The sequence below is a fragment of the Pseudarthrobacter sp. NPDC092202 genome (genome assembly GCF_044755505.1).
Classification (GTDB): Bacteria; Actinomycetota; Actinomycetes; order Actinomycetales; family Micrococcaceae; genus Arthrobacter.
In genome coordinates this window covers 346,030-401,378 of the sequence record NZ_JBIVRG010000003.1, presented here as the reverse complement: position 1 = coordinate 401,378, position 55,349 = coordinate 346,030, and the positions used below count along the sequence as shown (strand labels likewise).

Annotated in this window: 53 protein-coding genes and 2 pseudogenes (2 of these 55 only partly in view); 29 read left to right on the top strand and 26 right to left on the bottom strand. The window is 66.7% G+C overall.

All coding sequences use genetic code 11. The features are described 5' to 3' along the window. The 4 genes from ACIQF4_RS08020 to ACIQF4_RS08005 all read left to right on the top strand — a co-directional run. A protein-coding gene (locus tag ACIQF4_RS08020; RefSeq protein ID WP_400579910.1) for a helix-turn-helix transcriptional regulator crosses the window boundary here: on the top strand, positions 1–768 show its 3' portion. 282 nt of this gene lie to the left of the window's left edge; the window shows 768 of its 1,050 coding nt (coding positions 283–1,050); its start codon lies beyond the left edge, outside the window; its stop codon occupies positions 766–768. 177 nt (positions 769–945) lie between these two features. Beyond that, on the top strand, positions 946–1,920 hold the full coding sequence (locus tag ACIQF4_RS08015; protein ID WP_400579908.1) for an ATP-binding cassette domain-containing protein: 975 nt from the start codon (positions 946–948) through the stop codon (positions 1,918–1,920). Then, positions 1,920–3,539, top strand: a complete 1,620-nt coding sequence (locus ACIQF4_RS08010) for an ABC transporter permease (protein ID WP_400579906.1) — start codon at positions 1,920–1,922, stop codon at positions 3,537–3,539. Before ACIQF4_RS08015 ends, ACIQF4_RS08010 begins: the two co-directional genes overlap by 1 nt. Positions 3,540–3,581: 42 nt before the next feature. Then, the gene (locus ACIQF4_RS08005) at positions 3,582–4,772 is read left to right on the top strand and encodes a glycosyltransferase (protein WP_400579904.1); all 1,191 of its coding nucleotides are present in this window, start codon (positions 3,582–3,584) and stop codon (positions 4,770–4,772) included. Between the two features lie 17 nt (positions 4,773–4,789). On the opposite strand, the gene ACIQF4_RS08000 is transcribed toward ACIQF4_RS08005, so the two are convergent. Beyond that, positions 4,790–5,527, bottom strand: a complete 738-nt coding sequence (locus tag ACIQF4_RS08000) for a hypothetical protein (protein ID WP_400579902.1) — start codon at positions 5,525–5,527, stop codon at positions 4,790–4,792. A gap of 30 nt (positions 5,528–5,557) precedes the next feature. After that, complete coding sequence (locus ACIQF4_RS07995) at positions 5,558–6,859, bottom strand: hemolysin family protein (RefSeq protein ID WP_400579900.1); 1,302 nt, start codon at positions 6,857–6,859, stop codon at positions 5,558–5,560. A 70-nt stretch (positions 6,860–6,929) separates the two neighbouring features. Here ACIQF4_RS07995 and ACIQF4_RS07990 point away from each other — a divergent pair, with 70 nt between their 5' ends. After that, positions 6,930–7,505, top strand: a complete 576-nt coding sequence (locus ACIQF4_RS07990) for an SOUL family heme-binding protein (protein ID WP_400579898.1) — start codon at positions 6,930–6,932, stop codon at positions 7,503–7,505. A gap of 40 nt (positions 7,506–7,545) precedes the next feature. Here the strand turns inward: ACIQF4_RS07990 and ACIQF4_RS07985 are convergent, their stop codons facing one another. The 3 genes from ACIQF4_RS07985 to ACIQF4_RS07975 are packed head-to-tail and all read right to left on the bottom strand — an operon-like array spanning position 7,546 to position 10,300. Beyond that, positions 7,546–7,977: a DUF2177 family protein gene (locus ACIQF4_RS07985; RefSeq protein WP_400579896.1), complete on the bottom strand. Its 432-nt coding sequence runs from the start codon at positions 7,975–7,977 to the stop codon at positions 7,546–7,548. Continuing rightward, the gene (locus tag ACIQF4_RS07980; protein WP_400579894.1) at positions 7,974–9,842 is read right to left on the bottom strand and encodes an AMP-dependent synthetase/ligase; all 1,869 of its coding nucleotides are present in this window, start codon (positions 9,840–9,842) and stop codon (positions 7,974–7,976) included. Before ACIQF4_RS07980 ends, ACIQF4_RS07985 begins: the two co-directional genes overlap by 4 nt. After that, positions 9,839–10,300, bottom strand: coding sequence for a MarR family winged helix-turn-helix transcriptional regulator (locus tag ACIQF4_RS07975; RefSeq protein ID WP_400579892.1), 462 nt, complete (start codon positions 10,298–10,300; stop codon positions 9,839–9,841). The genes ACIQF4_RS07980 and ACIQF4_RS07975 overlap by 4 nt, the downstream gene beginning before the upstream one ends. Before the next feature lie 125 nt (positions 10,301–10,425). Between ACIQF4_RS07975 and ACIQF4_RS07970 the strand changes: the two genes are divergently transcribed. Together ACIQF4_RS07970 and ACIQF4_RS07965 are read left to right on the top strand one after the other, a co-directional pair. Further along, entirely contained in the window at positions 10,426–11,292 is an 867-nt protein-coding gene (locus ACIQF4_RS07970; protein ID WP_400579890.1) for a DUF1295 domain-containing protein, read from the top strand. Between the two features lie 78 nt (positions 11,293–11,370). Beyond that, entirely contained in the window at positions 11,371–11,706 is a 336-nt protein-coding gene (locus ACIQF4_RS07965) for a cupin domain-containing protein (protein ID WP_350003866.1), read from the top strand. Between the two features lie 91 nt (positions 11,707–11,797). Here ACIQF4_RS07965 and ACIQF4_RS07960 read toward each other — a convergent pair whose 3' ends face one another. Continuing rightward, positions 11,798–12,502, bottom strand: a complete 705-nt coding sequence (locus tag ACIQF4_RS07960) for a TetR/AcrR family transcriptional regulator (protein WP_400579888.1) — start codon at positions 12,500–12,502, stop codon at positions 11,798–11,800. 50 nt (positions 12,503–12,552) lie between these two features. Between ACIQF4_RS07960 and ACIQF4_RS07955 the strand changes: the two genes are divergently transcribed. Genes ACIQF4_RS07955 through ACIQF4_RS07940 form a run of 4 tightly spaced genes read left to right on the top strand, consistent with a single transcriptional unit; the run spans position 12,553 to position 15,306 of the window. After that, positions 12,553–12,990, top strand: a complete 438-nt coding sequence (locus ACIQF4_RS07955) for a nuclear transport factor 2 family protein (protein ID WP_400579886.1) — start codon at positions 12,553–12,555, stop codon at positions 12,988–12,990. 8 nt (positions 12,991–12,998) lie between these two features. Then, complete coding sequence (locus ACIQF4_RS07950) at positions 12,999–13,892, top strand: NAD(P)H-binding protein (RefSeq protein ID WP_400579884.1); 894 nt, start codon at positions 12,999–13,001, stop codon at positions 13,890–13,892. Positions 13,893–13,915: 23 nt separating this feature from the next. Further along, a complete protein-coding gene (locus ACIQF4_RS07945) occupies positions 13,916–14,446 on the top strand; it encodes a GNAT family N-acetyltransferase (protein ID WP_400579882.1) in 531 nt (176 codons plus the stop codon). Next, positions 14,443–15,306, top strand: a complete 864-nt coding sequence (locus tag ACIQF4_RS07940; RefSeq protein ID WP_400579880.1) for a class I SAM-dependent methyltransferase — start codon at positions 14,443–14,445, stop codon at positions 15,304–15,306. The genes ACIQF4_RS07945 and ACIQF4_RS07940 overlap by 4 nt, the downstream gene beginning before the upstream one ends. On the opposite strand, the gene ACIQF4_RS07935 is transcribed toward ACIQF4_RS07940, so the two are convergent. Next, positions 15,296–16,300 (bottom strand): bile acid:sodium symporter family protein, encoded by a 1,005-nt coding sequence (locus tag ACIQF4_RS07935; RefSeq protein ID WP_400579878.1) that lies wholly within the window; start codon positions 16,298–16,300, stop codon positions 15,296–15,298. The two genes, ACIQF4_RS07940 and ACIQF4_RS07935, sit on opposite strands and share 11 nt — an antisense overlap. A 147-nt stretch (positions 16,301–16,447) precedes the next feature. After that, a complete protein-coding gene (locus ACIQF4_RS07930; RefSeq protein ID WP_400579876.1) occupies positions 16,448–17,989 on the bottom strand; it encodes an alanine/glycine:cation symporter family protein in 1,542 nt (513 codons plus the stop codon). Positions 17,990–18,224: 235 nt separating this feature from the next. On the opposite strand from ACIQF4_RS07930, the gene ACIQF4_RS07925 reads away from it, so the two are divergent. The 3 genes from ACIQF4_RS07925 to ACIQF4_RS07915 all read left to right on the top strand — a co-directional run bounded on the left by ACIQF4_RS07925 (position 18,225) and on the right by ACIQF4_RS07915 (position 20,305). After that, entirely contained in the window at positions 18,225–18,494 is a 270-nt protein-coding gene (locus tag ACIQF4_RS07925) for a hypothetical protein (protein ID WP_231455610.1), read from the top strand. A 702-nt stretch (positions 18,495–19,196) separates the two neighbouring features. Then, positions 19,197–19,658, top strand: a complete 462-nt coding sequence (locus ACIQF4_RS07920; RefSeq protein WP_400579873.1) for a hypothetical protein — start codon at positions 19,197–19,199, stop codon at positions 19,656–19,658. A 401-nt stretch (positions 19,659–20,059) separates the two neighbouring features. Then, entirely contained in the window at positions 20,060–20,305 is a 246-nt protein-coding gene (locus tag ACIQF4_RS07915) for a hypothetical protein (protein ID WP_231455615.1), read from the top strand. A 15-nt stretch (positions 20,306–20,320) separates the two neighbouring features. Here the strand turns inward: ACIQF4_RS07915 and ACIQF4_RS07910 are convergent, their stop codons facing one another. Then, positions 20,321–21,706, bottom strand: a complete 1,386-nt coding sequence (locus ACIQF4_RS07910) for an MBL fold metallo-hydrolase RNA specificity domain-containing protein (protein WP_400516794.1) — start codon at positions 21,704–21,706, stop codon at positions 20,321–20,323. Between the two features lie 13 nt (positions 21,707–21,719). After that, positions 21,720–24,359, bottom strand: coding sequence for a PEP/pyruvate-binding domain-containing protein (locus tag ACIQF4_RS07905; protein WP_400516793.1), 2,640 nt, complete (start codon positions 24,357–24,359; stop codon positions 21,720–21,722). Between the two features lie 343 nt (positions 24,360–24,702). Here ACIQF4_RS07905 and ACIQF4_RS07900 point away from each other — a divergent pair, with 343 nt between their 5' ends. Together ACIQF4_RS07900 and ACIQF4_RS07895 are read left to right on the top strand one after the other, a co-directional pair. Then, the gene (locus tag ACIQF4_RS07900; protein ID WP_400516791.1) at positions 24,703–26,097 is read left to right on the top strand and encodes an OFA family MFS transporter; all 1,395 of its coding nucleotides are present in this window, start codon (positions 24,703–24,705) and stop codon (positions 26,095–26,097) included. Between the two features lies 1 nt (position 26,098). Then, positions 26,099–26,242, top strand: coding sequence for a hypothetical protein (locus ACIQF4_RS07895; RefSeq protein WP_172801405.1), 144 nt, complete (start codon positions 26,099–26,101; stop codon positions 26,240–26,242). 2 nt (positions 26,243–26,244) lie between these two features. On the opposite strand, the gene ACIQF4_RS07890 is transcribed toward ACIQF4_RS07895, so the two are convergent. The 8 genes and pseudogenes from ACIQF4_RS07890 to ACIQF4_RS07855 all read right to left on the bottom strand — a co-directional run bounded on the left by ACIQF4_RS07890 (position 26,245) and on the right by ACIQF4_RS07855 (position 35,159). Further along, positions 26,245–28,968, bottom strand: coding sequence for a PEP/pyruvate-binding domain-containing protein (locus tag ACIQF4_RS07890; RefSeq protein WP_400516789.1), 2,724 nt, complete (start codon positions 28,966–28,968; stop codon positions 26,245–26,247). A gap of 9 nt (positions 28,969–28,977) precedes the next feature. Beyond that, complete coding sequence (locus ACIQF4_RS07885; protein WP_400516787.1) at positions 28,978–29,295, bottom strand: hypothetical protein; 318 nt, start codon at positions 29,293–29,295, stop codon at positions 28,978–28,980. Positions 29,296–29,388: 93 nt separating this feature from the next. Next, entirely contained in the window at positions 29,389–29,943 is a 555-nt protein-coding gene (locus tag ACIQF4_RS07880; RefSeq protein WP_400516785.1) for a DM13 domain-containing protein, read from the bottom strand. Positions 29,944–29,985: 42 nt separating this feature from the next. Continuing rightward, on the bottom strand, positions 29,986–30,690 hold the full coding sequence (locus tag ACIQF4_RS07875) for a DUF998 domain-containing protein (RefSeq protein WP_400516784.1): 705 nt from the start codon (positions 30,688–30,690) through the stop codon (positions 29,986–29,988). 137 nt (positions 30,691–30,827) lie between these two features. Then, on the bottom strand, positions 30,828–31,256 hold the full coding sequence (gene arr, locus ACIQF4_RS07870; RefSeq protein WP_400516798.1) for an NAD(+)--rifampin ADP-ribosyltransferase: 429 nt from the start codon (positions 31,254–31,256) through the stop codon (positions 30,828–30,830). 30 nt (positions 31,257–31,286) lie between these two features. Continuing rightward, positions 31,287–32,033: pseudogene (locus ACIQF4_RS07865) on the bottom strand (alpha/beta fold hydrolase); the annotation flags it as partial. 86 nt (positions 32,034–32,119) lie between these two features. Further along, positions 32,120–33,304 (bottom strand): metallophosphoesterase family protein, encoded by a 1,185-nt coding sequence (locus tag ACIQF4_RS07860; protein WP_400516783.1) that lies wholly within the window; start codon positions 33,302–33,304, stop codon positions 32,120–32,122. 160 nt (positions 33,305–33,464) lie between these two features. Beyond that, complete coding sequence (locus ACIQF4_RS07855; protein WP_400516781.1) at positions 33,465–35,159, bottom strand: SulP family inorganic anion transporter; 1,695 nt, start codon at positions 35,157–35,159, stop codon at positions 33,465–33,467. 298 nt (positions 35,160–35,457) lie between these two features. On the opposite strand from ACIQF4_RS07855, the gene ACIQF4_RS07850 reads away from it, so the two are divergent. From ACIQF4_RS07850 to ACIQF4_RS07840, 3 genes are all read left to right on the top strand, one after another. Then, positions 35,458–35,778 carry a GYD domain-containing protein gene (locus tag ACIQF4_RS07850; RefSeq protein WP_400516778.1) on the top strand — a complete coding sequence of 107 codons (321 nt, stop codon included), beginning with the start codon at positions 35,458–35,460 and terminating at the stop codon, positions 35,776–35,778. A 117-nt stretch (positions 35,779–35,895) separates the two neighbouring features. Continuing rightward, complete coding sequence (locus ACIQF4_RS07845) at positions 35,896–36,132, top strand: BBE domain-containing protein (protein ID WP_350003845.1); 237 nt, start codon at positions 35,896–35,898, stop codon at positions 36,130–36,132. Positions 36,133–36,328: 196 nt separating this feature from the next. After that, positions 36,329–38,149, top strand: coding sequence for a calcineurin-like phosphoesterase family protein (locus ACIQF4_RS07840; RefSeq protein ID WP_350003844.1), 1,821 nt, complete (start codon positions 36,329–36,331; stop codon positions 38,147–38,149). 70 nt (positions 38,150–38,219) lie between these two features. On the opposite strand, the gene ACIQF4_RS07835 is transcribed toward ACIQF4_RS07840, so the two are convergent. The 5 genes from ACIQF4_RS07835 to ACIQF4_RS07815 all read right to left on the bottom strand — a co-directional run bounded on the left by ACIQF4_RS07835 (position 38,220) and on the right by ACIQF4_RS07815 (position 43,414). Next, complete coding sequence (locus ACIQF4_RS07835) at positions 38,220–39,116, bottom strand: 2-dehydropantoate 2-reductase (protein ID WP_400516777.1); 897 nt, start codon at positions 39,114–39,116, stop codon at positions 38,220–38,222. Between the two features lie 153 nt (positions 39,117–39,269). Next, the gene (locus ACIQF4_RS07830) at positions 39,270–40,013 is read right to left on the bottom strand and encodes an NADPH-dependent F420 reductase (protein ID WP_400579871.1); all 744 of its coding nucleotides are present in this window, start codon (positions 40,011–40,013) and stop codon (positions 39,270–39,272) included. A 10-nt stretch (positions 40,014–40,023) separates the two neighbouring features. Then, a complete protein-coding gene (locus ACIQF4_RS07825; protein WP_400516775.1) occupies positions 40,024–40,545 on the bottom strand; it encodes a flavin reductase family protein in 522 nt (173 codons plus the stop codon). Further along, positions 40,545–42,047: an MFS transporter gene (locus ACIQF4_RS07820; RefSeq protein ID WP_400516774.1), complete on the bottom strand. Its 1,503-nt coding sequence runs from the start codon at positions 42,045–42,047 to the stop codon at positions 40,545–40,547. Before ACIQF4_RS07820 ends, ACIQF4_RS07825 begins: the two co-directional genes overlap by 1 nt. Before the next feature lie 32 nt (positions 42,048–42,079). Then, the gene (locus ACIQF4_RS07815) at positions 42,080–43,414 is read right to left on the bottom strand and encodes an NtaA/DmoA family FMN-dependent monooxygenase (RefSeq protein ID WP_400516773.1); all 1,335 of its coding nucleotides are present in this window, start codon (positions 43,412–43,414) and stop codon (positions 42,080–42,082) included. Positions 43,415–43,563: 149 nt separating this feature from the next. Here ACIQF4_RS07815 and ACIQF4_RS07810 point away from each other — a divergent pair, with 149 nt between their 5' ends. The 4 genes from ACIQF4_RS07810 (at position 43,564) to ACIQF4_RS07795 (ending at position 46,074) form a co-directional block, all read left to right on the top strand. Beyond that, positions 43,564–44,175: a TetR family transcriptional regulator gene (locus tag ACIQF4_RS07810; protein ID WP_350003838.1), complete on the top strand. Its 612-nt coding sequence runs from the start codon at positions 43,564–43,566 to the stop codon at positions 44,173–44,175. A 52-nt stretch (positions 44,176–44,227) separates the two neighbouring features. Beyond that, the gene (locus ACIQF4_RS07805; RefSeq protein WP_350003837.1) at positions 44,228–45,013 is read left to right on the top strand and encodes a hypothetical protein; all 786 of its coding nucleotides are present in this window, start codon (positions 44,228–44,230) and stop codon (positions 45,011–45,013) included. Positions 45,014–45,076: 63 nt separating this feature from the next. Beyond that, positions 45,077–45,847, top strand: coding sequence for a type 1 glutamine amidotransferase domain-containing protein (locus ACIQF4_RS07800; protein WP_400516771.1), 771 nt, complete (start codon positions 45,077–45,079; stop codon positions 45,845–45,847). A gap of 101 nt (positions 45,848–45,948) precedes the next feature. Next, positions 45,949–46,074 (top strand): hypothetical protein, encoded by a 126-nt coding sequence (locus tag ACIQF4_RS07795; protein WP_400516769.1) that lies wholly within the window; start codon positions 45,949–45,951, stop codon positions 46,072–46,074. Between the two features lie 40 nt (positions 46,075–46,114). On the opposite strand, the gene ACIQF4_RS07790 is transcribed toward ACIQF4_RS07795, so the two are convergent. Next, positions 46,115–46,333, bottom strand: coding sequence for a hypothetical protein (locus tag ACIQF4_RS07790; protein WP_400516768.1), 219 nt, complete (start codon positions 46,331–46,333; stop codon positions 46,115–46,117). Positions 46,334–46,442: 109 nt separating this feature from the next. On the opposite strand from ACIQF4_RS07790, the pseudogene ACIQF4_RS07785 reads away from it, so the two are divergent. Continuing rightward, a pseudogene (locus ACIQF4_RS07785) lies at positions 46,443–47,102 on the top strand (dihydrofolate reductase family protein). A 31-nt stretch (positions 47,103–47,133) separates the two neighbouring features. Here the strand turns inward: ACIQF4_RS07785 and ACIQF4_RS07780 are convergent. After that, the gene (locus ACIQF4_RS07780; RefSeq protein WP_400516767.1) at positions 47,134–48,792 is read right to left on the bottom strand and encodes a thiamine pyrophosphate-binding protein; all 1,659 of its coding nucleotides are present in this window, start codon (positions 48,790–48,792) and stop codon (positions 47,134–47,136) included. A gap of 116 nt (positions 48,793–48,908) precedes the next feature. Beyond that, on the bottom strand, positions 48,909–49,412 hold the full coding sequence (locus tag ACIQF4_RS07775; RefSeq protein ID WP_174175741.1) for an Lrp/AsnC family transcriptional regulator: 504 nt from the start codon (positions 49,410–49,412) through the stop codon (positions 48,909–48,911). A 93-nt stretch (positions 49,413–49,505) separates the two neighbouring features. Between ACIQF4_RS07775 and hisC the strand changes: the two genes are divergently transcribed. The 5 genes from hisC to ACIQF4_RS07750 form a co-directional block, all read left to right on the top strand. Then, positions 49,506–50,603 carry a histidinol-phosphate transaminase gene (gene hisC / locus ACIQF4_RS07770; protein ID WP_400516766.1) on the top strand — a complete coding sequence of 366 codons (1,098 nt, stop codon included), beginning with the start codon at positions 49,506–49,508 and terminating at the stop codon, positions 50,601–50,603. A gap of 43 nt (positions 50,604–50,646) precedes the next feature. After that, a complete protein-coding gene (locus tag ACIQF4_RS07765; RefSeq protein WP_400516765.1) occupies positions 50,647–52,059 on the top strand; it encodes an amino acid permease in 1,413 nt (470 codons plus the stop codon). Between the two features lie 431 nt (positions 52,060–52,490). Next, positions 52,491–53,060 carry a hypothetical protein gene (locus tag ACIQF4_RS07760; protein ID WP_400516764.1) on the top strand — a complete coding sequence of 190 codons (570 nt, stop codon included), beginning with the start codon at positions 52,491–52,493 and terminating at the stop codon, positions 53,058–53,060. 649 nt (positions 53,061–53,709) lie between these two features. Next, positions 53,710–54,822, top strand: coding sequence for a DUF262 domain-containing protein (locus ACIQF4_RS07755; RefSeq protein ID WP_400516763.1), 1,113 nt, complete (start codon positions 53,710–53,712; stop codon positions 54,820–54,822). Positions 54,823–54,914: 92 nt separating this feature from the next. Beyond that, a protein-coding gene (locus tag ACIQF4_RS07750; protein WP_400516761.1) for a hypothetical protein crosses the window boundary here: on the top strand, positions 54,915–55,349 show its 5' portion. The gene runs 123 nt beyond the window's last position; the window shows 435 of its 558 coding nt (coding positions 1–435); it begins with the start codon at positions 54,915–54,917; its stop codon lies off the right edge, out of view.

The window sequence follows — 55,349 nt, the reverse complement described above, 5'->3', positions numbered from 1 at the left end:
CTGCAGCGCCCCCGGCCCATCGCACGCATGTCCGACGCCCCGCACCGGGAGGTGGTCCGCAGCGTCCGGATCAACGACCTGTTGAAGCCGCAGGGCCTGGAACACGAGCTGCGGGCTGCCTTCCGGGTGGACGATGCCTGCTGGGGTGTCGGCAGCATCTTCCGCGCTGCCGGCCGGGATTTCACGGACCGCGAGGTGGAGTTCCTCGCTGCGGTGACGGCCACCCTCGCGGCAGCCACCAGGATCGCCGTGAGGGTGGGGCACCCAACCCGGGCAGCCGCCGTCGGACCCGTGATTGTCATCGCCGGCCCGCACGGGGAACTGAAAGCGGCAACCCCCGCCGCCGTTTCCTGGCTGGCAGGAGTGGAGGATGCCTTGCCGGGCCGTTTCAGCATGGTGCTTTACTCGCTGGTGGCGCAGGCGTCCTCCGCAGTGTCCGGCACGGCCCGGGCCAGGATGCGCGACGCCGGGAACAACTGGGTGGTGCTGCAGGCCAGCCGCCTGATCACCGGCGACGATCCGGAACAGATGGTGGTCACCGTGGAACCCGCCACCACCCATGACCTGGCCACCCTGCTGCTCGCAGCGTATGGAGTCACGGCCCGCGAGCAGGAGGTCTGCCTGGAGGTGCTGTCCGGGAACCCCACCGCGGACATCGCCCGGCACCTGTTCATCTCACCGCACACTGTGCATGACCACCTGAAATCGCTCTTCGAGAAAGTGGGTGTGGGCAGCCGCGGCGAACTGATGGCCAGGCTGGTGGCCTGACAGCAGGGATGGGGTGCCGCCCTGTACCAGTGCTGTACGGCCCTTCCTCGCCGGTGCGGGCACTTGTATGCTGTGGATCGGAGAGCCGGGAAGCCTGGTCGGCCCGCAGCCAGCGGCTGCGGAACGCCTTGGCGCCGCCACAGGCGTTCGCGTGACGAGCCAAGGAGCGGACTGTCCATGGATGCAGCAGCACAACCCGTGATCGAAGCCCGCGGCCTGGTTAAGGACTTCGGCAAAACCCGGGCCCTGGACGGGCTCAACCTGACCGTGGCACCGGGGGAGGTGCACGGGTTCCTGGGCCCCAACGGTGCCGGCAAATCCACCACCCTGCGGATCCTCCTGGGCCTGATCCGGCCCACCTCGGGCACCTCCCGGGTCTTCGGGCTGGACCCGTGGGCGGAGCAGGTCGCCGTGCACCGGGACGTCGCCTACGTTCCCGGTGACGTGAGCCTGTGGCCGAACCTTTCCGGCGGCGAAGTCATCGACCTGCTCACCGGCCTCCGCGGCGGCGCTGACGAAAAGCTCCGCCGTGGCCTCATCGACGAGTTCGAGTTCGATCCCCGCAAGAAGGCCAGGACCTATTCGAAGGGCAACCGGCAGAAGGTTGCCCTGATTGCCGCGTTTGCCCGCCCCGCGCGGCTGTACCTGCTGGATGAGCCAAGCGCCGGCCTGGACCCCGTGATGGACGCTGTGTTCCGGCGCCAGGTGGAACGGGTCAGCAAGGACGGGGCTACGATCCTGCTGTCCAGCCACATCCTCAGCGAAGTGGAACAGCTCTGCCACCGGGTGACCATTATCCGCGCCGGGACTGCCGTGGAAACGGGCACCCTGGGCGAACTGCGGCACCTGCAGCGCACGCATTTCCGGGTTACCGGGCTGGCCGATCCTGCACGGGTGGCCGCTTTGCCGGGCACCCACGGGGTGAGCGTTGCCGGCGGCGCGGCAGAGTTCGACGCCGATCCAGGTGACCTCGGGTCTGTCCTGGCCGGCATCGCGGAACCGGGAATCAGCGGGCTGTCCGTGGCGCCGCCATCCCTGGAGTCCCTGTTCCTGCGCCACTACAGCGACGGCAACGGCAAGCGGACCGGCAAAGGCAAGCGGACCGGCCACGCCACAGAGGGCAGTGAGCGCACGGACAGCGGGGTGCTGTGATGTCCGGGGTGCTGCGGCTGCTCCTGTTCCAGGCCCGCCGGGACAGGGTGGCGCTGCCCGTTTGGATCCTGGGCATCACCCTTCTCAGCTTCGCCACGTCCGCCGCGGTGGCCACCCAGTTCGGGGACGAGGCCGGGCAGGCCGCCATCCTCCGCCTTGCCGCGGCCAACCCGGCGTTCCTGTTCCTGCGGGGTCTGCCTGACGGGACCGGCACCGGCGCGGTGGTGTTCTTCCAGGGGTTTGCGTTCACGGCTGTCCTGGGAGGGCTGATGAGCACGTTCCTGGTGGTGCGGCACACCCGCACGGATGAGGAGCTTGGCCGGGCCGAGCTCCTCGGTGCGGTGCCCATTCCGCGGGCCGCGTCCCTGGCGGCGACGCTGCTGCTGGGCACCGCCGCCAACCTGGTGCTGGCTGTTTCTGTGGCCGCCGCTTTCATGGCCGCGGGACTGCCCGCGGCCGGCTCGGTTGCGGCGGGGGCCGCCGTCGGCAGTATTGGCATTTTCTTTGTGGCCCTTGCCGCCGTCGCCGCCCAGGCGCTGCCTTCGGGCAGGAGCGCCAACGGCGCCGCCGCGGGACTGGTGGGCGCGGCCTACCTGGTGCGCGGCATCGGGGACGCGCTGGGGACGCCCACGCCGGACCTGCTGCACGTGACGAGTGCCTGGCCCTCGCTCCTCTCACCGATCGGCTGGGGCCAGCGCATACGGCCGTTCAGCAGTCCGGACCCGGCGTGGCTGCTGGTGCCGCTCGCTGCCGCGGCCATCCTGGGCATGGCGGCAGTGATGGTCCGACGACGGCGGGACGTGGGTGCCAGCCTGCTGCCCGAGCTTGTGGGCAAAGAGCGCGCAGGGATGGGCGGGACCTCCTTTGTGGGCCTGGCCTGGCGGCTGCAGCGTTCCACCCTGGCCGGATGGTGCGTGGGTGCCGCGGCCCTGGGCGCCGTGGCGGGTGCCCTGGGCCCGGCGGTCACCGAGACGGTGTCCAGCCTGGGGCCGGTGAAGGAGATGATCGAGCGGCTGGTGCCCGGCGGGGAGGCGGGACTAATCGACGTGTTCGTCACGGCGCTGCTGGGCATGGCCGGGGTGTTCGCCGCGGCCGCCGGGATCCAGGCAGTTCTCCGGATGCGCGCCGAGGAAGCGGAGGGCAGGGCCGAGCTGCTGCTGTCCGCGCCGAAGTCCCGCGTCCGGTGGCTCGGCGCCAACCTGGCCGTGGCTGCCTTTTCCGCCGCCGCTGTTTCCTCGACGGCGGGAGCCGCTGCCGCCGTCGGCCTGGCTGCCTCGGGGACCTCCGACGGGCCCGCCTGGCAACTGGTGCCGGCCGCGCTGGCCCATGTCCCCGCAGCCCTGGTTTTCCTTACGGCGGCAGCTGTTGCCTTCGCCATGGCACCGCGCCTCAGCGTCCTGGCCGGCTGGGGGATCCTTGCCGCGGGAATCATCCTGGGTGAGTTCGGGGAGCTGTTTGGCCTGCCGGCGTGGCTGCAGGACGCGAGCCCGTTCCGGCATTCTTCGGCCATGCCGGTGGAATCCTTCGACCAGGCCGGGGCGTCGGGCCTGCTGCTCGCGGCGGCGGCCGGGGCTGCGCTGGCCGCCTACGCCCTGCGCAGGCGGGACCTGGCCGCATGATGCCGGCCCTCCACACGATGAAACGGACCTGAAGCGATGAAAATGATGCTGCTGACCGCTGGAACGCGCGGCGACGTGGAACCCTTTCTTGCCCTGGCGCGGGCCGCCGTGGCCCGCGGACATGAGGTCCGGATCGCCATCCCGGAGAACTCCGGTGCGGACACCGCCGGCCTGGACACCGTCAGCCTGCGGATGGATTTCGCCCAGCTGGTCAGCGACCAGGGTGTTTCTCCCCGGGCCGCCGCCCGGACCTTCAAGACGGTGATCCGGCCGGCGGTGGGCAGGCTTCTTTCCGCGGCTGTGGAGCACATCGTTGCCTTTTCCCCGGATGTGGTGGCCTACCACCCGAAGGTCCTCAGTGCTCCGGCCGCGGCGCAGAGGCTGGGAATCCCATCAGTGCTGGTGGAAACAGTGCCCGCGCTGACCCCCACCAGGGAGTTCCCGTCGCCCATCATCCCCGCGGCCAGCCTGGGCCCGCTGAACCGGTTCAGCTACGCACCGGCGAGGGCGGCCACACTGATGTTCAGGCGGGAACTGCAAGCTGCGCTGGACCTGATGCCGCCAGGACGTACGCCGGCAGCGGGGACCCGCGCCACACTGATCCCCGTCAGTCCCCACCTGCTTCCCCGCCCGGCTGACTGGCCGGCCTCGGTGCACCTCACGGGCCACTGGGCCGCTAAACCCGTGGCTACGGAGATCGATGACGAGCTGGAGGCCTTCCTGGGCGGCGGTGATTTTGTGTACGCGGGATTCGGCTCCATGAAGGCCGGTGACGCCCGGGGCCGGGGCGCGGCGGTCATTGAGGCAGCCCGGAGGAACGGGCTGCGGACGCTGGTGGCAAAGGGGTGGGGCGGCATCGAGGTCCCGCCGGCTGTGGTGGGCGGCGACGTGCTGGTCAGGGAATCGGTGGCCCACCACATGGTCCTTCCGCGCGCCGCGGCAGCCATCCACCACGGCGGCGCGGGCACGGTCCATGCCGTGGCGCGGGCCGGGATCCCGTCCGTGGTGGTGCCGTTCATCGCTGACCAGCCGTTCTGGGGTGCTGTCCTGCACCGTCGGGGCCTGGGCCCACAACCGGTACCGTACCGGAAAGTCACCGCGGACAGCCTGGCCCGGGCCCTCGGCGAGGCCCGAAGCTGCCGGATCCAGGCAGCCCGGACAGGTGAGCTGGTGCGCGCCGAGGACGGGACCGCCGTCGCGGTTGGTGTCCTGGAAGGGTTGGCGGGTCCTTAAATTTCCGCGGCCAGCTGTCAGGCAGGACCGTGAATACTTGCGGGACGGTGCCGGGCGGGGTCGAAGTTGTCAAAAGACGAGGCTCCAATCAGGAAGATGCCCCGCTGTGGGATCCAGAAGCCGCCCAGCCGGGTCTGCACCCGCAGGGGCTGCAGGCTACCGAGGTCCTGGCCATTGAGCGAGGCGGAGCTTCGGGAAACGAACCACATGCGGCGGGGTTTCGCCCGGAAGCCCTGCCCGTTGGGAACGGCGCCCGTCAGTCCCAGCCGGCCCGCGCGGAGCACCGGACCGGAGGCGGCGCCCATGGCCTTCAGCACGGTCTTGTTCTCCAGGGCTGAAGCAGGGAGGGCTGTCAGTGCTGCCGTCATGACGCGGGTGACGGGGGTTGACGCCAGCTCCAGGTCCCACGCCAGGTCAACGTCCCCGCCAATGCGGACGCTGAGCGCCGCGTCCTCCGTCCAGGTGACCGTGATGGGGCATTGGACCGTAGCCTCCAGGGCGGCGCCGAAGTAGCGGGCGCAGGACACCGCGGGCGGCGCGTCGGCGTAGATGGTCCAGGAGCCGGAGGGCCGGCGCAGCCAGACGGACCTGTATCCGGGGCCGATACTGGTGACGGGAAAGCGCCGCATGGCAAGGACATAGCCGGTATTGAAGGACAGGCCCATCACCCCGTACCCGGAAAACCGTTCGTCGTCCCCGGGCCCCAGGGCAGCACTCTGTTCAACTTCGAGGACCTGCGCCCGGATGCTCTTCATGGCTTCCTGCCTCCACCGTCAGCGGTGGCGTCAGTCTACGCCCGGCTGCCCGCCCGCGGGAGTCACCCGGATCCGGGAAATGCGCAGCCGGTCCATCGCCGTCACCGTCAGCACATGGCCGGCCACCTCCACGCTGTCGCCCACCTTGGGGAGCCGGCCCAGCCGGTCGATGATGTACCCGGCCACGGTCTCATAGTGGCCCTCCGGCAGTTCGATGCCGGACGCCGTTTCGAACTCCTGCAGGATCAGGGCGCCGTCCACACTTAGCGTCCCGTCGGCCTTGGTGACGCGGTCCTCCGGGTCAGTGCCGGTGTCGTACTCGTCGTAGATCTCGCCCACCAGTTCCTCCACGAGGTCCTCCAGGGTGACGATGCCGTCCGTGCCGCCATACTCGTCCACCACCAAGGCAATGTGCTGGCCCAGCCGGCGCATCCGGGACAGCGAAGGCAGGACTTTGTTGGTGCCCGGCAACGGAAGGATCTCCCGCACGATGTCCCGCACCGGGCCGTCGTCGTACTCTCCGTCGCGGGGCATAAGGTCCCGGATGTGGACGAAGCCCAGGACGTCGTCGGGCGTTTTGGCCATGACGGGATAGCGCGAGAACGGGCCGTCCCGCACCATGCTGCGCGCCTCGCCGATGCTCATGCTGCCGTTGATGAACGTCACCTCGGTGCGGGGACGCATCACCTCCTGCAGCGAGCGCTCGCCGGCGCCGAACACATCGCTGAGGATGCTGCGGCTGTGCTCCTCCAGCATCTCGCTCTCAGCCACCATGTCCCACAGTTCCTCGGAGCTGATGCTCTCCTGCTTGGCGTTGGGGTCGCCGCCGAACAGCCGCACCACCGCGTCCGTGGAGACGGACAGCAGCCAGACGACGGGCCGCATGATTTCGGAGAGGACGCCCAGCGGAGGGGCAAGGACCTTGGTGAAGCCGACGGCGCTCTGCATGGCAAGGCGCTTGGGCACCAGTTCGCCGAGCACCAGGGAAAGGTAGGCCACCAGCAGCGTCATGCCGATGAAGGCGACGGGCTCCGCGGCGGGGCCGAAGCCGATGCCTTCCAGGAGGGGTTCGACGTCGGGGGCGATGGTGGAGGCGCCGTATGCGGCGGAGAAGAAACCGGAGAGCGTAACGCCGATCTGGACCGTGGACAGGAACCGGTTGGGATTGCCGGCCAGTGCCGCGATCCGTGCCCCGCGCTTCCCGGTTCTCTCCATCTGGCGCACTTGGCTCTCGCGGAGGGACACCAGCGCCATTTCCGTGCCCGCGAACACCCCGCCCAGCAGCACAAAGAAGAGGACCAACAGGAAATTGAGCAGGGTGTCGCTGTCCATGATCAGACAGTACCGAATGCCGCTGCCCGGGTTACGCTCCGGGCCTTTGCGGCGTAGGGTCTGAGGGACCATGACCGAACAGCAACCGTATGAGCTCGTGAGGCGCTACCCGCACTTCGAGCTGCGCCGTTATCCCGCCTATGTTGTGGCGGAAGTCCAGGTCAATGCGACCTTTGACCGTGCCGGAAACGCTGCTTTCCGGCACCTCTTCAACTACATCAGCGGCAGCAACACCGCACGGCAGAAACTGGCCATGACGGCGCCCGTCATCCAGGAGCCGGGGCCCCCGCAGAAGCTGGCGATGACCGCCCCCGTGCTGCAGAGCGGTCCGCTGCGGGGCGGTGAACCCACTAATTTTGCGGTGGGGTTTGTGCTCCCTGCGGGCGTGACGGCGGAGACTGCGCCGGAGCCGCAGAACCCTGACGTGAAAATCCGTCCGGTCCCCGGCTCCCTGACCGCAGTTGTGCGGTTCTCGGGCAGCGGTTCGGAAGCTGCGTTTGCCCGGCACTACGAGGGGCTGCAGGCAGCGCTGAACCTGGTGGGGCTTGCGCCGGTGGGGCCGCCCCGGTTTGCCCGCTTTGATCCGCCGTTCAAGCCATGGTTCCTCCGCCACAACGAGGTGCTGCAGGACGTCGCGGACGCCTGACCGCCGCTGAGCGGCGCCGGCCAGCGCTGGCCGGCGCCGCTCAGGATGCAGGTTCCTTCGCCAGGAACCTGCGCAGTACGGTGGCTGTCAGCCAGGTGACCATGCTGCAGGCAGCGGCGCCCCAGAGGATGTCCGTTACCGCCACGACGGCGGTGAAGTCCTTGAGCACGGCGAACGCCGTCAGCGCCCAGGTGGCGTAGGTGAAGAAGCCGAACAACGCCGCCCCCGTGACCCGCTGCCGGAGGGTGGCATGGGCGTCGTTGGGCCGGACACCGTAGTGCACCATCCCGGCCACGAAGATGAGGTAGAAGGCAACAGCGCCGGCAGCGTTGGGCCTGGGCGCGATCAGGTGGCCGATCTGGCTTTGATAGAGGTTGCTTGCCACGAAGCTGATCCAGGCGAGGTCCAGCACGGCGAAGATCACGGCGGTGACCGCGTAGGAAATCAGCCATCTCTTGGTGCGGGTGTTCATGCTTGGCTCCTTGACTCGGCGTAGAGGTTCTCCACGATGTGGCGGGCGCGCTCGGTGAACGCGGTGCGTTTGAGCTTCATGGTGGGGGTGACCATGCCGTTGGCCTCGCTGAGGTCGGCCAGGAGCAGCACGAATTTGCGCACCTGCTCGGAGCGGGCCAGCTTCGCGTTGGCGGCACTGACCGCTGCGCCGATGGTGCTGAGGAGGCGGGCGTCCTCGATCTGGACGGCGCCGCCGTCGTCAGGGATCCGCAGGCCGGCAAGATCGGCGATGCCCTGCCGCTCGGCCCAGGCCGCCACGGATTCGGGGTCCAGCAGCACCAGCCCGCCGAGGTACGGTTTGCCCTCGCCCACCATGACGGCGTGCGCCACCAGCGGATCGCCCTCCACGTAGCCTTCCCAGATGGCCGGGGCGACGGTCTTGCCGCCGGCGGTGACAATCACGTCCTTGATCCGGCCCTTGAGGGTGAGCCGGCCCAGCTCATCGAGCTCGCCGAGGTCCCCGGTGCGGAAGTACCCGTCCGTGAACGCGTCCTGGTTGTCGGCCGGCCTGCGGTAGCCGGCGAACACGCCCACGCCGCGGGCCAGCACCTCGCCCCGGTCCGAGATGCGCACGGTGGTTCCGGGCATCGGGACGCCCACCGTGCCGGCGCTGATGGCACCGGGCATGTTCCCGGTCAGCGGCGCGGTGGTCTCCGTCAGGCCGTAGCCCTCGATGACGGGCAGGCCCAAGCCGCGGAAGAACAGGGACAGCTCGGCATCCAGCGCTGCTGCGCCGGAGAGCAGGTAGTCCAGGCGGCCGCCCACCAGCGCGCGGAGGCGGGCGTAGAAGAGGCGGTCGAACAGCGCGTGCCGCGCACGCAGGCCGAGCGGGGCGCGGACGGACGGGTCGGCGTCGTGCGCTTCCGCGAACCTGCCGTACTCGACGGCGGTGCGCTGCGCCGCAGCCCACACCCGGCCAAGGTGTTTCTGTGCCGCGGCGGCGGCAGCGGACGCCTGGATCTTCTGCAGCACGCGGGGGACCACCACCAGGAACGTGGGCTTCAGGACGCCGAGGGCGGGCACCACGTCTTTGGGGTCAGACAGGTGGGCGATGCGCATGCCGTTGGCCAGGCAGATCAGCTGCAGGCCGCGGGCCAGTACGTGGGCCATGGGCAGGAAGATCACGGTGTTGCCGCCTTCGCGGACCACGCCCGTGTAGGCGGCGCCCACGTTCAGCACCTGCCCCACGAAATTGCCGTGCGTAATCAGTGCGCCCTTGGGGGCGGCGGTGGTGCCGGAGGTGTAGACGATGGTGGCCACGGCGTCGAGGTCCGGCAGCAGGCGCCGCTCCTCAACGGCGCTGTCCGGGACAGCGGCGCCGCGCTCAGTCAGTTCGGCCAGGTCCGCGCCGGGACGAGCATCCATGGTCCAGACGCCCAGGTGCTCCGTCCCGGCCTGTTCAAAGCCCTGCTTCAGCAGGAGGGCATGCCCGGCGGTGCCGGCGATGGCCAGGCGGACGGCGGCGTCGTCCAGGACCGCGGCCACCTGGGGCAGGGCGGAGGTTTCGTAGACGGGGACCACGACGGCGGCGGCGAACCAGGCCGCCATGTCCGCCACTGCCCATTCGTACCGCGTGGGGGACATGATGGCGAGGGACTCGCCGGGCTGCAGGCCGGCGGCGATGAGGCCTTTGGCGAGGGCGCGCACCTCCTCGACGAACTGCCGCGTGGTCACCTGGCGCCAGGGATAAGTGATGGCGCCTCCCGGGGTCCGCACCTCGAAGGCGACGTGGTCCGGGGACGTCCGGAACCGCTGCATCAGCAGTTCCGTGGCGTTCCGGTGGCCGGCCGGCTCAACCAGCAGCGGGGTGGAGAACTCTTTCAAATGGTGTCCTTTGTGGAAAGCGTGTGCAGGTGGTCCTTCATCAGGCCTTGGGCGGCCCGGAGGAAATCGGCCACCGCGTCCTGCTGGGCGGCGGGCAACAATTCGATGTGCTGGTTCGTGGCGTCCATGAGGGGGCGCATCAGGCGCATGATGTCGCGGGAAGCGGCAGCGGTGGCGCTGACGTGCACATGGCGGCGGTCCCCTTCGCCGCGGAGGCGTTCCGCGTAGCCGCGGGTTTCCAGCCGGCTGACGATCGCGGTGGTGGTGGCGGCGGTGGCGCCAAGCTCCAAGGCGAGGTTCCCCACCGTCATGGGTCCGGACTGGGACAGTGCGGAGACGGCGCGGTAATCAGTGAGGTTCAACCCAAGCCTGCCCGCCACTTCACGCTCAGTTTGGTTGGCCAGGGCCAGCACTGCCTGAAGGGCGACGGCGGCCGGATGGTACGACGGTCGGCTCATGGCTCCTCCTCTCTTTCGCTAGTCTATATAGTAATTAGATAAGCTTGTAATCAAATCAGTTTGAATAGGCGGTTGCGCCGGTGCCCTACGCGGCTCCCGGCCCGGCGCGGGAAAGGAACGTCCTGATGAAGGATTCGGACCGTAAGGCGCTCATCATTTTTGTGGTCTCCGTGCTGGTGGGGGCGCTTGTCGCCGTTGCCGGCAGCCAGGGGGGTGCCGCTGTGGGCGGTTTCCCGCTGTTTGCGCTGGGGGTGGCTGCGGCGTTCGTCATCCAGTGGCTGGCCTTCATCCCGGCGTTCAAGGCGCAGACCGAAAAGTACTACGACCTCACCGGCGCCCTGACCTACATTGGCATCACCGGCCTCCTTGTCCTGCTGACTCCGGGCGTTGATGCGCGGGGCCTGCTCCTGGCGGCCCTGGTGGTGGTCTGGGCGGGGCGGTTGGGAAGCTTCCTGTTCCGGCGCGTCAGCAAACACGGCAAGGACGACCGCTTCGACGAGATCAAGCCGTCCTTCTTCCGCTTCCTGAACACCTGGACCGTGCAGGGCCTCTGGGTTGTCCTCACCGCGGCCGCTGCCTGGATCGCGATTACTTCCGCCACCAGGGTGGGCCTGGACTGGTGGGCGCTGGCGGGCTTCCTGGTGTGGGCTGTTGGCTTCGGCATTGAAGCTGTGGCGGACAGCCAGAAGGGCCGCTTCAAGGCGGACCCGGCCAATGAAGGCAGGTTCATCTCCACGGGCCTGTGGTCCAAGTCCCGCCACCCCAACTACTTCGGCGAGATTGTGCTCTGGATCGGTGTGCTCCTGATCGCCGTGCCGGTGCTGGAAGGCTGGCAGTGGGTGGCCCTGCTGTCCCCGGTGTTCGTGGCCTTGCTGCTGATCAAGGGCAGCGGCATCCCGCTGCTGGAGAAGAAGGCGGACAAGAAGTGGGGCGGCGAGCCCGGGTATGAGGCCTACAAGAAGAACACGCCGGTGCTGATCCCCAAGCTGTAAGGAGCTTCTCGGGGGCCCGGCTGCTGATAGGGACGCAGGGCCCTAGCCCTGGCTGTCCCCGGTGGGTACGGTGTCCGCATGCAGAAGATATCGATTGATGCCCTGGCCCGCCAGCAGCTCGAGGCAGCGGTGGCGGCTTCCAGCGGGCGGGCGGCGGACACGGCCTTCGGCGGCCATGAGAAGAAGCTGCGCCAGACTGTCATGGCGTTCCGTGCCGGCACCGAGCTGAGCGAGCACCAGAATCCCGGCGAGGCCACGGTCTACGTCATCAGGGGATCGGTCTGGCTGAAGTCCGGCGGTGAGGCGTGGCAGGGCAAGGCCGGGGACCTCCTGATCGTCCCGGACGGGCTGCACAGCCTGGAGGCCGAGGAAGACTCGGCGGTGCTGTTCACGGTGGTCAAGACGGACCGCTAGTCTCCGTGCGGCGCAGCCGCGCGAGCAGCCACACCGTTCGCGGGACGGACCAGGCGAGGGCCAGTTCGGGCGCTTTGACCGGGCTTTCGCTCTACGTGGTTCCTTCGGGTGCGGCAGGCCTTCCGCCGGGCCCGTCCTGCACCGTCACCGGGAGCAGGGACGCTGCCATGTAGCTGGTGATGTGCCGGGCGAAGCGTGGCAGGGACCAGCCCCGCTTCAGCACGAGGAGCTCGTAAAGCTCGGCCGAGCTGCAGACCCAGAGAACGTCGGCCGCCTCAGCCGCTGAGACGCCGTCGCGCAGGTAGCCGCGGTCCTTGAGGTACCGGGCGTGGTGCCGCATCCGTTTGAGGCGGTTATCCTCGATGTCCTCGAGAAGGGCAGCCATTTCCTGGTCGTTGACGGCGGCCGCGCGCATCAGCAGCCGGACCGGGGTGACCATCGAACCTACCTCGGCGGTGAGGAGGCCCCACTCGCGCAGTATCGCTGCCGGCTCGGATTCACGTTCCCTCATGGCATCGGAGCGCTCATATGCGGAAACGGTGCCGGCGCCGGCCAGATTCCGCTCATAGAGGGCCCGGACCAGGCCCGCCTTCCCGCCGAAGGCCTTGTACACCGTTTCCACCGAAACGCCGGCCTCGCCGGCGACGGCTGCAACCGTGGTGCCGGCATAACCGCACTCGTTGAGCTGCCGCTCCGCTGCCTGCAGGACCGCATCCCTGTTGCGCCGGGCCTGCTCTTGCCGCCCGCTGGAGTTGTACCGGCGCTTACCCTTGACCTCTGCCACTATTCGTTCCATGCTTGAGTATCAGATACAGGCGACTGTATCAAGTCATTCGAGGAGTGGGAATGATGGGAACGGCAGCTCCCGCGGAAGAGGTATTGCAGCGGTTGCTCACTGCTGTGAACTCCCACCGTCTGGACGATCTTGCGGCCTGCTTCTCCCGCGACTATCTCAATGAGACCCCCGTCCACCCGCAGCGGGGCTTCCGCGGGCGGGACCAGGTCCGCAAGAACTGGCTGGAGATCTTTTCCCAGGTTCCGGATCTTCGCGCACGCGTCCAGAGGAGCGCCGCGAAGGATGACACGCTGTGGACCGAATGGGAGATGGCCGGGACACGGCGCGACGGCGCTTCCTTCCTGATGCGCGGCGTGGTCATTTTCAAAGTTACCGACGGGCTCTTTTCTGCCGCCCGGTTCTTCCTCGAACCGGTGGAGGATGCCAGCGGCGACGTCAACGCAGCAGTCAGCCGGGTGCTTGGCAGCACCCCGGATTTCAGGGAGTAGGCAGCATCATGATTCTTGTTGCAGGGGCCACCGGCCAGCTGGGCGGCCTTCTTGCCCAAACATTGCTCACCAAAGGCTTCCCGGTGCGGGTCCTGGTCCGGAAAGGCTCAGCGCATGATGCCCTGGTGATGGCCAGCGCCGAGGCCGTCACCGGTGACTTGAAGGACCCTGGCTCACTCGCGGCGGCCTGTGACGGGGTGGACACCGTGGTGACCACAGCCAATTCCTCCGCCCGCGGCGGCGCGGACACCGTGGACTCCGTGGACCGCCTGGGCAACCGGAACCTTATTGAGGCAGCCAGCAGTGCCGGCGTCGGCCGTTTTATCTTTGTGTCCAACCTCGGCGCAAGCCCCGCCAGTCCGAACCCCTTCATGTCCGCCAAAGGTGAGACCGAGCAGCTGCTGCGCGGCAGCACGATGTCCTGGACCATCATCCAGCCCAACCTTTTCATGGATAAGCTGCCGGTCCTCGTGGTGGGGATCCCGGCTCTTTCCGGCCAGCCGGTCACCCTCGTGGGGGAGGGCAGGCGTGAGCATTCCCTGGTGGCCATGCGGGATGTGGCACAGTACGTGCTGGCCGCGGTGGAACACCCGGAATGGGACGGCCGGGTACTGGTCCTCGGCGGGCAGGAGGCGGTGTCCTGGCGTGATGTGGTGGAGGCTTTTGAGCAGGAGCTCGGGCGCAGTATTCCGGTGCGGACGGTTCCCCCGGGTCAGCCCGTACCCGGCATGCCGGACCTGCTGGCCGGGTTCCTCGCGCTGCTGGAATCCTACGATTCACGGCTGGAAATGGCGGATCTGGCCGCGCAGTACGGAGTGGTGCCCACAAGTCTCAGGTCCTGGGTGCACCGGTTCGTGCTGGAATCGTCCGGCGCTCCGGCCGGGGGCGTTCCTAAGGTGTGACCGTCACTGGCTAGGCTGGCGCCATGGACTTTCAGCTTCGCCAGGCCACACCCGAGGACGCCGAGGCGGTGGTGCTCATGCAGACACTGGCGCATGAGGAGTGCTACCCCCACCTGCTCTCACCCGGGTTCTTCCGCGGCCGCAGGGCCACCATCCCGGAACGGGTGGAGCGGCGCCGGCCTCACCTGGCTGTTCCGGATCCGCGGATTGTCGCCGTGGACGCCAACAACGAACTGGTGGGGTTTGCGGACGCCGGGCCGGGCCGCGACGACGACAGCCCCGTTGCCCTGGAGCTGTACTCGATCTACACCCTCCGCCGGACGTACGGAACGGGGCTTGGTGCCGCGCTTTTGCGTGCCGCCATCGGCGACGGCCCGGCCTACCTCTGGGTAGTGGAGGACAATCCGCGGGCGCTGGCCTTCTATGTGAAGCAGGGCTTCCGTCCCGACGGGAAGCGCAACACGCTGCCACCGGAGTGGGAGTCGCTGCCTGAATTCCGCTTGGTCCGGGGCGGCGCCCATCCCGCGGGCCGCGGCATGGGCTCGCCGGCATGAGTGACGGCCACACTGACATCGACTGGGACTCGGCACGCGCGAGCAACCTGGCCAACTGGGAGGACCGGGTCCCCCTGCACGAGGAGGCGTACGGCCTCGGTGCTTTGGACGATCCCGGGCACCTGACCAGCGTGGTCCGCACGGACCTGGCCGCCCTGGCACCCTTCCTCCCGGACGGCACGGTCTCAGGCCTGGATGTGTGCCACCTTCAGTGCCACATTGGAACGGACACGCTGTCCCTGGCCAGGGCAGGGGCCCGCGTCACCGGCGTTGACTTCTCTCCCGCCGCCCTGGCGTCTGCGGCCGCCCTGGCCGCGCGTCTTGGCCTGGACGCCACGTGGGTGGAGACGGACGTCCTCGAAGCCCGCGCCGCCGTCGCCGGCTCCTTCGACCTGGTGTACACAAGCATCGGCACCATCACCTGGCTGCCGGACCTGGACCGCTGGGCCGCCCAGGTTGCCGGGCTCCTCGGGCCGGGAGGAACGTTTTACATCCGGGACGGCCATCCCATTCTGTACGCCCTTGATGAGAATGCCGAGGGGCTGCAGCTCCGCTACCCGTACTTCGGCACCGGCCAGGCGCAGGTGTGGGACGACCCCACCACCTACGCGGGGGACGGCACGGTGGCGCATTCCCGGACCTATGAATGGGCGCACCCGCTGTCCGAAATCATGAACTCGCTCATAGGGGCCGGACTGCAGATTCTCCGCCTGGACGAGGGCAGGACCCTCCCGTGGAAGTTCTCTCCGCGCATGGTGGAAGTGCCGGACGGTTTTGCGTGGCCCGAGGCCGAGCGTGACCGTGTGCCCTGCACGTACACGGTCATCGCCCGGAAGCCGGGGGAGTTGCCTACTCCGTAACTGCCACGGGAGCCGGCTCACCGGTGCGGGAGGCGGGAGTGCTGCGGCGGCGCCAGTAGGCGGCCAGGACCGCGCCGGACACGTTGTGCCACACGGAGAAGATGGCGCCGGGCAGGGCCGACTCGGGGGTCAGGTACTGCCGGGCCAGGCCCGCCGCAAGGCCGGAGTTCTGCATGCCCACTTCAACGGCGGTGGTGCGCCGGGACGGAACAGGCAGCTTGAACAGGCGGGCGGCGCCGTAGCCCAGGGCATAGCCCAGGCCGTTGTGCAGGATCACGGCCACAAGGACCAGCAGCCCGGCAGCGAAGATGGCCTTCGCACTGGCGGAAACCACTGCAACCACCACGGCCGTGATGGCCAGGACCGAAATCCAGGGAAGGGCCGGCAGGGCCTTGGTGACCAGGCGCGGCAGGAAGAGCCGGATGACAAGCCCCAGCAGCACGGGGAACAGCACGATCTGGACAATCGACAACGCCATGGACCCGGCGTCCACCGCCATGTACTGGCCGGCCAGCCACAGGGCCAGGACGGGCGTCAGCAGGGGAGCGAGCAGCGTGGACACGGTGGTCATTGCCACGGAGAGCGCGACGTCGCCCCGGGCCAGGTACGAGACCACGTTGGAGGCTGTCCCGCCGGGGCAGCAGCCCACCAGGATGACGCCGGCGGCCAGCGCGGGCGGCAGGCCCAGTGCCGCCGCGATCACCCAGCCCAGCAGCGGCATGATGGCGTACTGCGCCACCACGCCGATCACCACGGGGATGGGCCGTTTGGCGATGACGGCGAAATCAGGGGGAGTGAGGGTCAGCCCCATGCCGAACATGATGACCCCCAGCAGGGGGTTGATCCAGGGTGCGAGCCCGGTGAAGGCGGTGGGGGTGGCAAGCGCCACGGCACCTCCGGCCAGGATCAGCAGGGGGAAGAGGGTGACCGCGATGCGGGCGCTGCGTTCTTCGGCGGCAGGGGCCGTCGTCGAAGATTCGGGTAAGGAAGACATACCTACCGGATTATCACAGCGGAGGCCGGGTTTTGGAATCAGGGGGACTTGATGACACTGCCCACCCGCCGGGGCGGGTGGGCAGTCTGGCCGTACGCCGCGCAAATGCCCGGCGCACGGCCGGGTGTGTACTTAGCGCGGTGGGAGCTAGATGCGCGCGGATTCCTTCTCGCGCTCAGCCGGCTTGTAGGACTCCCAGAACGTGGCCCCGGTGATGCCGAGGGGACGGGGGTCGAAGACCGGGTCGAGGCCGAGCTTCTGCTGCCGCTCAAAGTCCTTGAGCGCCTTGAAAGCGGGCTTCTGCAGGACCAGGATGCCCACGATGTTCAGCCAGGCCATGAGGCCCACGCCGATGTCCCCCATCACCCAGGCGTCGGCGGCCGTGTTCACGCAGCCGTAGGCGGCAGCGACGAGGATCGCCACCTGCAGGGCGATGGTGGTCGCGCGGCCCAGGCTGGTGCGCAGGCCCGGAATCATCCTGCTGGACGAGTTGCCCAGGAGGAAGCGCAGGTTGGTCTCGGCCATGTAGTAGTACGCGATGACGGTGGTCAGGCAGAAGAAGACCAGCGTGATGGCGATGAACGCGGCGCCCACGCCGGGGAAGACCGAGTCGAATCCGGCCTGCACATACTGTGGCCCCACGACGGCGCTCGCCGACAGCAGGCCGCCCTCGGCAAGGACCTCACCGTCTTCGCTGCCGCCCGAGAAGACCCGGTAGGCGCCGGTGGAGAGGATCAGGAAGCCGGTGGCAGAGCAGACGAACAGCGTGTCGATGTACACCGCGAACGCCTGGACCAGGCCCTGCTTGGCCGGGTGGGACACCTCGGCGGCGGCAGCGGCGTGCGGGCCGGTGCCCTGGCCTGCCTCATTGGAGTAGACGCCGCGCTTGACGCCCCACATTACGGCCAGGCCGATGATGGCGCCGAGGGCCGAATCCATGCCAAAGGCGCTGCGGAACACCAGCGAGAGGATCTCCGGGAGCTGGGCCGCGTTGATGACCACGACAATCAGGGCGAGGATGATGTAGCCGGCGGCCATAAACGGCACCACGAACGCAGCAACGCTGGCTATGCGCTTCACGCCGCCCATGACCACGAGGGCCAGGAGGATGACGGAGCCGACGGCCACGGCCCAGGACGGTATGGTCCAGGCTCCGCTGATTGCGGTGGCCATGGAGTTGGTCTGGACGCCCGGCATCAGGACACCGCAGGCAAGGACGGTCACGGCGGCGAAGACGTAGCCGTAGACCTTGAAGAAGCCGGCGCCCTTGGTGTGGGCAAACGCACGGGAGAAGTAGTAGGCCGGACCGCCGCGGTACTCGCCGGTCAGCGGATCGCGGGTCTTGTACATCTGGCCGAGGGTGGATTCGACGAAGGACGTGGATGCGCCCAGGAAGGCCACCGCCCACATCCAGAACAGGGCGCCGGGGCCGCCGAAGGCGATCGCGGTGGCGACACCGGCGACGTTGCCGGTGCCGACACGGCCGGACAGGGACATGGCCAGAGCCTGGAACGAGGAGACGCCGGAGGCGGACTTTTCGCCGTGAAGGAGCTGCTGGATCATTCCCTTGACGTGCCGAACCTGCAGGAAGCGCGTCCGGACCGAGAAGTAGACGCCGGTGGCGAGGCAGAGATAAACGAGCCAGTCGCTCCAGATCACGCTATTGATTGCTGACAAAACACCGCTCATAAGTGTGGGTTCCCTCCATGGAAGAGCGTGGGTGATGCGGTTCGGGGGTGCGCGCTGTTGGGTGAACGAAAGTGGCGCACACCACACCAAAACCTGTGAAGTGTCGCACAAAGGCGCGTCGTCCGTCCATTTGACTAATTCCCGGGCTGTCGATCACGTCACATTGGCGAATTTGTGGTGGATGCTGCAATGTGCGCGAGACTTGAAGCCCGGCCCCAACGAAAGCAGTTGTTCCTTGATCACTCTCCAGCAGGACGCAGAAGGCTTCATCCGGATGAACCGGCACTACCCCGCCAGCGTCCGCATCAGGATCAATTTCCAGGACGGCAGCACCGGCGAGTTCTCAGGCCAGGCACTCAACAACGCCTACGATGCGGCCCTTGCCGAGTTCCGGGCGAAGAACAACCTCGACGCGCGGGGATACTCCAGGACGCCTGCGGGACGCTCGAACTCCGGCAACAGGATCGACTTTGTTCCGGTCCACCCCGGGATGAGCGGGGAGTAGGCGCTCCCGCGCCCAGGCACGGCCCGCCCGCAGTGATGTTCCTTAGACAAGGCCGTGAGAGGCTATTTTGGTCATGACTCGTTTGGAGGAATCTTGATTTCAATAGTTGCGTCCATGGTTGCCATTGTCTTACCCGCGCTTCTCGTTGCAGTCGTCCTGTACTGGATCATTCGTTTGGGTGTAAAGCACGGCATGAGGTCCTATTACGCTGAGAAATTTCGCGAGTCTGAGACGATTTAGGAGCTTTGCGGGGGTTGAGAAATGTTCTCCTGCACACGACCCTGAATCTTCAGTTCGTTGTTCCAGCGGACCGGGTTGGAACAACCTGGCTTTCGCTCGCGTAGGCTGAGGCAACCGACTTCTGCGGCACATATTCGGGGGTAATCAGAATGCTATTCGAGGACCAGTTGGGGAACTTCCTGTTCATCGTATTTTGGTCAGTGATCCTGCTGGTGGCCGTCTATTGGGTCGTGAGGCGTGCAATCAGAGATGAATCTAGTCAACGCACCAAGAACGACTAGCTTCCCCTCAAAGCCGCTCGACCCCTCCGTCGTTGGGTCGGCAGAGCCGACGGCGGCCGTAGGAGATGCTCCTGGGACCCAGCGCTGGTACCAATTCCGTTGCAGCCGGAGATGAATTATCACTCCGTTTCTTCCTTGGCTTTAGGCTGGGGAACACGTTGCTTTCTGATTGGGGACAGAAATGAAACACTCACTTTCCTTCGGCGTTCTGGCGGTCCTTGATCTTTCGTTGACATCGTGCGCCGCAATGGCGCAGGGCGAGTCGGGCGCTAGTGTCTCACCCACCGTGAAGCAGGAGTTACCGACCGAGGTAGTTTTCAGCGGTGACGGTAAAAAGGCCGTGGTTCATTCCGGCACGTCGTCTGCCCCGAGGGAAGAAGCCCAGCTCACGGGTAGCTTGGAAAAGGACGGGGCCGGGTGCCTTATCATCCGAGCGCAAGACGGCGATGACTACACACTGATCTTTCCCGAAGGAACAAAATTCGATGGTGAGTCATTGGTCCTGCCTGAGGGCTCACATCTTTCTGAAGGCGAGACGGTTTCCTTGGACGGTGCCCGTGTTCCTGCAAACGAAGGCGTGAGTATATGTCTGAACTACGCCCGGCTCTTGTCGGTGGAAAAGGCCAGCGTCGTCCCGTCCTAGCCCTCGAGCAATCATTAACCCCATGGCGTACCGGAGGCGGCAGATCGCGAAGTATCCGTCTGGTCAACGGGAAATTCTCGGTCGCCTAGCATTCGCCCGTCCTGGTCGCCTGCCGCAGCATGGTGGACCAACTGTGAGTGTGCGTCCACTCCGATGGTTGCGGCCCGGGCGGTTCTTGGTAGGTTCGAGAACAGTCATTTTTGGGGGACATAATGAAAAATCGGGGCTCTAAAACGCTGGCCATCGCTGCCGCACTACTGTTATTGCCTGCCTGCTCGGGCTACCAGGGAATTGCGGCTGTCCACAGGGAAATAGACGCGCGGGACAGTCTGCCTGCCGACGTTCGGAACGCAAACCCCGACCAACCCTCTGATTTCAGGCTTCTGGTCGAGGACGCGGGAGTGAAGTACTTCGCAGCCGAGAGCGAGGACTTCACCAAGGCATGCATAGCCGTCTATCCCGTCGATGAGCCCGACCAGTGGAGCATCGGATGCAGCGACGGGATTACGAATGACCGGGAGATTGTGACGGTAGGCCATGTCGGCCAGCCGACAGCGAAACTGGTGACGACGGGCTTCGATACCCGCGCTCTTGAGGACAGTGGTTGGAAGAAGATCCACGACAATGTCCTCATCGGCGGAATGTAAAGGCTGCTCAGTACGTCAGCGCGGGTTCTCCAGTGAGACGGTCTCGAGGTGCTCCGGGACGCGGACTTTCCAGCCGAGCTGGTGCTTGATGCGTGCGCGGAGTGCGTCCGAGGCGTCCGGTTCCCCGTGGGTGATGTACGTCATGGACGGCGCCCGGGGCGCGGCCTTCATCCATTCGATGATGCCGTTGGAGTCGGCGTGCGCGGAGAGTCCTTCCATCTGGATGACCTCGGCCTCGATCCTGACCTCCTGCCCGTAAATGCGCAGGTACTTACCGCCCGCTGCGAGGGAGGCGCCCCTGGTTCCGCCCGCCTGGTAGCCGCTGAGGATGATGGCGTTCCGCCGGTCGGGCCCGTAGCTTGCCAGGTGGTGGAGGATCCTGCCGCCGGTGAGCATGCCGCTGGCCGAGATGATGATCATGGGCCCGCCGCGGAGGTTGAGCAGCTTGGACTCGTCCGGGCTGCGGACGGGAATGGCCACTTTGTACATGGCCTCGAATTCGTGGTCTTTGAGCCGGTGTTCCTCGCGGTGCCGCTGGTACATGCCGGACGCGTCGATGGCCATGGGGCTGTTCAGGTAAACGGGGATGGGCGGGATGGCGCCCTTGGCCAGGAGGCGGGAGAGGTGCAGCAGCACCGTTTCGGCCCGGCCCACCGCGAATGCGGCGATCATGACGACCCCCTGCCGCTTGGCCACCCGTGTGATGATTTCGCCCAGTTCGGTCTCCGGGTTTCCTGCCGGGTGCTCGCGGTTGCCGTAGGTGGCTTCGGTGACCAGCACGTTGACCGGTTCGAGGTCCCGGGGCGGGTACATCAGGGGATCATTGGCGCGGCCAAGATCGCCGGTGAAGTGGACGGTCCGGCCGCCCAGTTTGAGGTGAACCTGTGCGGCGCCGAGGATATGGCCGGCAGGAAGAAAGGTGGCCTCGATGCCCCCGGGCAGCGGGAACGGCGCGTCAAAGCCGCGGCTGATGAAACGGTCCAGCGACCGGACGGCGTCCGCCGCCGTGTAGAGGGGCACGGGTGGGTGGTGCGAGGTGGAACCCGTGTGGTCTGCGTAGCGGGCCTCCTCTTCCTGGAGGTAGCCGCTGTCAGGCAGCAGCAGCTTGCTCAGCTCGGTGGTGCCGGCCGTCGCATAGACGGGGCCGCGGAAACCGTCCCGGACAAGCGCGGGGATGTAGCCGGTGTGGTCCAGGTGTGCGTGGGTCAGGACAACGGCGTCGATATTGGCGGGATTGACCGGGAAGGGCACACGGTTGCGGTCGCGGAGGCGTTTGTATCCCTGGAAGAGCCCGCAGTCCACCAGGACCTGCCGCCCCTGCGAGCGGACTAGGTAGCGGGAGCCCGTCACAGTGTCCGTCGCCCCCAGGAAACGCAGCGTCGGCGGATGCTGTTCCCTCATGCCCGCTCCTCACTCACTGGTGCCCGATGGTGACCGTGCCGGCGTCGCCATCCACGGTGACCTGCTGCCCGGTGGCCAGCCGCTGCGTGGCAACGCCGGTGCCCAGGACTGCTGGGATGCCGTACTCGCGGGCCACGATGGAGCTGTGGCTGAGCGGGCCGCCCACGTCTGTCACTATCGCGGAGGCCATGGCGAAAAGCGGGGTCCACGCGGGAGTGGTGATGCGGGCAACCAGGACGTCTCCGGGCTCCATCCGGCCGAAGTCCTGTGGCCCGGCCAGGACGCGGGCCGGAGCGGTGACCCGCCCCGAACTGGCGCCCGCGCCCTTGATGACGTCGCCGCGCTGGCGCTGCGACGCTGCCGGCATCATGGACCCGAAGGCCTTCTCCATCCACCGGCGCTCCGGGAGCATCTGCGGGGCGGAGGCCCTCGCCTGGCCCCGCCACAGCATCCGGCGGTCCTCGACGGCGGCGTCCCGGACCGGGCGGTCCGCTCCGGTAATCGCGGCTTGGGCTCCGGAGGCTGCGAGGCCGAACTCGACGGCGGTCCGCAGCTCCCGGAAGCGCAGCCAGAACACGTCGGCGGGTTGGGCGATGACGCCGGAGGCCACCAGCCGGCGCCCGAGTTCCAGCAGCATCTGACGCAGCAGCGGCCAGGCCAGTCCGACGTCGGCCAGCGCGTCTTCGCGGATGGGCGCGGTGTCCTGGGCCCACCGGAGCAGCCGGAGGAAGGCGGCACGGCGGCGCGGCCCCAGCCGGGCCGCCATCCGGGCAGTCAGTTCTTCCCGGCGCTCAGTCAACAGCCGTTGCCGCTCATGGGGGTCGGTGCCCTGCCCCCGCAGGTAGAACTTCACCGTTGCCAGGAGGGTGGAGGGATCATCCGCGGCCACCGGGGTGGCGAAATCAAGGTTGTAGACCGCGTGGCCGTAGCGGTCCAGGTGCTCCCGGAAGGTGAAACGCCACTCCTGCCACAGGGCATCGTCCACCCCTGCGGGCGGCGAGCCGGTGCGCTGGCACTCGGCGAGCACCGCCGTCGGCTGTTCCAACAGCACAGCTGTCAGCCCGGGGTCACTGCGGGCCCAGGCGGCCAGGTCCCACAGCGACTTCTCCGCCTGGATGGGTTGGCTGTCGTACCCCAGGAGGAACGTCTGGGCCGGGGGATCCCCGGCGCGCCGGACCAGCTTGTCGTAAAAGGTGCGGAACGCGAGCTCGCTGCTGGTGGCGAGCGGGATGATTGACTGAACGGCCGTGTAGTAGACGGTGCCGGCGTCCAGCAGCGCCTGCGCGCCCGCCAGCAACTCGTCGCCGGTGAGCTCCGCCGGGGGCCTGGCCTGCCGGTCCTTGATCACCCGTTCGTAGCGGGGGTGCGAGAACTCCCGCCACCCGGCGATCCCCATGTGCGCCTTGCCGCGGGCCAGCGCGCCCAGCGCCGTCGGCAGCTTGACCATCATCCGCCACATGCCTGAGCTGCGGTAATAGTAGTAGGCGTAGCCGTTGACGGTGGGCAGTCCAACGTCGCCGTCGCGGATGACGTTCTTGCCCAGGGCCTCCACCATCAGGGCCTGCAGCGACTTTGCCACCGAGCTGTCCACCAGGTCGGCGAACAGCGGCGTGAGGGGATCGGGCAGCTGTTCCACGATGCTGGCGCGGAAGTAGAGCCCGTTCGGGTACGGTACGGGCCAGGCCTCCGGGGTGTCGGCCGTTGGCTCGGGCAGCGCCGTGATGGGGCGGGACTGGAGGATGAAGAACCTGCCGCCGGCCCGCGCCCACTCAATGTCCTGCGGGGCGCCGAAGTGCGCGGCGGCCCGCTGCCCGTGGCCGGCAAGTTCCGCGGCCGCCCGGTCATCAAGCACGGGTTCACGACGACGGGCTGCCGCCACCGGCTGCTCCCGGGTGCCGTTCTCCGCGTAGACGGTCATGACGTCCTTGCTGGCTGTCCGCCGCGACACCACGGCGCCGGTCACGGCACCCACCACCAGGTCATCGGTGGTGACCTTCCCGCTGACCACCGCTTCGCCCAGGCCCCACGCCGCGCTGATCACCGTCTGGTCACGCCGGCCGTTCGCGGGATTGGTGGTGAACATGACCCCGGCGGCCTCGGCCTCCACCATCTGCTGGATGACGACGGCGAGGCGCACCTGGCCGGGGTCCACTCCTTCCCGGGCGCGGTAGGACATGGCGCGCGCCGTCCAGAGCGACGCCCAGCTATCAATCACCGCAGTGGAGAGTTCCACCAGGCCGCGGATGTTCAGGAAGGTTTCCTGCTGCCCGGCGAAACTGGCGGTGGCGAGGTCCTCGGCCGTGGCGGAGGAGCGGACGGCCACCGGCGTTCCGCTGCCGAGGCGCCCGTACGCGGCGCCGAGTTCGGCGGCGATCCTGGCGGGCATGGTGCCGGTCCTGAACAGCTCGCTGATCCGCCGGGAGGCATCCGCGTAGGCCTGCGGCTCCGCCTGCGGTGGCAGCGCCGCGAGCTCCTGGATGCCCGCTCCTAGGCTGTTTTCCTCAACGAACTGCGAGTACGCGGCGGTGGTCAGCACGAACCCGGGAGGCACCGGCAGTCCGGCCCGGATGAGGCCGCCCAGTCCCACGGCCTTGCCGCCCACCGCGGCAACATCGCCGGGTCCCACATCGCTGAGGTCCTTGATATAGCTCATGGCCGCGCGTCCTTGCTGCCCGGCTGGGGGCGCCTGGGTGAACCTGATGCTCACATACTGGCACCGCCGGGGGCGGCTTGCCATGGGTCCAAAGTCAGGTGCCGCCGTCGTAATTTAGGACGGCGCCGCGTGGACGAGCGGGCAGGCCCCGGACCGTTCACCGCGCATTCTCTACCGTCCACCGCGCATTCTCTACCGTCCACCGCATAAAAGGTTCGTTTGCTTAGTATCTGCACCATGATTGCCGGAGGCCGCGGCGGCATAAGGGGGACTTTCGCCTCTGGAGGGGTGTGCGCTGTGGCAGCTGGAGGACACTGACGTCTTTGACGAGCAAGGGAGCACCATGGGCTGGCTGGACCGAGAACGAACCGTTGCCCCGCCGGGATTCAACCGCTGGCTGGTGCCGCCCGCGGCGCTCGCCGTCCATCTCTGCATCGGCCAGGCCTACGCCACGAGTGTGTACAAGACGGCCCTGGTCAAGCATTTCGGCGCCAGCCTGACCGAGATCGGCGTGATCTTCTCCATCGCCATCGTGATGCTGGGACTGTCCGCCGCCATCATGGGCACCTGGGTGGACCGGAACGGCCCGCGCAAGGCCATGTTCACCTCCGCCATGTTCTGGGCGGGCGGCTTCCTGATCGGATCGCTCGGCATCTTCACGAGCCAGCTGTGGCTCGTGTACCTCGGCTACGGTGTGGTGGGCGGGATCGGGCTGGGCATCGGCTACATCTCGCCGGTGTCCACCCTGATCAAGTGGTTCCCGGACCGGCCGGGCCTGGCCACCGGCATGGCCATCATGGGCTTCGGGGGCGGTGCGCTGATCGCCAGCCCCGTCTCCACGGCGCTGCTCAAAATGTACGATCCCAACTCCGGCGCCAAGGATTGGGTGGCCAGCGGCGATGCCGTGGGCAGGCTCTTCCTGACCCTCGCCGTCGTCTACCTCGCGTACATGCTGTTCGGCGCCTTCACCATTAAAGTCCCCGCGGACGGCTGGAAGCCGGCCGGGTTCGACCCCAGTAAGGTCAAGGCCGCCAAGCTGGTCACCACAGAGAACGTGTCGGCCAGGAACGCCGTGAAGACCCGGCAGTTCTGGCTGGTGTGGATCGCACTGTTCTGCAACGTGACCGCGGGCATTGGCATCCTGGAGCAGGCCGCGCCGATGATCCAGGACTTCTTCCGCCAGTCCGACGGCGTCTCCCTGGTGAGTGCCGCCGTCGCCGCGGGCTTCGTGGGGCTTCTCTCCATCGGCAACATGGCCGGACGCTTCGCCTGGTCCGCCACCTCGGATGTCACCGGCCGCAAGCGCATCTACATGGTGTACCTGGGCGTCGGCGCCGTGCTCTATACGGTGCTGGCGCTGGCCGGCTCCACCACCACCGTCCTCTACGTGGCACTGGCGTTCGTCATCATCTCCTTCTATGGCGGCGGTTTCGCCACCGTCCCGGCCTACCTGCGGGACCTCTTCGGAACGTACCAGGTGGGTGCCATCCACGGCCGGCTGCTCACCGCGTGGTCCGCCGCCGGCGTGGCCGGGCCGCTGATCGTCAACGCGTTCCTGGACGCCCAGGGCAAGCCCGGGCAGCTGAACGCCGTGTCCTACCAGCCGGCGCTGCTGACCATGGTGGTGCTGCTGGTGATCGGCTTCCTGGCCAACCTGATGGTCAAACCGGTGGATGCACGATTCCACGAACCCCGCCCGGACCGCGGACGGGCACACGAACCTGCCATGGAGGCCTGAGATGAGCACCGCACACAACACCGGCGCGCAGGCGCCCGCCAAAGTATCCACCGGCAAGCTCGCCGTCGCCTGGGCGCTGGTGGGAGTCCCGCTGGCGTACGGGATCTACCAGACCCTGACCCGGGTGGCGGCGCTGTTCGGGTAGCCTCACCAGGTCACGGTTCCGGCGGCACCGTCCACCGTAATGCTCTGGCCGTCACGCAGCCGCGTGGTGGCATCGGCAACGCCCACTACCGCCGGGATGCCGTATTCGCGGGCCACTACGGCCCCGTGCGAGACGACGCCGCCCATCTCCATCACCAACGCCCCCGCGGTCATGAAGAGCGGCGTCCAGCCGGGGTCAGTGGAGGGTGCCACCAGGATTTCCCCGGGTTCCAGGCGGGCACCCACGGGGTCCATGATCACCCTGGCTTTTCCTGTGGCGGTGCCTGCCGACGCGGGTGTCCCCGTCAGCCGGTCGTCCGCAGCCTGTTGGGGCAGGCCGGCGGCCGCCGCCATCATGGCAGCCTCCACGTCTGTGCCGTCGGAAAGCAGGAGGCGCGGAATGCGCCGGCGCCGCAGTTCGACGTCGTACAGCTTCCGGCGGCGGGCGACAATTCCCTTCAGGTCCGCCCCGCGAAGGCCCACCCGCAGTTCGTCGAAGTCCAGGAAGAACACGTCACCGGCGTCGCCGATGGTTCCGTTCCCTGCCAGTTCGGCGCCCACCTCCGTCAGCTGCCGGTGCATCTCCGCCATCACCAGCACGATGCAGAATTTCGGCAGCTCCCGCAGGCCGGAAAGCTGCCGCGTCCGGCGCAGGCACAGCGCCACGAGGCGTCCCCGCAACCGGCTCTTTGCCCCGGCGCGCTGCACCAGTTCGCTGATCCGGGTCTCGGCGTGCTCGGCCGCCCGGGCGAACTGGCGGTCGGGAGCTTGTTCGGGATCCTCCACTCGGAGATAGTTGGAAATCATCCCCAGGATGTGCTCGGGCTTTTCGGACCATCTGGGCATTCCCAGGTCAATCTCCGCCACGGCCCGGTGGCCGTACTGTGAGAGGAACTGCTGCAGCCCGGACTGTGCCGGGGCGGGCAGCGTGCCTGCCCTGTAGCGGCCGGCCAGCTTGTCCGGCGTCAGCTCACTGAACGCCCGGCGTGACTCCGGATCGCCGCCCAGGGACACCGCCAGGTGCCACAGCTCCAGGTCCATGTTGGTAGTCACGTTGTGGGGAAGCCCGCGCAGCACGGCCTCAAGCTCACGCGGCTCGGCAATTCCGCGCAGCAGCCCCCGTGCCAGGGCCAGCATCAGGTAGCCCAGGGACGGGCCCGGCAGCGTGGCCTGGATCAGACTGTTGATGGAGGTGGCCAGGATGTCCTCGGTGTGCTGGAGTCGCCTGGTGGCGGTGGCCGGCAGGGGGAGGGCGAACCGTGCTGCCAGGCGGTCCTGGTACCGCCGTGCCCGCCGCAGTTCGCGGTCCGGCCACAGCAGGGCGCGGACCATGCCGGGAATGATCCCCAAGAAAACACCCAGGCCCTGGGTGCCCTGCGCGCCTTTGGCCTGTGCCCGGGCGGGGGCGGTGTTGGCTTTCGATGTCCGGCGCGGAGGCCGGGCAGCACTGAACCTCGGATCGTCCAGGAGCGCAGGGAGGATGACGGCGGACCGTCCGTCTGCGAGCGGCAGCATCCTGGCCATCAGGTCGCGGCCGGATTTGTTGCGGAGGATAGGCGTCAGGTCCACGTACATCCGCAGGCCCGGGTTCACGGTTTTCCACGGCCCGTTGTTGTTGCCGCGCATGAGGGCCAGCACATGGAGGCCCATCGGCGTGATGGGGCGGGTGAGTCCTTGCATCAGGGTTCCGCACAGGTACACCCGGGTATCGGTGCCGTCCGCGCCGGAGGCTGCGCTGCCCGCGCCGCCCACGCTGTCCGTGCCGGATTGCCCAGTGAACGGGTCGTCCTCCGGCAGCGGGTACAGCGTGGTGATGGGGCGGGACTGGGTCAGCCAGGCCTTGCCGCCGCCGTCGATGACCCATTCCACGTCCTGGGGCGCGCCGAACAGCCGCTGGGCATCGTCACCCAGGGAGGTGAGTTCGTGAAGTTGCGTGTCCGTCAGGCTGGGTGCATTCGTTGGCTGCTGCAGGATCCGGCCCGAGGCCGTCTCCACCACGAAGTGGTCCGGATTCACGGCGCCGGAGACCACCTGCTGTCCCGGCCCGGCGCTGGCGTCGATGACCGTCTGCGTCCGGGTGCCGGTCACGGGGTTGGCGGTGAACAGCACGCCTGCCGTGGCGGCGTCCACCATGCGTTGAATCACGACGGCGAGGCCCACCTGGCGGTGGCTGATCCCGTTCGTGGTCCGGTAGGCCACGGCGCGGTCCGTCCAGAGGGAGGCCCAGCAGCGCCGGACCGCCTGGACGACGGCGTCGGCCCCGTCCACGTCCATCAAGGAGTCCTGCTGCCCGGCGAAGCTGGCGAAGGGCAGGTCCTCGGCGGTCGCGGACGAGCGTACCGCCACCGGCCCGCCGCCCATGGCGGCGTACGCGTCGCGGATGGCGGCTTCGACGTCGGGCGGCACGGGTGCTGCCAGCACCGCCTCGCGGGCCTGCCGCGCGAGGCCGTCCCGGTGGTCGTCCGGAAGTCCGCTGCCGCCGTCGGACGTTTCCGCCCCTGCACTTCCGGCGCCGTCAAGGCGGGCGGCGATGGCCTCCAGGCCGGTGGGCTCGGCCTTCCGGTAGGCCGCCGTCGTCAGGCAGAAACCCGGCGGAACCGGGAAGCCTGCGGGAACAAGCCGGCCCAGGTTGAGGGCCTTGCCGCCCACCGTGGCCAGCGACGCTGATGCCAGTTGGCTGAGGTCAACCACCAGGTCCGCGCCGGCGCCGGCACTTCCTGAAGCCATGGCCTGCTCCTAGCCGTTGCCCGGACCGTCTCCGGTGTCCTCCCACATGACATCGAGGTTGTGGAAGATCACGGGACCGTCGCACAGCTTCGCCATGGTGGCCGCGAACTCGGACGTTTCCGGCCGGCCGGAATTCTCCATGGCCGAGTCAAAGGAATCAAACTCGACGATGGTGAAATAGGTCCCCGGGCGGTCCCTGTCCGCTGTGGCAATGATGCTGCGGAACGTGGCCGGACTGCTTCCCCCGGCCCGTGAGGGGCGGCCTAGCTCCTCGATTTCCTTGATGCGGGAGGTCCTGAATTCGATGATCTGCACAAACCCGGGCATGACGGCTCCTCGACGGCGGTGGACGCTGATGCGGATCAGGCTAGTCCCGGGAGCGGCCCGTGCACAGGGGAGAAGTGCCCTACTTTGGGGGGACTACGCGTTCAGCTCTGCGGCTGCGAAGGACACGGCGAAGCGGGTGCACCAGATGCTGACCGAGGTGTAGTCACCCAGGACGGCTGCCGCCGGAATCTCGTAGTTCTGGTCGCCCTTGTTGGCCTTGAGGGCGCCCAGGTCCAGGTAGGCGCCGTCGTCGAAGACGTGCCAGCCTGCCACTCCCTCAATGACGGGGGCGTCGCTCAGCCACACCTTCAGGTCCGGCCCGTCAGAGGTGTCAAGGCCTTCGAGCCGGAGGATCCGGCTGCCGTCCGCGAGCTCAAGGATCCGTACCGTTCCCGAGCTGGCATGTTCGTGGCTGATGAGCTGGCCCGTTGCGAGTTCCCGGGGAGCCGCGGGCGCGGCTGGCTCACTGGGTGTGGTTGGCTCGCTGGGTGTGGCGGACGCCGGGGGCGCGCTGGGTTCCGCCGTTGATTCCTGGGACGGGATTGCGAGTGGGGCAGCGGCCGGGATGTCCTCCGTCACGGTGGAGCTGGTGAAGATCCGCCAGGGCTGGAAAAGGTACAGCCCCACGCCCAAAGCAATTGCAGCCACGAACAATCCTGCCGAGATGGCAGCGCGCTTTCCCATATCCCCTCAACGAGCGGATGGATCTTTGCGTTCCTCGGCCGGCCCACGCCTCCACAGCCCACTCCTCCACAGCGCCACGGCGAGGACTGCCACCCACAGCAGGAACGCCCCGATGCTGATGCGCTCGCCGATGCCCAACACCAGGTTTGGCCCGGGAGCCGCTGCGAACGCCACCATGCCCATGAGCGCCGAGGCGGCGAGCGAGAGGATCGAATACCATCGCATCCGGCCGCGGAACCCCGCCGCCACGAAGGACATCGCGGCCACCATCAGTGCCAGCTGGATGTTCGTGGCGAAGATATGCATGGGAATGGACGCATCGTCTCCCAGCGTCAGCGGGTACAGCGCGCCCATGATGTTCCAGAGCCCGTAGGCGATGAGCAGGCCGCCGGCGATGCGCAGGGCGCGGCTCCCGTGCACGGAGTTCCATACGCCCACACCGAAAGCGGTGAAGAGGGCAGTGTAGAGCCACGGGAACGGTCCCAGGACGTCCCGGCCGGGGGAGCCGACGGCGAACAGTTCACTCACCATCTGCTCGGTGCGGCGGTACCCCTCCCACTGGGATGCCGCCAGCCCGTCCGTGGCAACCACGTAGAGCAGCGAAGACAGCGGCCCGGCGGCCAGGAGGATCTTACGGACGGCGTCCCGCCGCGGGCTGCCGGTTTCTGCGGCCCGGGTGCGCTGGGGGTGGCGCCCTTTGGCGATCGGCATTGTGAAACGTTCCTCAAAGCCCGCGGCCAAAAAGGGGTTGGCGCAGGACCCGCGGGCATGGGGCCCTGATGCCTGCTCCTTCCAGCGTGTGCCCGCTTGCCATATACAGGTAGGGCCGAACGGCCTTGCCCGCCCAGTTAGTCGATGGCCTCGATGCCCTGCCGCTTCACTTCCTCCAGGTGGCTGCGCATGTGCTGCAGCGCCTCGGGGGAGTGCGGCTGCCAGTCCGGAACCTCGCCGAGCACGCGGAGGGGTTCGCGGGTGCGGTAGGACCGGGTGGGATTGCCCGGGAACTTCCTGCCGGTCAGGTTGGGGTCGTCCTGGAACGGGCCGGTGGGCTCCACCCGGTAGATCCTGCCGGGCCCCTCGCCCGCGCTGAGTTCGGCGCCCCAGGTGGCGGCGTCCAGGGTGGCGGTGAAATAGATGTGGTTCGCGGCGTTCCGTCCCCCGTAGTTGGAGGCGTACCCGGGAACCAGCAGCTCCCCGGGCTGCATGTGGGCCTTGGTGCCGTGATAGAAGGGCCCGGAGTCGTTGGGGCTGGCCGGAGTGTTCCTCAGCGGGTGCAGGAACGCCGCGGCATCCGAGGCCACCCGGTCCGGGCACTCCCACAGGACCAGGTGCCCGGCGTCGGGATAGACCTTCAGTACGGCACCCGGGATCCGCGAGGCCAGGACCTCCTGGTCCTGCAGCGGCAGCAGGTCGTCCTGGGCGCCGTAGAGGATCAGCGTGGGCGTCCGGATGGTGCCGGCTGCGGTGGGCGGGGCGGCTGCAGTCAGCCCGTCGAGAATCTTCTGCCAGGCGTGGGCAGGCATCCGGACGCCGTCGCGCACGCGGTCCTCCAGGTACCAGTCCGGAACAGGCTGGTGCAGGGTGAACCAGGAGAGCGACGCCCGGACCCAGGCCTCATCGATGGGATCGGCCAGCCGCTCCACCTCGTCGGCGAAGGCCAGCCGCCCCTTAAGGCTCAGCGGCGACCCCACCAGGACCAGCGCCGCCACCTGCCCGGGATGCGCCACAGCGAGCTGCTGGGCTACATAGCCGCCGCTGGAGGAACCGAGGACAGACGCCGTCGCCACGCCGACGGCGTCTAGGACGGCCGCCGCGTCCTCCGCCTGTTCCACCAGGGAGTAGCCGTCCTCCGGTTTGTCCGCCCCGCCCTGGCTGCGGAGGTCAGGGGCGTAGACCCGGAAGCCGGTGAGCCCGGGCAGCAGGCGGTCGAAGCAGCGGCGCGATTCGCCCCACGCGTGCAGCAGGAGCAACGGTTTAGCGTCGGCGTCGCCCTGGACCAGGCACGGCACCGTGACGCCGGTGCGCAGGACCAGGGTCCGGACCTCGGGTTCCATGGCTTCAGGGTACGCCGGGTGCTTGAGGGGGAGTACGACGGCGGCACACCGCCTGGGCACGCAGGTCCCCGGGTCCCGGAACCAGGCTAAAGCTGCGCCGGGCCCAGGGGATCGGGAGTAACCGGCTGGTCGTTGGCCGCCAGATCGATGCCGAAGTCCTTGGCGAAGACCAGCCGGGTGGACTTGTAGATCCCGGCGTGGTTTTCGTCGAGCTCAAAGACGCGTGCGCCACGGAGCCTGTTCCGGTCGGCACCGGGCAGCCCGTACGCACCGAATCCGGTACCGGGGCCGTAGCCGAGCTCCACGCCGTAGTAGTTGCCCACGTAGGTGTTCACGTGGTCGTGGCCCACAAAGTAGCCGCGCACGTCCCCGCGTTCCAGGAAAGCGTTGAACAAGCCTGAGTTGAAGGGGCCCGGGCACTCGTCCTCGTTCCGCTCACCCACGATGCCGTGCTTCTTCACGGCACGCTGGTGGTCCGCGTCCGTCCGCGAGTCAATGCTGGCGAACCACATGGCGCGGTGCTCGTGGAGTGCGATGTGGCCCCACATCAGGGACGGGATCTTCCGGCCGTACTTCTGCTCGGTGGCGATGGAGAGGTTGCGGTACCAGGCCACCTGGTCCATCCGTACCCAGTCCCAGTCCGGGTAGCCCTCGAAGTCCTGGCCGTTGATGGCATCCGGCGCGTAGCGGCCGGTGTCGATGAGCCACAGCCCGAAGGCAGGGTCCTTGGACTTGGAGGACTGCACCAGCAGCAGCGAGTTGGAGGTGCCGGTGACTCCGTCGGTGGTATCGCCGTTGACGTTGTATTCATAGCTCTGCAGGAACTGCAGCATCCTGGCTTCGGTCATGCCGGTCTTCGCCGCGGAGTCTTCGTCGTGGTTGCCGAACGTGACGGCCCAGGGGATTTTCCGGCTTTCCATCGGCTTCACCACCTGGTTGAGCGCCTGCTTGACGTCCAGCTCCGTGTCGCAGCCGCCGTTGATGACATCCCCGTTGATCACCACGAAGTCCGGCTTTTCCGCGTCAAGTGTGCGCTCCATAAGCTCGATGGTGCGGCGGTCGGTCCGCTCGTCGTCCTGAGTGTCGTTGAACTGGACCACTTTGAAGCGGCCGTCGGGCCGGAACGCCAGGGTGGGCTTAGGTGCCTTGGCGCCCGGGGCTGCGGTGGCTCCGGTTGCCGCAGCCACCGCAGCCCCGAGGGCACCGAGGGCGCCGGCGGTTGCCAGGGCTGTCCTCCGGCTGAAGGTGTGCTGGTCGATCTTGGTGGTCATCGCTGCCTCTCCAAATTCTGCGCGGCGGGTTTCCCGCCGCCGTCCCAGCGACTCTAGGAAGCCGCGGGAACCGGTTCCCAAACGCAGGGTGAACAGCTGCGGACGCAAGCCAAGTGCCGCCGTCGTAATGGGCGACGGCGGCGGGCGGCTGCTGCGGCGGCTACGCCTCCCGTTCCTCCCGCTGGAATGCGCGCACGGCCTCGCTCACGGTGGGATAGAAGTGTTCGGGGGAGAAGCGCGCGGCCATGCCGTACCGCAGCAGCCTGTCCTTGACCGGACCTTTCATCTCCGCGAACACCAGGTCCACGCCGTGCCGTTCCAGCCATTCGTCGAGCTGGATCAGCTCATCCAGGGCGGTGGTGTCGATTCCCGTTACGGGCTCGGCCGCCAGCACCACGCGTTCGGTGCCGGGCGGGGCCTCGTCCAGTGCGTTGCGCACAAAGGACCCCAGCAGCGCGCCGTTGCCGAAGAACAGCGGCGCGTCGAAGCGCAGGATCAGCAGGCCCGGGACGCGCTCACCGTCGGGGTGGCGGCTCACGTCGTGGTAGCCGGGCACGCCGGGCACGTCCACCAGTTCGGCACGGTAGGGGTCCCAAGCCCGCCGCAGGAAGTCCAGGATGGCAAGGCCGACGGCCACGACGATCCCGGGGAGGACGCCCAGGATGGTGACCCCGAGGAACGCCGCGAGCATCACCAGCGACTCGCTGCGGCTCATGCCTAGGAGCCGGCGCACCCCAGCAGGGTCGGCGATCCCTGCGGCTGCGGCGATCACGATGGCGGCCAGGGTGGTGGACGGCAGGAACTCGGTGACCCCGGGCGCCGCAAGCATGAAGCCGAGCACCAGGACTGCGCCAACCACGCCCGTCAGCTGGGATTTCGAGCCCGACTCCACCGCCACCGGCGTACGGGAGGTGCTGGCCGAAATGGGGAAGCCGCCCAGCAGGCCGCTGGCTGCGTTCGCCGTACCAAGGGCCGCCATCTCGTGGTTGCCGGAGACCTTGCCGTTGCGGGCGGCGGCAAGGGACTGGGACAGGGTTCCGGTGTCCACAAAGACAATCAGGGCGATGCCCGCGGCGGCGGGAAGCAGCGCCAGGACGTCGGCCCAGCCGATCCCGCCGAGGGCCGGCGCAGGGAGCCCCTGCGGGAGGGCGCCGGTAACGTCCACCCGGTCGCGGAGCCCCAGCAGTGCCACTGCGGTGCAGGACACGACGACGGCGATCAGCACGCCGGGGACCTTCCACTTCAGCCACCGCGGCACGAAAATGAGAGCCAGTGATGCCAGCCCCAGCAGCAGCGCCGCCATATTGGTTTCACCGGCGAGCATCTTGGGCACCGCGGCGAAGAGCTTGTCCCAGGGCGTTTCACCGTCCACGGAGATCCCCAGGAGGACGGGAACCTGGGAGGCCACCACCAGCAGGGCAATGCCGTTGAGGTAGCCCAGCCGGATGGGCTTGGACAGCAGTCCCGTCACGATGCCCAGCCGCAACGCCGAACCCACCAGCATGATCGCGCCGATCAGGATGGCCAGGAGGCCCGCCAGGGCCACGGACCTCTGCTCGTCGGCCGCGGCCAGGGGCAGCAGGGCGGCCACGATCATGGGGGCGAGTGCCGAATCCGGGCCCAGCACCAGCACCCGCGAGGGCCCTACCGCCGCGTAGGCAACCAAGGGCACCACTGTCGCGTAGAGGCCGGTGACCGGCGGGAGGCCGGCGGCCTGGGCGTAGGCCATGCCCGCGGGCACCAGGACTGCGAAGAGCGCGGCCCCTGCCACCAGGTCGTGCCGCAGCCACTCGGTCCTGTAGCCGCGAAGCGATGGCGGGATCCACCAGGATCGGGGCTTTCCGGAGCGGCGCATGCTCCGATCATGGCCCATCCTGCCGTTGCCCGCCATTGTGCAGCGCCGTGAGGGCGGTGGCTTTGGGTGTAGGTGTATTGACTGCCTGTGGCCGGAGGAATAGCGTCTGCGGTTAACGGGGCCGGTAGCCCCGTTTCCACGGGTTTAGGGGCCGGATCTGGGCCGCTCCTGCATGGCGATGGAGCCAGGTGAGGAGGATTCTGCGCGGATGCCATCCTGCGCCAAAAGTGCCCGGGCTCCGCGGGTACCTTCCGGATGGCCACAAAACCGGGTTAGGGATCCAGGGAAGGAAAGAACCGTGCCGAAGTATCTGTTTGAGGCCACATACGTGGGCCAGGGCATCAAGGGGCTTATGCAGGAGGGCGGCACCAAGCGGCGTGACGCGCTGGTGGAGGCGTTGCAGTCGGTGGGCGGAACGCTGGAGTGCTTCTACTACGCCTTTGGCTACTACGACGTCCTGGGCGTTTTCGAGGCGCCGGACGATGCAAGTGCTGCAGCACTGTCGCTGCTGATCAATTCGACGGGGAACGTCAACGTCCGCCTGAAGCCGCTCCTGACAGTCCAAGACCTCGACGAGGCCGCCAAGAAGACGCCGTCATACCGCGCGCCGGGGAAGTAAAACCTCCGGGACCGTAAAGGAGGCTGGCAGACATGCCAGCGGGCCGCCGTCGTGCATTGACGACGGCGGCCGCCTGGCTCAGACCAGCTGCAGCGCGTCCGCCACCACGCGGCCGCGGTGGATGACGGTGCGGCCGGGGAGGCGGTCCATCACGGCGGCCGTGACGGTGTCGCCCTCCAGGCACTGCATCCATACGGAGCCGGCGGGGGTTACGTCAACTTCCTGGACGCCGACGACCAGTCCGGCATCGAGGACAACTACGGCGGCAACTACGCCAGGTTGGCCAGCATCAAGGCGAAGTACGATCCCGGCAACCTGTTCCATATCAACCAGAACATCAAACCTGCGGGCTGACAGGGAAGGGTCTTCCGTCACCCCAGAGCGGGTCCGACGGCGGCAGGCACCTTGGACGGGTCCTGCCGCTCGGTGAGTGGTTACGTGCACGTCCACTTCCCGTGGCTTACCCGTGGGTAACCGTTTACCTGGTGCTGTGAGGGTGGATGCGCCGGCTGGAACGGCCGGCAGCATTCACTCGACCCGGAGGACCTTCGTGTACCTGATTGCCAGACCGTCCAAGTTCCATCCCGCCCGGCCTGTGGCCCTGACTGCCAGCACCCTGGCCGTCCTCGCCGCCGCGTCCCTGTTGAACCCGTCCAGCGGCAACGCCGCCGAGCCTGCCGACTGGGACGCCACCGCCTACCGCGGCAGCGTGAACGTCGTCGAAGGGCCTGACGAGAACCAGCAGGTGATCGACGGCATCGCTTTCGTGGACGAGGACCAGGACTCGGTGCAGGACGGAAACGAGCGCGGCCTGGCCGGGGTGACTGTGTCCAACGGGCGTGACGTCACGAAGACGGACAGCCAGGGCCGCTACGAGCTGCCGGCGTTCGACAACATGACCGTCTTCGTAACCCAGCCCCGCGGCTACCAGGTTCCGGTGGACGGGGACAACGTGGCCCAGTTCTTCTATCACCACTTGCCTGCCGGCTCGCCGGAGCTGAAGTTCGGCGGCATCGAGCCGACCGGAGAGCTGCCGGACCAGGTGAACTTCCCGCTGGCCAAGAGCGGCCTGACCCAGTCCCCTGAACAGCATTGCGTCATCGGTGGCGACGTCCAGACCTACAGCCAGGACGAGGTGGAATACGCCCGCACCGGCGCCTTCGCCGACCTGGCCGCAAGAACGGACTATGCAGGCTGCGGCGCCCTGTTCATCGGCGACGTGGTGGGTGATGATCTCTCGCTGTACCCGCAGACCCGCGAACTGGCCGGCATGCTGAACGGCCCGGCCCGTTTCCTCCCCGGCAACCATGACCTTGATTTCGATGCCACCAGCAGCGAGCATACGTTCGACACGTTCAAGGCCAAGCTCGGCCCGGAGTACTACTCCTACGACGCCGGCAAGGCGCACGTCGTCGCGCTGAACACCGTGGAGTTCCCCACCAAGCTCCCGGCTGCGAAGGGCGACTACACCGGTTCGCTGGATGAGCAGCAGCTTGAATGGCTGCGCAATGACATCGCCCAGGTGCCGCAGAACCAGCTGATCGTCCTGGCCGAGCACATCCCGCTGCTCGATTACGCCGACCAGGGCAGCAGCAAGCACCAGGTGGAGCAGGTCAAGGAGATCTACAAGATCCTCGAAGGCCGCGAAGTGGTTGCCCTGGGCGGGCACACCCACAGCATCGAGAACCTCCGCGAAGGCGACTCGCTGGCAGGCTGGTCCGAGCTGTTCGGCATCGATGCCCTGCCGTTCACGCACATCACCGCCGGCGCCATCTCCGGTGACTGGTACTCCGGACGCCAGACCGCCGAGGGCTACCCGCTCGCTTACCAGCGCGACGGCGGCCTGCCGGGCGTGCTGACGCTGGACATCAAGAACACCGAGTTCCAGGAGCGCTTCACGGTCCGCGGCGAGGACGAGTCACTGCAGATGTCCCTGGGCCTGAACACGCCGCGCTACCGCGAGTGGTACGCCCAGAACCTGGCTAACAAGGGCAGCGCCCCCGCATTCGCTGACCCGCTGACGGTTTCCCGCGACGATCTGGCCAACACCACCTGGCTGACCAGCAACTTCTGGATGGGCAGCACCGGATCCACGGTGAAGGTACAGCTCGACGGCGGCGAGACGGTTGAGGCGGTCCGCACCCAGCAGATGCAGGGCGAAGGCCAGCTGGTGGGCGCCGAGTACTCCGACCCGGTCGCGGTTCAGGAGCAGCTGGTCAACGGCGGAAGCCTGGCCGACCGCATGATGCACCTGTGGCGGCTGCAGCTGCCTGCCGACCTGGCAGCCGGCGAGCACACCGCCACTGTCACCGCCACCGACGTGTACGGCCGGACGTTCACGGAGACCCTGACCTTCCAGGTCGCCGGATAACGATCGAGTTCCGCTGCATAGCGGATACGGACAGCCCTGGCACGAGGCATGTGCCAGGGCTTTTCCGCACTCAGCGCGGGAGGCCGGCCCTGATCTGGATGAGCGTGAGGTCCAGCAGCGGCGTGGGGACGTTCAGGTCGCGGGCCCGGCGCGCGAGGTCACCGAGGATGTGCTCCGCTTCGGAGGGCAGCCCTGCGGTGAGGTCCCGGTACAGCGAGGAGGTGAAGGCCGAGCCCGGCTCGGTGAGTATCCCGACCGCCTGTGTATGAGCGGCGTCGGACACGGGATGTCCCGCCGCTGCGGCCACCGCTTCGGTTTCAGTGATGGCCTCCAGGATCCTGGCCCGCCCGCCGGCGTCGAGGATCCGTCCCACCGGGGCCCGGAACAGGCAGTTGACGATTCCCGCGGCAGCGATGAAGGCCCATTTCTCCCACAGGGCGGCCGTTACGTTGTCGGCTGTGGAGAAGTCGACGCCGGGCACGTCCAGGGTATCGGAAACCTCCGCGGGGACGGTGTTTCCGTTGAGGCCGCCGATCATGAGGGACGTGAGCGGCACCTGCTGGCGGACCACATCGCCGTCGAGGGTGGCGACGATCCGGGCCAGGCCGCCGAGGACCTGGCCCGGGTACTGCTGCTCCAGCCGGTCCACGTGGGTCATGCCGTTGAGGATCGGGATGATGGCGGTTTGGGGCCCCACGAACGCGCCAATCTCGCCGAGCACGCCGTCCAGCGCGGTGGCTTTGACGGTAACCAGGATCAGATCAAAAGGCCCAGGCCTGTCGGTCGCAGTGATGGTCTGCACCTGGTGTGTCCGGTCATTGGTGGGGGAGATGAAGCGCAACCCATCGCGGCGGAGAACCTCCTGCTTGCGCGGCCGCACCAGGTACGTGACGTCCCGTCCCGCTTCCTGCAGGAGCGTGCCGAACGCCCCGCCTGTTGCTCCGGCTCCGACGACGAGAATCCGCATGGGTGCGTACCTTCCGGGTGGTGTTCGAGGATGGACCGGGCACAGCAGCCTGGGAACACTTGTGGCTTAGTATCCGCTGTCCCAAGGCTAGGACGTTTCAGCGGGACATCCCACCTGTGGCGCCTGAACCCCAGGGGAAGGCCGCTTCTGCGGTTAGTTGTAGATGCTGCGGTTGATCTCCACGAGGTCGTCGGTTGTGAGGACTGCGCCGTTTTCGATCTTCTCGGTGATGGTGGTTATGGCGAGGTCCCTGCGCGGGGATATGAGGTCTTGCCTGGCAGCCTGCAGTGCTGCCGGGAGGTGGTGGCGGGTGAGCTCCGTGCAGTAGGCGGGGGCTCCGGGCTGCTGGCGCCATGATTCGGCCAGGCTGCCGGCGTCGACGCCATCGAACCCGGTGGCCTCCACCAGCGCCAATGCCGCACGCTTATCCGCCTCGCGGTCACCGGCTACTGCGACCGCGAGGCGGCCGGGAGCTCCTGCTGCTTTCCCCTTGGCCTCGAGGGAGCCGGCCAGGACGGCATTCCAGGCTTTTGCCACGGGCCGGCCGAGTTGTTCGGCAACCCAGACGCTTTCAACCTGGCCTTCGTCGAGGGCCGGGATATGCCCGTCACGCAATGGGTAGTAGTTCGAGGTGTCGATGACGGCCACCTCGTTGGGCAGGTCCGCGATGAGGGCCTTGACCGCGGGCATGCTGCTGAGGGGTACGGAGATGATGAGGACCTCGATATGGGTGATGACGTCGGTGGCGTCGACTGCCCGGGCGCCGGCCGCCACGATGCTCGGGTCGATGGTGTGGGGTCCGCGGGAGTTGGCGATTTTGACGTTGTGTCCTGCAGAACTGAGCTTGCGGGCGAGGATAGATCCGATCGATCCGGCGCCGAGGATGCCGATGTTCATGTCATGCCTTTCATCGAAGATGGTCCCGTTGTGGGGCCTTTGCTGTGGTCTCTGAGAGCTGGTGGTACGTGCCGTCAAGATAGAGGAGTGGACCGGCGGTGGGTTGGGGGTAGCTGTGGCCGAGGGCAAGCAACGTGAGGATGTAGCTGCTTCCGGCCGGGACACGGTCAAGGATCCGGGCGCGGACACGGGCCCGTGTGTTCTCCAGCGCTGGTTCTCCGGTGGGGAGCAGGAACCAGTCGCCGGCAGCGAACCGGTCAATCCCGGAAGTCGCGAACCTCGCGGCCAGGCCGGCCTGATTGCCGGCAAGGAAATTCACCACGACAGTGTCCGTGCTGGCCAGTGCCGGCCATGAGGACGACGCTGCGCTGACCGAGAAGGCCAGTACCGGCGGCTCTGCAGAAACGGAGGTGATCGACGTCGCCGTGAATCCCACTGGACCGCCCGGGCCAGTCAACGTCACCACGGCTACGGCTGCAGCATGGTGCCGGAAGAGGCTTTTGAACTCCCTCGAGTCCAGTCCAGCCTGCATTACGAGATCACCGATATGGGCTGTTGGTCCACGGCGGCCGGGGTGCGGTCTTCGGACGAATTCCGGTGTTTGGTGACGAACAGCGCGCCGAGCAACGCGCCGAACGCGATGAACCCGGCTGTGGTGAAGGCGGCTTGTCCTGCGGAGACCGTCTCGGTGACGCTTAGCGCCCCGGCGTGTATTGAGTTGGCTCCGATGGTGTAGGCCGAGACGAGTACAGCGCCCCCGGCCGCACCTGCCAACTGCTGGGCTGTGGTGAATGCTGCGCTGCCATGAGGGTAAAGGTCTGTGCGCAGGGAAGACAGTGCCAGGGTGGTGAGTGGAGCCCACATCATGGCCTGGGCTCCGGACATGACCAGGTACGCCGCCAGGTAGATTAAGACGCCGTTGGTCTCGTTGAGTGTGCTGAGGAACCAGATGCTCGCCGTCCAAATAAGTGCACCTGGGATTACCAGCGGACGTGGTCCGAACCGATCGTAGGCCCTTCCGCCAAGGGCGGAGACAATCGAGATCATGGCTCCGCCGGGCACCAGGAAGAGCCCGATTGCCATGGTCCCCAATCCCAGGGCTCCGGTAAGGACCAGGGGAAGGATGATGAGGATGCCGAATCCGTTAATGGCGATAAAGAGCATTACGACCAGGGGTACGAAGGACCTGGTGCGGAAGATGCGCATATCCAGCAGCGCGTCGCCGCGGCGTCGCAGTGCGATCTGACGAAAGACGAAGGCAGCCACGCCGGCAGCGCCTACCGCGATGGGAAGGTAGGGCGGGACCTGTGCGTGTCCTGATACGGATTCCCCGATCGATGCCAGTCCGTAGACCAAAGCACCGAATCCGGCAGCGGACAGCACGAGGGACGCAACATCGAGTGTGACCGGTTCCGGGGTTGTGATGTTTTTGAGTTTGGCGGCACCGAGAACCAGGGCGGCTACGGCGATCGGCAGGATGAGGATGAAGAGCCAGCGCCAGGGCAGGTAGGACAGCACGAACCCGGAGATGGCCGGGCCCAGGGCCGGTGCTATTGCTGGGACAGCGGTGACGATCGCCATGATGGAACCGCGGCGTGATTCGGGGACAAGGCGCATCGCGGTGGTCATGAGCAGCGGCACGAACACGGCCGTTCCAACGGCCTGGATGATGCGGCCGGTGAGTAGGACCCCGAATCCCGGGGCTGCGGCCGCAATTGCTGTTCCGATGATGAAGAGTGCCATCGCGCTGAGATATATCGTCCGCAGGTGGAAACGGCGCATCACGAATCCGGTCGCCGGGATCAGTACTGCCAAGGTCAGGAGGTAGCCCGTGGTCAGCCATTGCCCGGCCGAAGGGGTGATTTCCAGGCTGGATATCAGCGTCGGCAGCGCTACGCCCAGCAGCATTTCGTTGAGGAGGACGAGGAAGGTTGAGACCATCAGCAGGCCGATAACGAGCGCATTGCCCGGTGCGAGCCGTTCGTGGGAGCCAGGATTCCGTGGGTGGTCTGTAGCGGATGAGTTTAAAGCCATGTTCGTGTCCTCCAAGGAGGGGTAGAAAAGGATCAGGAAAGGCGCGGGTCCGGGCCGTACTGCGCCGGGGCGCCGAGATGGTCGCGGAGAGTGGTTCCCGCGTAGTCGTGGTGGAACAGGCCCCGTTCCTGCAGCAGCGGAACAACCTGGTCCACGAAAGCGTCGATCCCGTCGGCGTAAACATCGATGGCCAGGGAAAACCCGGCGCAGGCGCCTGCTTCAAACCATTCCTGCATGTGATCGGCGACGTCAGCGGCGGTACCTGTCACAACCGGGTGGTAGTCAATGACGCCGTGCGCCAGCACGTCCCGCAGGGTCCAGCCCTCGCGCGCTACCTCAAGCGCACGGCGGGACCGCGGGTCACCCGGGCTCGGATGGGCAGCGGCAAGCTGCTGCCCATTGAGAGGCTCATCGAGCTGGTCCGGGGAGAGGGGCAGGCCGATCAGCGCACCAAGGTAACGGACGCGCTGGTTGAGATCCACCGACTCATCAAGCTTCCGTCGCCGGTCAAGAGCAGTGCGTCGGGACGAGGCGATGCTGGGCATGAACCCGGCGAAAAGCTTCACCTCGTCAGGGTTCCGGCCAACCCGTTCAGCGGCTGCCCGCAGGGCATCCCGGTGCGCCCGGCCTTCTTCAATAGTGAACGGATTTGCGTATACACCGCTGGCGTAGCGGGCGGCGACCTCCAGCCCGTGGACTCCGCCGCCGGCCTGGAAAATCACCGGCTGTCCTTGCTCCGACGGGGGAATGGGCAGCGGCCCGGCGGAGGACACATGGCGGCCGCGAAGGTTTACCGGCTGGATCCGGGACATGTCGGCGAACCGCTTGCCGTCGACATCACGCACCCAGGCGTCAATGCCCCAGCTGCCCCATAACGCCTGGACAACCTGGACCACCTCGTGGACGCGCTCGTACTTCTGCTCCCGCGGCGGCAGAGTAATTCCGTAATTGGCCGCCGCGTCAGGATGCGAGGTGGGAACGGCATTCCAGCCGGCACGGCCGCGGCTGGCCACATCCAGTGCCTTGAACTGCCGGGCAATCGTGAACGGCTCATTCAGCGTCGTCGATGCCGTCGCGACAAGACCGATCCGCTCCGTCCCGCGCGCCATCGACGTGAGCACCACAAGGGGATCAATGGCGTGATGGGGTGCCTCGCGCTCCAGGTCCACATCGAGAATAGGGGTATCCGCCAGGAAAATCAGCTGGATCTTCCCGCGCTCGGCCGCCTGGGCATAACGCGTCATGACATCCATGTCCACGTAGCTTGAGGGGTCCACCCCGGGCATCCGCCAGGCGCCGGGCTGGGCCCCGTAACCATTGGCCACCTGCAATGCCAGCAGCATTTGAGAGTCAGGGGAAGGGGACATGACGAGATCCTTTGGCTGCAAATCAAGGGGGAAGGGGGTTCCGGGCACAGCCGCAAGCACATGACACGGAAGATAAAAAGGAGATAGTCTCCTCTTAGGAAGAAACGATACGGAGAGTGTCTCCGATTTGTCAATGCAAGGGGTGAACCATGGCCAGAACGGCATCCGGCAGCCGCAGTCCCCGGGCTGACGCCCAGCGCAACAGGGACCACATCCTCGATACCGCCGCACAATACTTTTCCGAGCACGGGGTATCAGGGTCGCTGGACGCGATCGCCAAAAAGGCCGGGGTCGGTGCGGGGACTTTGTACCGCCACTTCCCCAACAGGGAGGCACTGCTCGCAGCCCTGCTGACCGCGCGCGACGAGGAACTCGTCTCGCGGCGTGACGCCATCCGCGCGGAAGGGGCAGGTGCGGCCAGCTGTCTTGAACTGTGGCTTGATGCCCTGATCGAGTGGGCGGGCGCCTTTGATGGGTTGCCTGAACCGCTCCGGACGGCCACCACCACGGAAAAGTCCCCGCTGGGCATCACCTGCCAGGGGTTCATCACCACCACCGACGAGTTCCTGACGGCGGCCCAGGAAGAGGGCACTGCGCGGCCCGAAGTCCGGGGGCGGGACCTTTTCCTCGCCGCGCTGGCTACCAGTTGGGTGCGCGATGCGGCCATGGCTGACGAGCTTTCCACCCAAGCCCTGACATCCCTCGTCAAGAACGGATGGGCTGTGTCCGCTACGGATACCGCGCGCCAGGGGAGACCGTAGACTCGGGTCCATGTCTCTTGGGGGGATGCCGGTTCGGCGCGTAGGAATATTCATGGTTTCGGCTGTTGTGGCCATATCAATGGCGGGGTGTGAGTACAGCGGCCCGGACGAGCCGCCGGTACCTTCATCCCCGCCGCCCGCTACGCCGTCGGCCGCGTCCTTCGAGGAGAACGTCAGCGAAGTGGCGCGTTTGCTTCAGGCTTCCCCTGCCGACCCCGGCCTGCCGTCCGAGGCAGAACCCGCCGGGAAACTGTCCCTTGACCTGGCGCCCGGCGACTATCTGGTCACCGGCGCCTGCGCAGGGGTTTACGGGGCGAAGCTCACCGTTGTGAAAGCCGACGGCGTCCCGGAGGCGTCCAGCTTTGAGTGCACTTCCACGCTGGACCGTTTTGTCAGGCACGACGGCGGTCCCCTCACCATCAGCGCGGTGCCGCCAAGCGGCCGGCCGGCCGCGACGGGCGTCAAGGTGCAGGCCAACCCTGACCGCAGGCTTTCGGAGCTCGAAGACCTTTCAGACTGGGCAGCACAGCAGCTGCAACCGCCTGTGCCCGGCGAGCTGCGGGGCACCGGCAGCGGGAACACAACCACCACCGCCGGCCTGCAGGCCCAGCCGGGCGAGTACGAACTGCAGCTCGTCTGTGCCGGACTGCCGGTAGCCGAGCTGTCCGTGGCCACCTGGAAGGGCGTGGAAGTCCTCGCGCCCGTGCAGGTCCCGTGCAGCGGGAGCGTGTTCAAGGCGCCCGTGGTGCTGCCCACCGAGGGGGCCGACCTCACGATGGGACCCGGCGGCCTGGACAGCCGGTTCGCGTACCGGCTGGTCCCCACAGGCCAGCCCTGATGAAGCCGGGAAGGTTCGCAGTGGCCCGGGCGTAGGGTGGGAGGCGGACGAAAGGAGCATTTCATGAAGAAAATCCTCATGGTACTGACCAGCGTTTCCGAGATCGGCGACACCGGAGAGAAGACCGGCTACAACGTGGCCGAGGCTGCACATCCCTGGAAAGTGTTCAAGGATTCAGGGCATTTCGTCGACTTTGCGTCCATCCAGGGCGGCCAGCCCCCGCGCGACGAGGTGGACACGAAAGATCCCATCCAGGTCGCCTTCACGGAGGATGAGACCACGCGCGCGGGCCTTTACAACACGGCCCGCGTCGACGTCGTTGATCCGGAGCAGTACGACGCCGTCTATCTCGTGGGTGGCCCCGGCACCATGTGGGACTTCCCGGACAGTGAGGGCCTGCAGAACCTGGTGGCCAGCGTCTACAACAACGGTGGCCTGGTGGGCGCGGTCTGCCACGGACCGGCCGGCCTGCTGAACGTGGAGCTGGAAAACGGGCTTCGCCTCGTCGAGGGCCGCAAGGTGGCCGCGTTTACGAACGACGAGGAGGTCGCGGCAGGCAAGGACAAGGTCATCCCGTTCTTCCTGGCAGACCGGCTGGAGGAGCAGGGGGCCACACATGTGTCCGCTGACGTCTTTGAAGAGAAGGTTGTGGTTGACGACCGCCTGGTGACCGGCCAGAACCCGGCGTCCGCTGCCGGCGTGGCCAAGGAGATGGAGAAGCTCTTCGCAGCGGTCATCCACCAGGAAAAGGCCGTGGAACAGCACGACGCGGAGGCCCTGCGCGCCGAGAAGGACGCCATCAAGGCAGCTGCCGCCGCGGAAGCGGAGCAGTAACCCCAACGCGCTAGTAAACCTGACGGCCACCCGGATGATTGGGTGGCTGTCAGTTTTTGCGTGCGGGCGGCAGCAACCGCGGTGCAGCTTAGGCTTGGCCTATGTCTACTGACGATGAGAAAGACCCTCCCGTCCCCGCTGACGTAGAGGGCAAGATCCCGAAAAAGGTTCACGACAAGCCAGGCACGAATGATCGTGAGGCAGAGGCCGACGAACCCAAGGACTGACTGGTCCTCATGCAGAGCGGCTGTTGCCTCCGTTTGTCCTCTAAGAAGGGCCGGCGAACTCGAGTCCGCGCTCTTTCAGCGCGGCTTCGAGGAGGCGGATGGCTTTGGGTCCCACGCCATGAAGGGCGAGCAGCTTACCAGGTTCATGTGACGCCACCTGCGCCAGTGTTGTGATGCCCGCCTGCAGCAGGGCGCTGTTGGCCGGCCGGCCCAGGGGAGGCAGGTCCCCGATCTGTGCAGGGGTGTCTCGGGTGCTCATGGGAACAGGGTACCGGGCACCGGTAAGCGCCAAGGAGGCCGCATCAGCCCTTGAGCGGTTGGGCGGACCGCGATACAGTGACTGCCTACGACACTTCAGGAGAGACGCCATGTCCCTTGTCCGCGTGCATAACTTTTCGGTCTCCCTCGACGGCTTCGGCACCGGCGAAGGCCAGCAGCTGGACGCTCCCTTCGGCCACGCAGGCATGCGGCTGATGGAGTGGGCCTTCGAGACGCGGACCTTCCGCGCGATGGGCATCCATGGGGAAACGGAAGGATCCTTCGGTGTCGACGAGGCTTTCGCCAGCCAGTGGGGACCCGGGGTCGGCGTCGAAATCATGGGGCGCAACAAGTTCGGTCCCCAGCGCGGTCCCTGGGAGAACGAGGACTGAAAGGGGTGGTGGGGCGATAACCCCGTGTTCCACACCCCAGTGGTTGTCCTGACACACCATCCCCGGCCTGTGCTCGAAATGGAAGGCGGAACAACTTTCCATTTTGTTGACGCGGACCCTGCCTCCGCCCTTGAACAGGCCCGGGCCCTTGCGCCCGGCATGGACGTCAGGATCGGCGGCGGCGCCAGTACGGTGGGTCAGTTCCTCGAGGCCGGCCTGATAGACCACATGCATTGTGTCCTCGTGCCGATCCTCCTGGGCCGGGGTGAACGGCTCTGGGACGGACTCGAGGGCCTTGAAGAACGCTTTGACATTGAAGCGACCCCCTCCCCGCAGGGGGTTGTCCATCTGGTCTTCACCCGTCGCACGGTGGTGTAGGCGGGGGAAGGCCCGACGGCGCTACCAGAGTTTAGCCCGCCACCGCCGCCTTCGCTGCCTGCGAGGCTGCCATCCATTCGCTCAGCCACGGCGCCCGGACAGTGGACGTGATCCGGCAGTCGGCCACGAAGGTTCCGCGGGCGCCGGCGTCGATCCACTCCTGCAGCTCAGACAAGTCCGCGAGGGACCGGATGACCGCCGACTCGGCACCCAACGCGCGCGCAACACCGCTGAAGTCCACCTCGGGGATCATCATGGGCTTTTCCGTCAGGCCCTGGGAGCCGTACTGGTGGATCTCGGCCCCGTAGGCGGCGTCGTTGTAGATCACCACAATCGCGCTGCGAGCCGCACCAATCAGCGATTCGAGGTCCGCCAGTCCCATCAGGAAACCGCCGTCGCCGGAGGCGAGCACCAGGGTGCGGCCGTCCTCCACGGCCCGGGCTGCCCCGACGGCGCTCGCAAGTCCCAGCCCGATGGACTGGAAGGCGGTCCCCACCATCACCAGGTCCTGCGGCCGCGGGATGTTCCAGTACATGGGCGCCCAGCCGATGAAGTGCCCGCCGTCCTGGACCACCGTGCGGCGCGCCGGCAGGACGGCATCCAGTGCGGTGGCAAGGGAGCGCGGGTCCAGCCGGCCGTCCGGGGTCTCGCCCGAGCCAGGGTGGTGGGCCGGTCCTTCAGCAATGCGCCTGGACGCTTCCACGCGCCATCCGTCCGCAGCAGCCTCTCCATCCAGCAATGAAAGGAGACGTCCTGCGGCGGTTTTCGCGTCAGCGCTGACGAAGTGGTCCACGCGGGGGTGCGTCGGCTGCAGGCCGGCGTCGATCTGGATGACCGTGCTGTCCGGGCCGAGCAGGTGCCCGAACCGCATGGTGAAGGGGCTCAGGCTGGCCCCGGCCACCAGGACAACGTCCGCCTCGCCCATGAGCCCGGCCGCGGTGTCCGTGCCGAAACCGCCGGCCACGCCCAGGTACCCCTCGCCGTTGAGGAGGTTGAGCGCCAGGGCGGTTCCAGCGGTCAATGCGCCGAGCCGGTCGGCGAGTTCGCGGAGCTCCGTGCCAGCGCCGGCGAGGTGCGCACCGCGGCCGGCCAGGATCAGCGGCCGCCTGGCACCGGCGAGCAGGCGGGCTGCCTGCCCAAGGCCGCCGTCGACGTCGTCCGTCACCCTTGATGCGTTCGCTGCCGGAAGGTCCTCGTTCCCGGCCTCGAGAGCCGCGAGGTCGTAGGGGATGGCAAGCACGACGGCGGTGCGCTTGGTGAGTGCGTACTCCACCGCCTGCCGGGTGATGGCGCCCGCGGCGTCGCGGGTGACGGTGAAGGTGGCCGAGCCGAGGCCCGCGGCGATGGCTGTTTGGTCCACGTCCTGCGGCCGCGCGCCGCTGGTGGGGGCGTCGCCGGTGACCAGCACCACGGGAATCTGCGCCTGGACTGCCTCGGCCAGGGCGGTGAGTGCGTTGGTGTAGCCGGGGCCGTAGGTGGTGGTGCCCGCGGCGAGGCGTCCCGACGCGCGGTAGTAGGCGTCGGCGGCGGCGATCGCGGCGCCTTCGTGCCGGACCGGGGTGAAGCGGATGCCCTGCTTCTCCGCGGCGTCCAGAAAGTAGACGTTGCCGTTGCCCATGACGCCGAAGACGTCGCTGACGTAGCTGCTGAGAACCTGCGCCACGCGACCTGAGACGGTGAGAGTAGTCATGCAGGAAGCGTGTGGCCTGGATCTCACATTTGCAATACCCGAGGATGCTGTTGGGACTTTTGGCAGCAGTGGGTTCTTGCAGTGACAATTTGCCCAGTCGGGCACGCCACCAGCGCTTACTCCGACGTGCGGGATTCCTGCTCGGACAGCCGGCTGATGAGGCCGTCGTAGCGGGGCGGCATGAGTTCCATGACGGAGATGGCGGTGCTGGTCCGCTGGATCCCGTCGATCTCCAGGATCTGGTTGGTGATGCGGTAGAGGTCGGCGGTGCCGCGGGCCACCACCTTGGCCATGAGGTCCGCGTCCCCGGTGGTGGCGTGCACCTCGATGACCTCGGGGATGGCGGCGAGCCCGCTTTCCACCGAGCCGAACCGCGTCTGGCTGATTTCCAGGGAGAGGAAGGCCATCAGTTCGTAGCCGAGTGCGGCGGGGTCCAGCCGCCGGCTGAAGGAGCGGAGCGCGCCGCTGCGTTCCAGCCGCGCCAGCCGGGCGTGGACGGTGTTGCGGGCGACGCCGAGTGTCCGGGAGAGTGCCAGGGCGCTGGCTTCGGGATCCTTGTCCAGGGCCAGGATGATGCGGCCGTCGAGCGAATCAAGGGTGCGAGTGTTCGCGATGGTCATATTTTCACCACAGATACTAGAAGTTGAGCAGAAGTCCCAATGGCTAGAGCGTATCTTGCAATGTGGGCCGGGTCACTTCCATAGTCAGTCCTCATGACCGCTGAACAACTCTTGGCCGCTCCCGCCACCGCGCTGCCCACCCTTCGTGGCGCCGTCGCCGGCCTTCCGTCCTACGTCCCCGGGCGGCGCAGCGCCGGCGCGGACATCGCAGCCCTCGCCAGCAACGAAAGTCACTATGACCCGCTGCCCGCAGCCATCACTGCGGTGGCCGAAGCAGCGGGCAGGATGAACCGCTACCCGGACATGGCCGCCGTCGAACTCCGCGAACGGATCGCCCGGCACCTCGGCGTCGCCGCCGGGGAAGTGGCGGTGGGGCCCGGCAGCGTGGGCGTCCTCCAGCAGATCATCACCGGACTGTGCGACGCGGGGGACGAAGTGGTTTTCGCGTGGCGCTCCTTCGAGGCCTACCCCATCCTGGTGGAGCTGGCAGGCGCCCGGCCGGTCCGCATCCCGCTGGATCACCTTGAGGGCCACGACCTCGATGCCATGGCCGCGGCCGTCACCGACCGCACCAAGGTCATCCTGCTCTGCACGCCCAACAACCCCACCGGGGTGCCGATCAGCCACGAGCGTATCGAGGCCTTCCTGGGCGCTGTCCGCTCCGACATCCTCGTGGTGATCGACGAGGCCTACGTGGAATATGCCGAGGCGGGCAGCGGCCCCGATTCCCTGGCGCTCTACCGCCAGTACCCGAACGTCTGCATCCTGCGCACCTTCTCCAAGGCCTACGGGCTCGCCGGCCTGCGCGTGGGGTACGCCGTGGCAGCACCGGCCATCGCCGAGGGGCTGCGCCGGACCGCCCTGCCCTTCTCGGTGAGCGGTCTGGCCCAGAAGGCGGCTGTCGCGTCGCTGGACGCGGGGGAGGAGATGGAAGCGCGGGTAGCCGCCGTTCGGCAGGAGCGCGTCAGGATGGCAGCGCAGCTGGAAGCCCAGGGCTGGAAGCTGCAGCCGAGCCAGGGCAACTTCCTCTGGATCCGTGCCGATGACGATCTCCTGGCGACGCTCGTGGACGCGTTCAACGGCGCGGGCATCATGGTCCGCGCGTACCAGGGCGACGGCGTGCGGATCACCGTTGCCGATGCCGCCTCCAACGACCGTGTGCTCCGGCTCTTGGAAGCCCACGCGGCCTGAATTTTATCCCCAACAGTTCCACCTACTAACTAGAGGAATCCTCATGGAACAACAGACAAAGACGTCTGCCCGCGCGCTCGGCGCGGCCCTCAAACCCCGCCAGCTCACAATGATGGGCCTCGGCAGTGCCATCGGCGCGGGTCTCTTCATCGGCTCCGGCGCGGGTATCCAGGCGGCCGGCCCTGCCGTACTGATCTCCTACCTCGTGGCTGGCACGCTCATCATCCTGGTGATGTGGGCCCTCGGTGAGATGGCCGCGGCCAACCCGGACAGCGGCGCCTTCTCCGTCTACACCGCCAAGGCCTACGGACCCGTGGCCGGCGCCACCGTGGGCTGGCTCTGGTGGATCCAGCTGGTGGTGGTCATCGCAGCCGAAGCGCTCGGTGCGGCAGGACTGCTGGCCACCATTTTCCCGGCGCTGCCGGTGTGGCTGATGGCCTTCGTGTTCATCGTGGTGCTTACCGCCGTGAACCTGACCAGCGTGAAAAACTTCGGCGAGTTCGAGTTCTGGTTCGCTCTGCTCAAGGTGGCGGCAATCGTTGTGTTCCTGGCCGTGGGCGCTGCCCTTCTCTTCGGCTGGCTGCCGGGCGTCCAGTCGCCGGGCCTGTCCAACTTCATGGGCGATGGCTTTGCCCCGAGCGGTTTCGCTGGGATTGCCACGGCACTGTTCGTGGTGGCGTTTGCGTTCGGCGGCACCGAGATCGTGTCCGTGGCGGCAGCCGAGACCGCCGAACCCGCCCGCAGCGTGAAGAAGGCAGTCCGCACCGTGCTGTGGCGCATCCTGGTGTTCTACATCGGTGCCATCTTCATCATCGCGGCCGTGGTTCCCGTCGGTTCGGAGGGGCTAAAGAGCCCATTCGCCGCGGTGCTGGAGGCCGCCGGCATGCCGGGCGCAGCCACCGCCATCACGCTGGTGGCTGTCGCAGCACTGCTGTCCGCGCTCAACGCCAACCTCTATGGTGCCTCTCGGATGGCGTACTCCCTCGCGGAGCGGGGTGAAGCACCCCGCGTGCTTGCTGCGGTGTCCAAGGCGCGGGTTCCGGTGGTCGCAGTCCTGGCCAGCGTCGCGTTCGGCATTATCACGGTGGTGCTGGAGCTGGCGTTCCCAGAGATGGTCCTTGGCGTTCTGCTCAACATTGTGGGCTCCACGTGCCTGCTGGTGTGGACGTCCGCGCTCCTGGCCCAGCTTGCCCTGCGCCTCCGCGCCGACCGCGAGGGAACGGCGCTTCCCCTGCGGATGCCCGGCTTCCCGTGGCTCACAGGCTTTGGCCTGCTCATCCTCGCAGCGATCTTCACGGTGGGCTTCATCGGCGAGGACTCCCGTCCCCAGCTCCTGAGCACGTTCGGACTGGTAGCGCTCCTGGCCGTGGGGTGCTGGATGAACCACCGTTCCCGGAAGGCTTCGCCCGTGGTCGGAGCGTCGGACGGCGAGAAGGAGCCGGTGCTCATCGACTGAAGTAGGTGCGAGCCTGCTCCACGAATATAGGTATTCCGAGGGCGCGTCCGGCTTTGCCCGGGCGCGCCCTACGATGTTCTGGCTAGGAGGCCAAACCGGACGAAAGGTGGCCGCACTGGGGTGCTCCCGGACGCCTTCCGAAAACGCGATCCCAGCGCCTGTTTTCCAGTGCGAGACTGTGGGCGCCTCCCGGCATCAGCTATTCCGTAATAAGCCATGGCCGTCCAGCGGCCACCGATTCGCTGAATGCAACCGCCAATTTCGAGACCAGCAAGCGAGACACATCCAAGGCTGATTGAGTTGGGCAATGTGTCTTACAACCGATGTGTCCCAGTACCCACACATAGAAAGACCGTGAACGAGGCTGAGGCTGAGGCTAATTCGAGCGCTGCGCCCGGTATTCTCTTGCTATACAAGTTGAGGGGCCAAGTGTGGGGATCAGTTTTTCTAAGACGGTTGAGTTCGAACCGAATGATCAGGGTGAGTTTGGGGCGTTACGTCTGGAAGCCGAGCTCGCTCGACTATTTGCTGACGGCTCGCAGTACGCTGAGATGAGGTTCAAGCGGTTTCCCTGGGTGATTAGCGACGAAGACTCGTCGACAGCCAGAGGCAAAACGGTCGGAGGAGCTTTTCAGGAATTCCGCAAGCATGATCTCACTCCAAACTGCCTAAGGATCAGAAAGACTGCTGTCGCCGGTCCGTTTCTCGAAATGGGAGTTACCTTTGAGGTGCGTTACTGGATCGCACAGAACAGGGTCGAGGTGGATCTTTGGGGACCCGACCGCATAACGCTTGATGGTGTGGCTGCCTTTTTCGAACGTATGGGGGAGCGCCTGCAGCGGCCGCTCACGCCGGAAGAACGGGCTTTGCTGACGTCGCCTCCCGAGAAAAGTTCGTGGCTTTCTCGTGCTTGGAGGGATCATGCAGTTATGCTCGTCATTGCCGTTGTGGGTCCCATAGGTGCCACTCTTCTAGGGCTCTGGTTGGGCCTTCCGAAGTAACACTTTTCTCACAGAAATCACTCTGCGAGGATCGATGAGAGGTCGCGGAGGTGTATTCCCTACCTTGGGCAAAGAGCCCTGAGCGGGGCATCCAGGGTTTCCCGAAAAAACCTTAGCCGTGTGAACTGTGAACCACTGCCTATACGCGTTCGATGCTGGTAAGGATTTCCGTACTTATACAAGCCCCGCAGCTTGTCGAACAGCCTCTCAGCCTTGCCACCTCCAGTTTGAGCTGATACTCCCGTGCACTGCTCCCTCCAACGGCTCGCGGAACTACAGATCCGCGAGCCGTTCTTACCTATCGACGCATATTGGAAGTCGGGGGCTTTTCACCATTTCATTGTCTGGATGGCACCACGGCTAATCCCTAGGCAACAACGGACAAGAGTCCCAGTCACCCCCCTGCAGCTTGAGAAAGCAATCATTCGCAAAACATCACCCCTGCTCAACTACACCCATGCCAGCCGTAGCCCTTACCGTAGCTTCATACACCGCGCTAGAAACGACATGCTCGCTGCGACCTGCCCGCCTGGGAATCGGCGGTCATACTACGAAGCTGGGGCGAAGGAAATTCCAACCCTCGGGTAGATCCAGTTGGCACGCGGCCGCCGTTCGGCGTCTCGTTTGAAAGTCCATGTATTGTGCTTTTGTGAACATATCCCCGACGCCTACTACTCATGTGGTGCTGGATCTAGTTGCCTGGAATGAAAGCGGGTCGCTGGAACTGAGTCCTAAGTTTCAGCGACGACCCGTCTGGAAGGCAGCATCCAAGAGTTACTTCATCGATTCCCTTCTTAGAGGGTTTCCCGTCCCGCCCATACACATACGGCTGGGAATGCGGAATAAGGGCGCATACAGGGAGATCATTGACGGGCAGCAAAGACTCCGCGCGGTGTTCGACTTTGTACGTGGTAAATACCGTCTGAGTCGGACCCTGGAGGCCCCATGGGCCGGTATGGCCTTTAAGGACTTGGATGTTGAGCAAGCGGAACGCTTGATGATGTATAAGTTCCACGCTTTTGAGTACGATAACGTCGCTGACGCAACAATCCTTGAAATATTCGCCCGTATTAACACCTACTCCGTGGCTCTTTCGCGGCAGGAACTCCGCAACGGAAAGTACTTCGGAGTGTTCAAGACTGCTATGTACGAAATTGCCCGGGAACATCTCGAATTTTGGCGCAGCAGCCGACTTTTTTCGGAGGTCGGCATCGCTAGAATGCAAGAAGTCGAGTTTGTGAGTGAACTTAGTATCCTGCTCATGGACGGGCTGCAGGATAAAAAGACTTCCGTCGACTCTTTCTACTCCAGCCTTGACGATGAGTGGGGCCGGGACCCGATTTCGTGGATCTCCGGAAAGCAAAAGAAGCCTCTTCGCTATTTAAGCAGAGATGAGACACACAAGAGATTTGAAGCCATAATATCGGAGATCTCCACTTCACTTGGGGACGTGGTAAGTGGGGCGGAGTTCTCTCGGACTCCTCTCTTCTACACACTCTTTGGTGCCGTTGCGCATCGACTCTACGGCGTGCCTGGGTTGGATCTAGCAACTCCTCTTCGACCGCTGGACGACAACGACCGCCTGTCTTTGAGGGCTGCCGTGACGCGTCTATCTGAATTGGTCAATGACAAAGCCTCAAGCGATGACTTGGGCGGATGGCAACGGTCATTTGTGCACTCCGCTGCTAGGCAGACCGACAATCTTGGACCAAGAACAGAGCGATTGACCATCCTCTGGGACCTAGCCAAACTTTCAGCTTAATCATGGTTGTTCGGCTAGCAGTTGCGCTAACAAAGTTTGAGAATGATTGTGCTCAAACACTGAGCTGGTTGGGGGCGACTGAGGCGCTTTGGATGGCGGCACCTCCAACTACTCAAGTACGACGCAACCTGAAAGCGCCGCAAATGGAGGCTTTATATGAAGCTGCCTATCTTCGGATTTTCGCTGCGTGGGAGGTGTTTCAGGAGGATGCTACGGTGCGTTTGATGGCTGGCGCAGCTTCGCCAACATACCAACCCAAAGCGCCGAGCGGTGCTTCCTTACACCCTTCACTGAAGGCTGCCCGGCTTTCCTTGTATTCCGGTTCTCAATTCCTTTTGTGGCACAGCCCCACGAAAGCAATAACTCGGATCTCTCGAGTGTTAGACGGATCTCCAATTGAAGTGGAACTATCCAATAGTCAGAACCGTCTGCAGCACCTGGGAAATATTAGGCATAGGGTGGCTCACAGTTCGGATGATGCAGATGCAAAGTTTAAAGTGGCAGCCCTCGATATTACTGGAATCTCT

Coding starts and splice junctions, on each gene's coding strand:
- ACIQF4_RS08015 (WP_400579908.1), top strand. CDS start 946: ATGGATGCAGCAGCACAACCCGTGATCGAAGCCCGCGGCCTGGTTAAG.
- ACIQF4_RS08010 (WP_400579906.1), top strand. CDS start 1,920: ATGTCCGGGGTGCTGCGGCTGCTCCTGTTCCAGGCCCGCCGGGACAGG.
- ACIQF4_RS08005 (WP_400579904.1), top strand. CDS start 3,582: ATGATGCTGCTGACCGCTGGAACGCGCGGCGACGTGGAACCCTTTCTT.
- ACIQF4_RS08000 (WP_400579902.1), bottom strand. CDS start 5,527: ATGAAGAGCATCCGGGCGCAGGTCCTCGAAGTTGAACAGAGTGCTGCC.
- ACIQF4_RS07995 (WP_400579900.1), bottom strand. CDS start 6,859: ATGGACAGCGACACCCTGCTCAATTTCCTGTTGGTCCTCTTCTTTGTG.
- ACIQF4_RS07990 (WP_400579898.1), top strand. CDS start 6,930: ATGACCGAACAGCAACCGTATGAGCTCGTGAGGCGCTACCCGCACTTC.
- ACIQF4_RS07985 (WP_400579896.1), bottom strand. CDS start 7,977: ATGAACACCCGCACCAAGAGATGGCTGATTTCCTACGCGGTCACCGCC.
- ACIQF4_RS07975 (WP_400579892.1), bottom strand. CDS start 10,300: ATGAGCCGACCGTCGTACCATCCGGCCGCCGTCGCCCTTCAGGCAGTG.
- ACIQF4_RS07970 (WP_400579890.1), top strand. CDS start 10,426: ATGAAGGATTCGGACCGTAAGGCGCTCATCATTTTTGTGGTCTCCGTG.
- ACIQF4_RS07965 (WP_350003866.1), top strand. CDS start 11,371: ATGCAGAAGATATCGATTGATGCCCTGGCCCGCCAGCAGCTCGAGGCA.
- ACIQF4_RS07960 (WP_400579888.1), bottom strand. CDS start 12,502: ATGGAACGAATAGTGGCAGAGGTCAAGGGTAAGCGCCGGTACAACTCC.
- ACIQF4_RS07955 (WP_400579886.1), top strand. CDS start 12,553: ATGATGGGAACGGCAGCTCCCGCGGAAGAGGTATTGCAGCGGTTGCTC.
- ACIQF4_RS07950 (WP_400579884.1), top strand. CDS start 12,999: ATGATTCTTGTTGCAGGGGCCACCGGCCAGCTGGGCGGCCTTCTTGCC.
- ACIQF4_RS07945 (WP_400579882.1), top strand. CDS start 13,916: ATGGACTTTCAGCTTCGCCAGGCCACACCCGAGGACGCCGAGGCGGTG.
- ACIQF4_RS07940 (WP_400579880.1), top strand. CDS start 14,443: ATGAGTGACGGCCACACTGACATCGACTGGGACTCGGCACGCGCGAGC.
- ACIQF4_RS07935 (WP_400579878.1), bottom strand. CDS start 16,300: ATGTCTTCCTTACCCGAATCTTCGACGACGGCCCCTGCCGCCGAAGAA.
- ACIQF4_RS07930 (WP_400579876.1), bottom strand. CDS start 17,989: ATGAGCGGTGTTTTGTCAGCAATCAATAGCGTGATCTGGAGCGACTGG.
- ACIQF4_RS07920 (WP_400579873.1), top strand. CDS start 19,197: ATGAAACACTCACTTTCCTTCGGCGTTCTGGCGGTCCTTGATCTTTCG.
- ACIQF4_RS07910 (WP_400516794.1), bottom strand. CDS start 21,706: ATGAGGGAACAGCATCCGCCGACGCTGCGTTTCCTGGGGGCGACGGAC.
- ACIQF4_RS07905 (WP_400516793.1), bottom strand. CDS start 24,359: ATGAGCTATATCAAGGACCTCAGCGATGTGGGACCCGGCGATGTTGCC.
- ACIQF4_RS07900 (WP_400516791.1), top strand. CDS start 24,703: ATGGGCTGGCTGGACCGAGAACGAACCGTTGCCCCGCCGGGATTCAAC.
- ACIQF4_RS07895 (WP_172801405.1), top strand. CDS start 26,099: ATGAGCACCGCACACAACACCGGCGCGCAGGCGCCCGCCAAAGTATCC.
- ACIQF4_RS07890 (WP_400516789.1), bottom strand. CDS start 28,968: ATGGCTTCAGGAAGTGCCGGCGCCGGCGCGGACCTGGTGGTTGACCTC.
- ACIQF4_RS07885 (WP_400516787.1), bottom strand. CDS start 29,295: ATGCCCGGGTTTGTGCAGATCATCGAATTCAGGACCTCCCGCATCAAG.
- ACIQF4_RS07875 (WP_400516784.1), bottom strand. CDS start 30,690: ATGCCGATCGCCAAAGGGCGCCACCCCCAGCGCACCCGGGCCGCAGAA.
- ACIQF4_RS07860 (WP_400516783.1), bottom strand. CDS start 33,304: ATGACCACCAAGATCGACCAGCACACCTTCAGCCGGAGGACAGCCCTG.
- ACIQF4_RS07855 (WP_400516781.1), bottom strand. CDS start 35,159: ATGCGCCGCTCCGGAAAGCCCCGATCCTGGTGGATCCCGCCATCGCTT.
- ACIQF4_RS07835 (WP_400516777.1), bottom strand. CDS start 39,116: ATGCGGATTCTCGTCGTCGGAGCCGGAGCAACAGGCGGGGCGTTCGGC.
- ACIQF4_RS07830 (WP_400579871.1), bottom strand. CDS start 40,013: ATGAACATCGGCATCCTCGGCGCCGGATCGATCGGATCTATCCTCGCC.
- ACIQF4_RS07825 (WP_400516775.1), bottom strand. CDS start 40,545: ATGCAGGCTGGACTGGACTCGAGGGAGTTCAAAAGCCTCTTCCGGCAC.
- ACIQF4_RS07820 (WP_400516774.1), bottom strand. CDS start 42,047: ATGGCTTTAAACTCATCCGCTACAGACCACCCACGGAATCCTGGCTCC.
- ACIQF4_RS07815 (WP_400516773.1), bottom strand. CDS start 43,414: ATGTCCCCTTCCCCTGACTCTCAAATGCTGCTGGCATTGCAGGTGGCC.
- ACIQF4_RS07810 (WP_350003838.1), top strand. CDS start 43,564: ATGGCCAGAACGGCATCCGGCAGCCGCAGTCCCCGGGCTGACGCCCAG.
- ACIQF4_RS07805 (WP_350003837.1), top strand. CDS start 44,228: ATGGTTTCGGCTGTTGTGGCCATATCAATGGCGGGGTGTGAGTACAGC.
- ACIQF4_RS07800 (WP_400516771.1), top strand. CDS start 45,077: ATGAAGAAAATCCTCATGGTACTGACCAGCGTTTCCGAGATCGGCGAC.
- ACIQF4_RS07795 (WP_400516769.1), top strand. CDS start 45,949: ATGTCTACTGACGATGAGAAAGACCCTCCCGTCCCCGCTGACGTAGAG.
- ACIQF4_RS07790 (WP_400516768.1), bottom strand. CDS start 46,333: ATGAGCACCCGAGACACCCCTGCACAGATCGGGGACCTGCCTCCCCTG.
- ACIQF4_RS07780 (WP_400516767.1), bottom strand. CDS start 48,792: ATGACTACTCTCACCGTCTCAGGTCGCGTGGCGCAGGTTCTCAGCAGC.
- ACIQF4_RS07775 (WP_174175741.1), bottom strand. CDS start 49,412: ATGACCATCGCGAACACTCGCACCCTTGATTCGCTCGACGGCCGCATC.
- hisC (WP_400516766.1), top strand. CDS start 49,506: ATGACCGCTGAACAACTCTTGGCCGCTCCCGCCACCGCGCTGCCCACC.
- ACIQF4_RS07765 (WP_400516765.1), top strand. CDS start 50,647: ATGGAACAACAGACAAAGACGTCTGCCCGCGCGCTCGGCGCGGCCCTC.